Below are 54,071 nucleotides of genomic sequence, written 5' to 3' on the forward strand. Positions count from 1 at the left end.
CGACGCGGCTCGTGCAGGACGGCGTGGATCTGTATAAGGTGCAGCGCCTGCTGGGGCATAAGACGCCGCTCATGACGCAGCGCTATGCGCATCACGATCCGGAAAGCCTGCGGGAGGGGGTGGAAGTGCTGGACCGGCGGCCGCCGGTATCACACTTTATCACAGCTGCGGAGACCGGCCGGGCTGCGGAAGCGATGTAAGTAGTGGAAACAATTGGTGGGCCGTGCAGGGGTCGAACCTGCGGCCCGCTGATTAAGAGTCAGCTGCTCTACCAACTGAGCTAACGGCCCCACCGTGTTGTATGTACTTGTTAGGTGTGAAGCTCTAGCAGTAAACCGGCGATAGTGTCTTCAATAGTTCTGAAAGATGGATCCAAGAATTTATACTTCACCAGGCAGAAGGCTTGGCGCGCCTGACAGGATTTGAACCTGTGGCCCTCAGCTCCGGAGGCTGATGCTCTATCCACTGAGCTACAGGCGCCCCCGCTCGCAAGGCTCCAGCACCTTAGCATAGCCTTTCCAATGCTGTCCAGTTTGTCTATTCAAATCCCGGAAGGAAGCCATACGGGAGCAATAACTCCTCTCCTGTGAACGATCGTCGCCTTTTTTCCGTCTCGATCAATCCCGCCTCCTGATCGGCAAGCCGGTCTTCTTCGGTCCGAAGTAATCGGGACAAACGGATGACGGGGACAGAGGATTGTATGTCGCAGGCGCCGTACACCATGCCATGGGTTTCCGTGGGAATGCCCATGGTCCTGCAAGTTATAGGGCGAAACGAGTATAGAGCGCAGGACCCGTCTTTTTCCAACGCGGGGCAGGGCTGATCAGCGAACCGGGCGACCAGGTCGTCGATCTTCTGGTCCGGCAAGCCGTCCAATATCGGATCGGCCGCCAGATCCGGGCATGCCGTTTCAATATCGGCAGTCTGACGGCGTGCGCGCCCCTCAATGTTCTGCCGCTGCACCGCAGGAAGCTCCCGAAGTCCTCTGCGTAGTTCTTCAGCGTCCAGTACGGTGATGGGAAAGGGGCCGATGCAGCAATGACAGCATCCCTTGCCGCAGGGAACGTTTCCTAACAAGGCGGCCTTGGCTCGAACAAACCAATGATCTGCCCGGTCGAAAATCGATGAAGAAAGGGAGGAACGAGGCGCCTCCATAAGACGGCTATTCCTGTGGGGCGGAGAGATCGACAATCACCTGGCCTTTGGGAGAGAAAAACCCCTGCCCGTCAACCTGCACCAGTCCCGTGCAGTGCTCTTGATAAAATTCCAGGATCCACCCGTTGAAATCGTATCCATCGTCTGTGATATCGGTCTGCATTTGTGTGGTCAGGATGAACCGCGCCCGCGTCACATATTCGGCCGCAAGCTGCGCTTCAATATCATCATAAGATGACAGAAGTTCAAGAAAGTATTTCTGCTCCTGCTCGAACACATCCTTATATGAGCCGCGATCCCGTACGCAGAAGACCCGAATGGGCTTGCGGTCCCGGCTATAGCCGAGGGCGATCTGAATCCAGGCCCATTCATCCAGCATCGCGTCAGTGACATCCGGCGGTGTAATCGGCAATTGGCCCCGCGATTTCAAGAAATCGAGTAAGAGCCGCAACGGCGGCGAATTATCCTTTTGGCAAAATACCCGCGAATACACATAGGTTTCTGTTTGTTCCCCGGGAAGCGGCTGTGCGCTGGACGGCAAAATCGGTAATTCTTTGGCCATGGAGTTGAATCCTTCTGCTATGTCTCAACGTGATGTACTGCTACTCTACTCGGTCTTTCCTAGTGGGTTCAAGGGTGAGGCGCATGCTTTTTCCCGCTCCAGATGCGAGTTTTTCCGGTTGACAGCTCTGGGGGCTTTGGATACACTCTCGCCCTGTTTTTCACGTAGCACGCTGCACACGCGCGTTTCATCGCAGTTCACCTCAGGATCTGAGTCTTCGACCTGGTTTTCAATCCATCACATTACAGTAGCCAAGGAGGTACGCATGGCCAAATCAATGACGAAATCCCAGATCGCCGACCATATTGCCGGGAAGGCCGGGATCACCAAGAAGACCGCGGTTCAGCTCTTGGATGACCTGGCGGCGCTGGCTTACCGAGAGGCAAAGAACGCCTTTGTGGTCCCCGGGATTGGGAAGCTCGTGCTGGCGAATCGGAAGGCCCGCATGGGCCGCAACCCGCAGACCGGTGAGCCGATCAAGATTCCTGCCAAGCGGGTCGTGAAATTCCGGGTCGCCAAGATGGCCAAGGACGCGATTTTGGGCAAGAAGTAATCGGCCTCTTTGAGGTGAGCGTGCGTGAGCCGGCTCCGGAAACCCGGGGCCGGCTCTTTTTTTCTCGACACTCTGAAACGCCGCCGGCTCCGCACCGATCAGGTAAACGAAGGCCCTAAGCCGCTGCCCCCCGTTCCATCATGGCCGACAAATCGAAGGGCGTCGCCGTCCTGCACGAGGGAATCTTCACTGGCGATCCGCTTATTGATCGTCACCAGGATTTTCTTTTCCCGCAAGAGTTGCAGCAAGTGGCGCAGATTGTGTCCTTGCCGTTGGATGACTTGTCGCACGCTCATCGACGCCGGAAGCTCGCAAGCCAGATCCCGCTCACCGTCCGCTGTTTGAAGTTGCCCCATTAATGTGATCGTGATCATTCACCAAACATCCTTTCGATTGATACAGTACCGCTTCTACAGCAGCGCATTGACTCGTGGAGGCGCACACACAATATAATAGGGGCGTCATGCAATCACTCGATATTACACGCCCCGGCATGCCGGATCTTCAGTTCGTTCTGATGGTCGCGGCCTTGTGCACGTCCGAACTGCCGACACTCAACGTTCCGGAGGACCTGCGCCGGACGGTGTTCGATCGGTGCTGGGCGCTGATCAGTTCCCATCCGCCTCCGTCCGACCCGAAGGAACGGGTCCTGGATTTGCGAAGCGGAACCGAGTTGACACTCGAAGCTTTGGTCGCCACTATCCGGGAAATCTTTTCTTCCGCCGGTATCACGGTGTTGACCTGGGAGCATCCACCGAGCGAGCCGACACGCCCGAGCACGCCCGAAGCGTTGCCGCTCATTGAGCGGTTGCAGCAGCTGTACCCTAATTCCCCCGACGACCCTCAGACCCCCCGCAAGAATTAGGTCGGGCATTATTCGCCTTGAAGTATGTGGCACCGATTCCCGGCTTTTCAATGCCTGCCTCAGCCGGCTTCTTCTTTTCTTACGAACCAGGTATGATGCCGCCCCGATCGAGACCATAAGAAGGAGCTACCGATCCGATCATGCGAGTGAGTGACACGCCACTGCCGGGATTGATCCTCATCGAGCCGGATCTGTATCGCGATGCGCGGGGGCTGTTTTGGGAAGCGTTTCGCGAAGAACGCTATAAGGACATCGGCATTCACGGCCCATTCGTGCAAGACAACTTCTCATGGTCGATCCGCCACACGTTGCGCGGGCTGCACTATCAACTTCACCGCCCTCAAGGCAAGCTTGTCACGGTCGTCCAAGGCGCCGTCTATGACGTCGCGGTGGATATCCGCCACGGGTCGCCGACATTCGGTCAATGGTACGGGATTGAGCTGTCGGATCAGAACATGCGCCAGCTCTATATCCCGCCGGGATTTGCGCATGGCTTTTGTGTCCTGAGCGACAGGGCCGGTTTCTTCTACAAGTGCACGGACCTGTATCAACCGGCGGATGAGCGAGGCATCATCTGGAACGATCCTACCTTAAATGTTCCGTGGCCGACGGACACGCCGCTTCTCTCCGCAAAGGATCAAGCCTTCCGGACTCTCGCGGTGATGGAACAGGAGCTCTCATCGCCCCGCTGACTTGATGCCCGAACCGTTCATGTGTTATCTAGGAATCATTCCTAGATAGGTATGCACCCAACGACTGAAATCATTCAAGAGCGTTTCCGCCGGCACCGTGTACGGCTCACGCCGCAACGAGCGGCTATTTATGGCGCGCTGGCCGGGACCACCAGCCATCCTACGGCCGATGATCTGTACCGGGTTGTGAAACGGCGGCATCCAATGATTTCGCGGAATACGGTCTATTATACCCTCGGCGTGCTTCGTGAGACCGGCTTGGTGCGCGAGGTCAATGTTGGACACGAAAGAGCGCGCTTTGATGCAAACATGTCGCTGCATCATCATCTCATCTGTCTCACATGCCGGCAGATTCAGGATGTCACCGATGTCGCCTTGGACCGTCTCACGGTTGCCCAAGGGGATTTTGAGATCCTTGGCCATCGGGTCGAGTTTCATGGGTACTGCGCGAAGTGCCGGCGTGTGCGATCAGCGAAAGTGACATCTATCTAGCCACATCGTCTGCGGGCATTTATTTACGAAGGAGGAAGAAGCAATGGGTAAGAGTCTGAAAGATACCAAGAGTCATGAGAACCTCAAGCAGGCGTTTGCCGGCGAATCGCAAGCAAATCGCCGGTATCTCTATTTCGCGCGGCGGGCCGATATCGAAGGCTACCCGGACATCGGCGGCCTGTTCCGGGACACGTCCGAAGCGGAAACGGGACACGCCTTCGGGCATCTGGATTTTCTCAAGGAGGTCGGCGACCCGGCGACCGGCGTCCCAATCGGCAATACCGAGGCCAACCTCAAGTCGGCGGTCGAAGGGGAAACCTACGAATACACTCAGATGTATCCCGGCATGGCAAAAACGGCGCGCGATGAAGGATTCGCCGAATTGGCGGAATGGTTTGAAACCTTGGCGAAGGCGGAACGCTCACATGCCAACCGTTTTACCAAGGGCCTGGAAAGCCTCAAGCAGGGATATTAGTTCCCGCACAGGGTTCGCGCGCTACAAGCAACACAGGAACGGCGGCTATCTGCGATTCGAGGATCCGGACCGAGGAAGGTCGGGTCTTCCGGCGGGATGCCGCCGGTCCATCTTTTGAGACACCATGAAGGCACTGAATATTCTCCAACCGATCGAGGCGGGTCCTCTCGAAAAAGAGAGTTTGCGCATCTATGAGATCTGCGACGGATGCCGGCGGTGCTTCAATCTCTGCCCGTCATTCAACACGTTGCTGGATCGAATCGACGCGGTTGAAAGCGATGTCACGAAGTTGACGCCGGCCGACCACGAGCGGGTGGTGGACGAGTGCTACTATTGCAAACTCTGCTTCAACCATTGCCCGTACACGCCGCCGCATCCCTATCAGCTCGACTTCCCTCGTCTGATGGTCACCTGGAAAAAGCACCTGGCCGCGACGCGCGGCGCATCCTGGCGCGACCGGTTGCTGGTCAAGACGGATTTGATGGGACGGCTCAACAGCGCGTTGGCGCCGCTGGTGAACCGAGCGTTGGCTTGGTCGTGGCTCAGAACGATCATGGAAAAAGTCATGGGCGTTCATCGGGAACGCCGCGTTCTCCATTACCAGGCAGAGACCTTCAATCGGTGGTGGAGCCGACGGACGCCCGCGCGGCCACCGTCCGCAACCCGCAAGGTCGCATTGTTTGCCAGTTGTCTGGTGAACTATCAGGCCACCGATGTCGGAAAAGCCAGCGTGCAGGTCTTGGAAAAAAACGGAGTGGAGGTGGCGTTCCCCGATCAGCAGTGCTGCGGCATGCCCTCATTCGATATCGGGGATACCGAGGGAATCGTGAAGGCGGCCCGGGCCAATCTCCGCTCATTGAACGACTGGATCGCCCGGGGCTATGATGTAGTCGTGCCTGTGCCGAGTTGCAGCCTCATGATCAAGCGGGAATATCCGACCCTGTTGCAGTCGGACGAAGCCAAAGCAGTCGGCGAGCATACGTTTGATATTTGCGAGTATCTCATGAAGCTGAAGCGGGACGGCTTGCTGGCGATGGATTTTACAAACAATCCCGGACGGGTGGCCTACCAGGTACCTTGCCATCTTCGGGATCAGAACATCGGATTCAAGTCGAAAGAGCTGATGGAGTGTGCCGGCGCCCGGGTCGAAGTAATCGAGAAATGTACCGGCCATGACGGTACCTGGTCCGCGAAGACGGAATTTTACCCATTGTCGATGAAGATCGCGAAGAAAGCCGTGAGGGAGATCGAGCAGGCGCCGGCCGATCTCATCGCTTCGGATTGTCCGCTCGCCGGGTTGCAACTCGATGAAGCGGGGGCCGCCGCCCATGCCGGCGGACGAGCGACGCGGCATCCCATCCAGATCGTACGCGATGCCTACGGTTTGCCGCCGGAGGCACCTACTTCGTGAAGCGCTGCTCGTAAAGCGCAGAAAAGATACCGGAATTAAACGGGGAGATATGAATGTACAGGGTTTGACCCAACAGGATCTTATCCCCCTGGCGGACTATGAGCAGCAGCGCGACGCGTTTCGCCGGCGCATCATCGATGTGAAGCGCCGCCGCCGCATCTCGATCGGTCCGCTGGTGACCTTGGTGTTCGAGAACCGGGACACGCTCCAGTTTCAGGTCCAAGAAATGGTGCGGGCGGAACGGATTCTTGATCCGGTCAAGGTTCAGGATGAACTCGATGTGTACAACGCGCTTCTTCCGCAGGCGGGGGAGTTGAGCGCGACGTTGCTCATCGAAATCACCGAGGCGGATCGCATGCAATACTGGCTGGATTCCTTCATGGGGCTCGACCGGGGACAAACCGTTGCGCTGAGAGCGGGCACCGAGCAGGTCTTTGCCGAATTCGAAGGCGGGCACAGTCATGAGACCAAAATCAGCGCGGTCCATTTCGTGCGGTTCCGCCCGTCCTCCGGCATGATCGCCGCGTTCAACGACCCGGCGATCCGCGTGGCGCTCTCCGTCATGCATGGAGTATATCAAGAAGAAGTCGACGTGCCCTGGACCATGCGGCAAGAATGGCTGGACGACCTGCGAAGGTCGAGTGAGAAATGAGGAATGTTGAATGAGGAATGAGAGATGTCGGATGATAAATCGGCAAGACGAATGCGCGCGATATTCCAAATCTGGTAGCTGTGATTTGCCATTCATAATTCCTCATCGCTAATTCCTCATTGGGTGTAGATATGCCTCCCGTTCTTTTGACGAAACGCATCGAATTCGCGGCCGCCCACCGCTACGAGAAGCCACAGTGGGATGAGCGGAAGAACCGCGAGACCTTCGGCGCCTGCTACAACGAGCCCGGGCACGGCCACAACTACCTGCTGGATGTGACGGTCTCGGGCGAGGTTGATCCGCGAACCGGCATGGTCGTGAATCTGTTCGATCTCAAGCAGGTGCTCCTTCATGTCTTGGAGGAATTCGATCACAAGCATCTGAACCTCGACATGCCGTATTTCAAAGACGACGTGCCCACCTCGGAAAACATCGCCAGGGTCCTCTGGAAGAAGCTCGCGGCGCAGCGCGATATCGGCGAGCTGCATTCGCTGCGCCTCTATGAGGATGAAGATCTCTTTGCCGAGATCACCGCGGAAGCCGGGCTGGATCGGGCCGGGGTGACGCGCCGCTATTCCTTCACCGCCGTGCATGATGGATACCGGGGCCATACGTGGGATCTTTTCGTAACTGTCCATGGCCCGATCGACCGGGAGACCGGCATGGTGACTGATATCGTCGCCCTCGACCGGCTCGTGGCCGAGCAGATCCTTACACCATTCGAAGGACACGATCTGCGCGCCGTGCTTGCCCGCTCCACCATCAACGGCGCAGCCTTGGCCGAAGCGATTTGGAAACGCCTCGCCCCCTCGATCACCCGCGGCAACCTCAATCGGGTCAAATTGGTCCAGACCAGGGACCTCGAGTTCGAATACGCCGGATAGCTCTTCCATCTGTTCTTCCAGCCTTTCACCATGCCCATCTCGCGTGTACTGGTACATGTCTTGACAGCGGTGCAGCGAGAGCGCCATCGGCTCCATGCCGTTCTTACGCGCCGCTCCCGATTCAAGCAAGGACCCGTTGCGTACGAGCACGATCTTCCCTGTCACGCCTCCACTCCCGAGCAAATCGTGCGCGTGTCTCGCCTCGGTAAGAGGAAGTCGTCGCGCGATCAGCGGCTTGATTTTTTGCTGTTGAAGGAGGTCAATCAGGGCCAGCAAATCCTGTCGAAACAATGCCGGTCTCAGCCGTTTGAGCCACTGGATACTGTAAGGAATCACCCGTTTCCGGCCCGGAAGGAACCAGCCGCCGGCAATGTACAGCCCAAAAATGGCGATGTGACGAAAGCGATGACGACCACCTGGACGACCTGAAGTCAATCGTTCCCCACGTAGTGAGGAAGTAAGGCCATAGGCCACTACCGTCCCGCCTGAGCGCAGGGCCTTACGGGAACGCGAGATATGTGTGCCACCGATGCCGTCAAAGACGACGTCTACACCCCCGCTCGTGAGGCGGTGAATTTCTTTCACGAAGTCCTGATGCTGGTAATCAATTGGGACCGCACCCAGCTCGGAAACGGCCGGCGCCCCTCGGGATGAACAGGTACCGTACATCTCCAGAGCGGCTAGGCGTCCAAGTTGCAATAGTGCCGAGCCGACCCCGCCTGCCGCGCCGTGAATCAACACGCGCTCCCCTGGTCTGACCTTCGCGGAGCGATGCAGCATCTGGTGCGCCGTGACATAGTTCAGAATGAGACTGACGGCCTCCGCGGGGTCCAGTCCAGATGGCACCGGAACCAGTTCACGTTGCGGCAGGCAGACGAACTCCGCGTACGCACCGCTGATCGGCAGTGCGGCAATCATCTCGCCTGGTTCAACTCCAGAAACACCGTCGCCGAGCCGATCCACCATGCCGATCAGGTCCCATCCCGGCGTGAAAGGCAGCGTCGGCGTTTCGGGATGAATGCCCTCGCGCATCATCAGGTCGGGCAAGGAGACACCCGCGGCCAGGACTCTGACCCGCACTTCACCGTGCTTCGGCTCGGGGCTCTCTTCTTCAAGCACCTGAAGTGCATCGGACCCGCCGTAGTGCGTGACGATGATACGCTGGTGTTTCACCGGCCTCTTTCTCCCATGCCGAGCGCTCGACCTTGCTGATAAGACCCATGCGATAGCCTGGCAGGAGTTCCACCTAACTCCAAGTGTTTTTTTCGCGAATCGTCTCAAACCCGCTTCCCTGCGAGGGTGAGGAAGCGAGTCCTGTGTGAGGGTGGCTCAGCAGAGCGAGAGGCAGGTACGTACACTTGCTGCGGCATATTCTCTCCAGGTATTCTCGCAGGACCTTTGCTGGAGACTTAATGCCATGCCGCGCAACGATCAAGCCGTCCGTCTCTTGGTCATTCTCCAAAAGCTGGAGGCCTCACGGCAAGGCGTGACTTTGGAGCAACTGAGCGAGTCGCTGGCCCCCGGCTCGACCCGACACCCCCGTACGCTTCGCCGCGATCTGGATGCGCTGGAAGAGGCCGGCTATCCGCTGGTAACCGATCGGGTGGACGGCCGTACCAAGTGGCGGCTGCTCGACGGATTCCGCCACATTCCCGCGCTCAGGCTCGCGCCGACTGAATTGATGGCCCTTACCTTCACCCGCCGTCTGATAGCGCCGCTCGAAGGGACGGAGCTCCATGCCTCGCTCCAATCCGCGCTCAACAAAGCGGCGGCCATGCTGCCGCCCCAAGGCCTGGAGTTGGTCCAGCAACTCGACGGCATGTTTTCCGTGGGACTCGGCCCGCACAAGCGCTATCGCCGCCATCGCGAGACGATCGATCGGGTCACGCAGGCCATCGCCGGGAAGAAAACCATCCAGATGCGCTATGACTCGGCATCGCGGGGCCGTATGACGAGGCGGGAAGTCGATCCCTATCGACTGTGGTATGCCTCCGGCGGCCTCTATCTCATCGCGTACTGCCACCTAAGACGGGAACCCCGCATGTTCGCTGTGGAGCGAATCAGGTCCGTGACGCCGACCGATCATCCTTATCAGATGCCGTTGCACTTTGATTTGGACGCCTTTGTGCAGGATGCGTTGACCGTCATGCGCGGCCCGCGGATCGAGGTGGTGGTGGAGTTCGACAAGGCGACGGCGGCTTGGGTGAAGGATCGGGTCTGGCACGTGAGCCAGAAGATCGAGCGGCGTCCGGCGGGACGGCTGAGGATGACGCTTACAGTAGCCGACACGCGCGAGCTCCTAGGCTGGATCCTGAGTTTCGGGAGCGGGGTGACCGTTTTGGAGCCGGAAAAGTTGCGCGAGGCCGTAGTGGACGAAGCCAGGAAAATGGCTGCAAGCTTGAAAGGGGAAATACCATCATGAGTCAGGGCTTGCGGCGGAGCGAAGTCATCGACGGCGCGATGGCGGGGTCTTACGACTCAAGACGCCAGCCGAAAGGCTTGCAATCGGATTCGGGCCGTGGCGATCAGCGCAAAAACTGTTGCGGGGCCAGCTGGCATCATTGCATCCGGAGTGGGATGAGCAACGCCTGTCCCGTGAACTCGCCCGGAGGCTCTCGCACAAAGACATTCCCTTTGACCGCAGCCGATTCCGCACGCCTAAGGTCGGCGTATTATAAGATGGATGAAGAGGGCCGAATCACCCGTCACGTTCGGTTTGAAGCTGCGTGGGCCACGTATACACTTATAATAGTTATGCGACGTACCGATTGGGTGAGGACAGCGATGGCGTATTGGGTGGTCGTGACGTTGACGGTTTCATCCTGACGAGGCGATAAAGAGAGGCTTAGCGCGATGAAACTGTCAAGCCTGAGAGAAATCGTATCGGTGCTAAACCGGCGCGACGTACGCTTCCTAATCGCTGGAGGCGTAGCAGTCGCCGCGCACGGCTATGGCCGAGTCACCTTCGATCTCGACATCGTCCTGCAGTTGGAACCTGAGAACGTGCATCGCGCCGTGAGCGCCCTCGAATCGCTGGGATATCGCCCGGTGGCGCCCGTATCGGCTCATGAATTGGCCGAACCAGCCAAGCGAGAGACGTGGATTCGTGAGAAAAACATGGTGGTCTTTTCGCTCCGAAGTGAACAACATCGAGAGACGTCCGTGGATATCTTCGTCGCAGAGCCTTTCGTGTTCGATACCGAGTACGACCGTGCTCTGATCGGAGACATCCTGCCGGGTGTGCCGGCACGCTTTGTCTGTCTTGAGACCCTGATTCGCATGAAAGAGCAGACGGGGCGCGAAAAGGACCGCGAGGATGTGCGGCAACTGAAGTTCTTCCTGGAGAAGCCCGATGAGCAAGCCTGACAGCGATGTGGCTGACCCCTGGGCCCAGCACGAACGGTCCCAGGCGTTGTATTTCAGCTCCTTGAGTCTGCAAGAAAAGATGGAGGCCGTCGAGGCCATGGCCGATCTAGTCCGGCATTTCCAAAAGATGAGGGCGGAGAGGGCATTTCGGCCGGCGGTCGCCTCGGAGAAACGAAACAGCTAAGGTGTTCTTCGTCCTTCCCCCCCGCCGTCGCTTGCCGAAACTCGTAACTTTACCAGGTCCATCAGCCCACGCTGTACGGTTGTCCTCGTACAAGGACATAGGTATGATTTCGCGCCGACGTCAGGACTTTCCGCCGTGGTAGCTGGAAATTGTTTGTGACCTCGGATGTCACGGTCATCGGCTATCCTGTCTCCTGTCCTTATTCCATGCCCTCCGTCTCAGCGGGGGGCAAACCGGTGAAGGAAGGGAGGGTCATCATGCCACACAGGGGAATCGCAGTCACACTGATGCTTTTCCTGCTCCGCGCCAGCTCAAGCTGGGCCGACATGGGCTTCGACGACAAGTACGAGCGCGACTACAACATCTTCAATCCTATCAATCAATACCAGCCGGGCAATCCATTGAATCCCGCCAACGCCTACAGCCCGGACAATCCCTTCAATCCGGTGAACCGGTACGATCCCGGCAATCCCGCGAATCCCATTAATCAATACAACCCGAACAATCCGTTCAACCCCGTGAATCGCTATAACCCGGAGAATCCCTTGAATCCGGTGAACAAATATAATCCGACCGTGCCCTTCGCACCGTTGGATGGAAAGAAAGTGATTCCGAATCGGGGATGGTGACAGACCTATCCAAGGGGATTTGGGAAGCCATTGACATGAATAGTTATCGCGTTGAAAAGAAGGCGGCTGTGCTGAAGGATGACACGGAGCTGTTCAAACGATTTATGGACAACGAGTCCTTCAAACGGTGGATCACCGATACGGTATTCAATCTCACCTACACACCGACAGCGCAAAACCCCTTCACCACCTTAGCGGCCACACACCGAGTAGATCACAGCAATTGTTGTAGCGCCCTCCTTTAACAATCAATATCGGATCGGCGAATTGCCATAGATGGAACTCCACGGCTTCACCGCCGTGGCCCCATTGAAGCGGCAATTGGCTCACGAGTCATGGCGTGGATTGGAAACTTGTTTCTAGACAAGTGTCCGTGCAGCAAATGCTGTAAGGAAACGGACCAGATGTGATTACGGCAGTAAGTCGGCCACGGTGATTGCGGAATGAGGAGCGGACAGCGGGGAGATGGTCTCGGTTCGCGTAACCTTCTGAAAGGATTGGTAGTGAGCCGGTTGACCCGGTCGTGTGATGGGATCGCGGTAGATCTCTAGGCAGGGCTCAGCCAAACTCACAATCCAGTATTCCGGGATACCGGCTCGGGCATAGATCGGCGTCTTAAGGGCACGGTCCTTTTCCAGCGTACTGTCCGCAATCTCCACCACCAACAGAGCGGTGCGCGGATGTTCATTGACGTACTCTCTTGGTTCCCCGCCGACGACAGCGAGATCCGGTTCAGGTTCCGAATCAGGATCGACGATAAGAGGCAGTTGGATTCGAATCCAATTACTCGGACCAAATACCTGACGGAGTACCGCTTCCGTTAATCCGATAGCGGCCGCGTGAGCGCTACGTTGAGGAGTCATAGTAACAATTTCTCCCGCGAGCAGTTCCACGCGCTCGTCCGGACTGAATAGGCCTAAGGCGGCCATGCGCTCATATTCTTTGCGGGTCCAGCGCTTGGTTTGGATGGCGGGGGCGGACATTGATGCATTCCTTACGATATGGGGCAGTCTAGCAAAGCATCGGATCGACGACAAGTGATGGCTTTGTTCGTCGAATCAACGTCTCCGTATGCTTCTGCCGCGGCCCAAGCCGCCGTCTCTCCACCTTCAGAAAACCAAACGCATCGCGCTGCGGCTCATGCGCCACCGGAAGAGTTCATACGAGGAAATCAGCCGGATCGGATTCGACTGATCCCTGCCCAGTAGAATCTACCTGGTTTGCCGGCATCTTTTGCCGCGTCCGCTGCCGCCTCGCCCCGCGCTCTTCCTCCGATCCGCTGATTCTCCGGCCAATCGCCGGGTCTTCGCTGTGGCACGGAAGTTGACTTCATGCCGGTCATCGGCCTCTTGCGTCGATTAACCGGAGATCCGATCTATGGAAGCCACATCGACGATTGCGTTTATCTGGGAACTGTTAAGCGAGGACGTTGCTGTGTGGGATGGGCTTCACAGTCCCATGCTGAGTTGGCTCGGCTCGCTCGGGATCCTGGTCTTCTTTCTGTGGCATGTCACGCGTCTGATGGTCAATGTCTCGGTCGTCCAGCGCTGCTATGGCCGCGTATGGCCGACGTTGAAGAAACTCGCGGTGGGGCGCAAAACGGTCGGCCAGGAATGGCAGTCGATTCAGGCGCTGGCCGAGTCGGACAGGCAAATAGGCCGCCCGTTGCCGCGGCCTTCCCGCATCGATCTGGACGATGTCCAGACCTTGGATGCTGCGATGCGGCGCGAGCCGTTGCTCGAGCAGGCGTGGTTTCATTACCGGAAGACCTTCGTCATCGAGCGTACCGCCTGGTTCATTGAACCTCGAGTTTTCAGCACCCGTGCAGCCTCTGAATTTTTCACTCAGGACGTCTTGGCCGCCAGGCTGAACTTGCCTTTCTATCATCAGCTGCCCTCGCTGATCACCGGCCTGGGCCTCCTCTTTACTTTTTTGGCTATCTTGATCGGGCTGAGCAAACTCCACGCGGACGGCTCGCAGATCGTCGGTATCCAGGGGCTGATCAATGGCTTGGCCGGTAAATTTCTCACGTCGATCATCGGCCTGATCTGCGCCAATCTATTTGTGTTGATCGAGAAATCGCTGTTCCACCGGTTTACGCTCATCCAGCAACGGTTCCTGACGCTGCTCGACGAATTGTTTCCCCGCAAGACCATGGAACAGATGCTGGAGAATTTCAATCCGGCTGGTCAATCCTCGATCGCGGCTGTCACCGCGCCACAGCCCGTGGTCCCCGGTGATTTGGCCGAGCGGTTGGCGGCAACGGTTGGAGAGCGGTTGACGAGCGCTCTTTCGGCCTTGACCACCACGATGCAGGGCTTGACGGCGCGTGGCAATGGCGAGGCCGCGCCGTCCTACGAACATCTGGCCGAGGACATGGCTCGCGCGATCAAACGGGAAATGGCAGCGCCTATCCATGAACTGAACCAAGCCATTCAGGATTTGACACGATCCGTCGCGGGATTGCGGAACGAGCGAGAAGCCGTCGCGACCACAGAGCGGCGGCTCGATGTGAAGGAGCCGGCTTCCAGTGAAGAAGGGGGGCCTTGCGAGCCTGCGATGTCCGGATTGCGGTGGTTTGCCAATTGGCATGAGCGGTCGCCAGCGTAACTAGAGGAATGAGGAGATAATGAATTGATGCGACGCGCGCCGTTACAGGATGTAACCGATACCCCTTCTCTCCTCACGGTCGGGGTGACGGACCTCATGACGTCATTGGCGGTGATCTTCATCCTCTTGTTTACCGCGTACGTAACCAAGACGTCCCAAACAGAATCTCATGCGCAGGAAATGAAATCCCGTGCGCACGAAGCCGCTTCGCCGATCCACGAAACCACCGAAGACATCCGCGCTCGCCTGCGCGATCATTTTCAGCGCTACCATCTCTCGCTCGATCAGGACCCAGGCGATCCGCTGGTGTTGCGGATTGTCGTGCCGGAGGAGTTGTTGAACTTCGAATTTGGGAAGGGAACTCTGTCTGCGGCGGCAAGCCGGTTTCTGACGGAATCCATGCCGGCGTACGCGTCGCTTCTTTGTGGTCCTTTGCGGGAGAAGATCGATTCGCTGGTGATCGAAGGCCACACGGATGATCGGGGATCGGACATTCGCAATCTAAAGTTGAGCCAGGAGCGGTCCTTCAACGTGATGGTGAAGGCCCTGGAAGTTATTGAAGCGTCGGCGCCGTGGATCTACGGCTGTTTTCATGAGAAAACTTCGGCGAGTGGCCGGGGCCGGCAGGATTTGATCTATGAAGACATGGGGTATCCGAATCGCGACAAAAGCCGGCGGGTCATCTTCAAAATTCGCCTGCGCTCGGCGGAGCAGACCGCACTGGTCTCGCGCCTGCATTCCTTTCAACCCAATCCGCGGCTGCGCTGAGTCAGGCCTGCCTTCGTTCCAAGCATGCCGGCTGATCTCCGGTCATTTCGCTCCTTAAAAGATCCACGCTGCCGACTGTGACCTGTCGCGAATCTAGAGCTCCAGTCGGGTTTCCGACTATCAATGTCGTGGTCTGGGAGAGAAATGGACCGTGCCACAGGCCTTATTATGGCGATCCGGCATTCATCGCACACCGAAAGCCGAAGTCGTTACGCCGGGCTGACGGGGCATAGGCGGCGCGGTTGGCGGAGCGGATGGTGGCCGCATCATTGTTCCAGGCGCCCCCGCGAAGGACTCGCAGCGGCCCTTGGTTCGGTCCCTGCGGATTGTACTCGGGACTCGCCGTATAGTAGTGCTCATCATACCGGTCCGCAATCCATTCCCAGACATTGCCCGCCAGGTCCTCCACCCCGTAGGAGCTGCCGCCCCGTGGGTGGGAGCCGACCGCGCCGAGGGTATCGTAGCCGGTCCATTTCTTTAGTCCCGCTACGACGTGGGCGGTGGCCGGTGGGTCATTGCCCCAGGGATAGGTTCGTTGATCATCGCCGCGTGCGCCCCTTTCCCATTCGGCTTCGGTCGGAAGGCGCCGTCCGACCCATTCGCAATATTCCTTGGCGTCAAACCAATCCACTCCGATCACCGGCTTCTGGCCCTGCGTACCCTGTGTCGCCTGTTTCCAGAGAAACGGCTGCTCGGGAGCTTGTGCGTGAAGAAAGCGCGCATAGCGCGACACGGTGACTTCATATTTGTCGATGTAGAAGGCACCCAATTCAATCGGGTGGATTGGCCGCTCATCTGCTTCGCCGGCCTCGCTTCCCATGAGGAAACGTCCGGCGGGTATCAAGATCAAGGGGGCGCCGTCGCGGCCGGTCGCTTCCCCCCGGGTCAAGACGGCAATGGCGCGGGCTTGATGCGGCTCGCCTGCGTAATGACCGGGAGACACGAGCCAAAGTAGAAAAGGGATGGTCACCGTGACGCGCGCGAGGGCGGCGGACTGAAACCGAAAGAGGGCCATCGGCTTTCATTATGTGCCGAAGCGGCGGTGGAGACAATTCTTCTTGTTGGAGAAATCGGCCTGATTTGGCGATTATTTGATGAGATAGTCGGAAATAAGGGCGGTCAACTCGTCGGCTTCGATTTTGCCCTCGCGGGTCAAGAGCAACTTCCCATTGGAGAAAAGATGGGTGGTGGGATAGGTTTCGAACGTATACAGCTTCTTGATTTCGCGGCAGCGACCGGGCACATGCATTTTGGCCTTGCCGACTTTAATCTGCGGGAAGTCCGCCGCGATTTTTTCCAAGATGGGGTCATAGGCCTTGCAAGGTTCGCACGTCGCAAGCCCGTAGGACACCAGCGACGCCGGTGCGTCGGTGAAAGTCTTATAGTTGGCGTCGCTGACGTCTTCGACGATTCCGGACATGCATCAAAACGCTGAGGACTGGGCCGGCCCAGTCCTCAGTCCTCAAGGTGTGGCGGTTACTGTAATTTTTCCAAGGCAGCCAGAATCTCTTTGTCGTCACGCGCCGTCTTGATCTCTTGTACCTTGACGTACGCGACCTTGCCGTTCTTATCGACGATGACCGTTGCCCGCTTGCCGCAGTTCAGCGGCTCGAAGTACAGGCCATACTTCTTGACCACTTCGCGGTTGAAATCCGCCAGCAAGCGGTGTTTCAGCTCGAGTGAATCCGCCCAGGCCTTGTGCGAGAAAAAGCTGTCCGTGCTGATGCCGAACAGTTCGGCATTTGCCGATCCGAACTTGGGAAAGTCATCGGTCAAACACTTGTTCTCGCCGGTGCAGACGGGACTCCAATCCAATGGATAGAACGCCAGGACCACATTTTTCTTACCCTTGTAGTCGCTGAGTTTTACATCCTTTTGATCCTGGTCCTTTAATGTAAAATCCGGCGCGGTATCGCCGACTTTAATTTCTGGAGCTACATCCGCCATTGCGTCCTCCTTCTAGGTTAAGAACCGTAGCAAACTCAAAATTGGTATCACGCAGGGAAAAAGCTTGTCAACGGGGCAGAAGGCCTAGTGAAGGAGCGCGCCGGCTTGCTCACTCACTGTACGACAATCCGTCGGAAAGTCCGCTGGGTCTGCTGCATGGCAGCCGTGCGATGGTTGTCGATGTAAATGGTGCATCCGAGGAAGGGAAGCGCGAGAGAGGATCCGACTTTCGGGTTGTGTCCTTGCCTGAGGATCTGATCCGCCGCTTCGTTCAGGACCTGCATTGGTGAATCGGCGGGCAAGCTTTTTGGCTGCCACAGTTCCAATTCGTCCAGTCCGAATTTGCTCATGCCTGCGGTATGGAACCAATCTCGGCCCGCATCCTCAATCTCGCCTTGGATGACCTCGACGTGGTCCTGCAGTTGAAACAACGTAAGCGGCCGATCGCTCCAGTCCGATGGATTGCTGTACCGCTGCATGACTAGATCAAACGCGGTCCCCTGCGTGAGAAGTGTCAGCCCGCGGGCCAACCGGGCGGCGAACAGAACGGTATCGGCGGCTATATTGGGCGCGGCGACTGCCGGGCTGACGGTGCCGGCGTGTCGATGATCCCAGACCGCTTGTTGGGACACCGATCGGGCTTCTTCTTCCGGTAGCGCTATCGTCAGCCACGCCTGCCAGGGACCGTGTCCGGCAGAAAGGGCGCCAACTTGAGCACTTGGCCGAAGAGCCAGCGGTCCTCCATATTCCAGGTCGTACCAGATGATGAGTTCATCAGCTGAAGGGGCGGAGAAACTATACCCGATCACATAAAGCGGCGGCTTGGCGGAGGCGGGCTTCGGGGCTTTCTTGCGGATTCTCACTTATTATTTTTGCGCGCTTTGCGGCGGTCCTCAGGATTCAACAGCCGTTTCCGCAGGCGCAGGCTTTTCGGTGTCACTTCCACGAGTTCGTCCTGTCCGATATATTCCATCGCAAATTCCAAGGTCATTTCGCGCGGCGGCGTCAGCACGAGCGCCTCATCGGAGCCGGCGGCCCGCATGTTCGTGAGGTGCTTTTGCTTGCACACGTTGACGTCCAAGTCTTCCTCGCGGTTGTTCTCTCCGACAATCATCCCTTGATAGACGTCGACCGATGGCCCGATGAAGAGTTCACCCCGCTCCTGGGTCATAAATAACGCATAGGCGGTGCTCGTCCCTTGCTCGAATGCCACCAAGGATCCATGGGGCGCCACCACGAGCGTTTTTTCGTCGGCCGCCTCGTAGCCCGCAAACACGTGATGCAAGATGGCGGTCCCGCGTGTCTTGGCCATGAGCACATTCTTGAGTCCCATGATGCCGCGGGTCGGGATGCGGTACTCGAGATGCATCTCGCTCGACGCCCCGTCGCCGTGGATCAGTTTCATGTGACGGAGTTCACCGCGCCGCCGTCCGATTTCTTCGATAACCGGGCCTTGATATTCGGACGGCACCTGAACGGTTAATTCCTCGAACGGTTCCGTTACCGTTTCCCCCTCTCGATGGAGAATCACCTCCGGCTGGGAGATTTGAAGTTCGTAGCCCTCCCGGCGCATTTGTTCGATCAGCACGCCCAAGTGCAGCTCGCCGCGGCCCGCGACCAGGAAACGATCGGCGCTGTCCGTCTCCTGCACGCGCAAGGACACGTTGGTCTCCAGTTCCTTGAATAGCCGTTCGCGCAGGTGGCGGGACGTGAGAAATTTTCCTTCACGGCCGGCAAATGGGCTGTTGTTCACGGAAAACGTCATCTGAACCGTCGGCTCATCGATCGTCACGCGCGGGAGCGCGACGGGGCTCGCGGCATCGGCGATCGTGTCTCCGATATGGACTTCTTCCAAGCCGGCGACCGCGACGATCTCACCCGCATCCGCCTGTTCCACATCTGTCCGATCAAGTCCCGAGAACACCGCGAGATCCGCCACCTTCGAGGCGACTTGGCCGCCGTCTTTCGTCAGGGTCACGACGTTCTGCCGGCGCGCGATCGAGCCGGACTGAATTTTGCCGATTCCCATCTTCCCTTTATAGGAATCATAGGCCAGCGCCAGGACGAGGATTTGAAGCGGCGCTTCGCGGTTGATCGCCGGAGCCGGAATCTTTTCGAGGATGGTATCGAGCAGCGGCGCGATTGCCGTCCCCGGCTTGTTGATATCGAGCGTAGCGGTGCCGTTGATGGCGGACGCATAGACGATGGGGAAATCCAATTGTTCGTCCGTGGCGCCCAGATGGACGAATAAATCGAACGTTCGGTTGACCACGTCATCGACCACGGCATCAGGCCGGTCGATCTTGTTGATCACGACGATCGCTTTATGGCCCAACGCCAGCGCCTTGCGCAGGACGAAAGTTGTCTGCGGCATCGGCCCTTCCTTGGCGTCCACGAGCAGCAAGACCCCGTCCACCATGCGGAGGGTCCGCTCGACTTCGCCTCCGAAGTCCGCGTGGCCCGGCGTGTCTACGATATTGATCTTGACGCCGTTGTAGACGACGCTGGCGTTCTTGGCTCTGATCGTGATGCCGCGCTCGCGCTCCTGATCCATCGAATCCATGATGCGTTCGCCCATATCTTGGATCTTCCGATGCACCCGCGTTTGGCGGAGAACGGCGTCGACCAACGTCGTTTTTCCGTGATCGACGTGGGCGATGATCGCGATGTTCCGGATGTCCTGTCGGCGGTCATGCGGGGCGCGGAGCCCGGAAACGGCGGACGGAGCGGCGGTATGCTGTTCCATAGAATATCCTGATGCGAAGGTTGCACAAAAAAGGCGCCCTCGCACACGCAAAAGGCGCCACAGGGAGTATACTCGATGCACAGTCCCGGCCACAAGCATAGAACATATTCTTCTCTGCGGGCGTCCTGTTTCGAGTGCGACGTTGCTTGAGTTTGCGGCCCTTGCATTGTATGGTGAGAACACATCGGCACATCCGATACTCGCATGTCTGACAGCAGTCACCCGTTTGAGATTCCCGACAAACCTAGGCGTCCATGGCGATGGTGGCACATAGCCCTGATCGCGTTTGTCCTTTCCGCGATGCTCGCCGGCGGCGGCGCCGCGGCCACGCTCTGGTACTTTTCGCAGGACCTGCCGTCGCTCGAGCCGTTGCAGAATTACCAGCCGAGCCTGGTGACCCGCGTCTATTCGGATGATCGGCAGATCATCGGGCAGTTCTTTATCGAGCGGCGCTTTCTCAAGCCGTTGCCGGAGATTCCCAAAAATCTGACCCAGGCGGTGATCGCGACCGAAGATGCCCGGTTCTTTGAACACCCCGGTCTCGACATTGTGGGCATTCTCCGGGCTGCATGGACGAACCTCCGCCATGGCGGGCGAAAGGTGCAAGGGGCGAGCACGATTACCCAGCAATTGGCCCGCTCGCTGTTTCTATCCTCCGAACGGACCTTTGATCGAAAACTCCGCGAGCTGATCCTGGCCTATAAGATGGAGCTGGTGCTGACCAAGGAACAGATTCTCGAAATGTATTTGAACCAGATCTATTTCGGCCAGGGGGCCTATGGGGTCGCGGCTGCGGCGCAAACCTACTTTGGAAAGGAACTATCGCAGCTGACGTTGGCCGAAGCGGCCTTTTTAGCCGGCCTTCCGAAGTCACCGAATCACTATTCTCCATTCAAGGCGTACGACCGTGCGAAAAAGCGGCAAGAACATGTCTTGTTCCGGATGGCGGAGGCCGGATTTGTCAGCCCGGCGGACCGCCAGCAAGCCGTGGCGGAGAAACTCAATTTCCGCCGTCCCGGCAGCGAGCATTTGGGGCCCTATTTTGTCGAGTATGTGCGGCAGTTGTTAGTGGCGAAATTCGGCGAGTCGATGGTCTATAAAGGCGGACTCGAGGTCTTCACCACGCTCAACATCGACATGCAGAAGGCGGCCGAGGCCGCGGTTTCAAACGGATTGCGCGAATTGGATAAACGCCAAGGCTGGCGGGGACCGGTCCGGACGGTGGAGCTGGCGACGCTGGTGGCTCCCGCCTCCGATTCCTCCGTCAAACTCAAGGAAGGCGATATGGTGGAAGGCGTGGTCACAAAAATCGCCAAGGACCATGCCCTCGTCCAGGCAGGCGAGACAATGGGCCGGCTTTCATTCACCGACATGGCCTGGGCGATGAAGCGCTTGAACGGCAAAGATCCCACCAAGGACGTCACGTTGGTCAAGAACGTGAAACAACTCTTGTCGCCGGGTGATGTCATCGAGGTCATCGTCAAAAAGCTCGACAAAGAGACGGTTCACTTCGGATTGGAGCAAACGCCCATTGTCGAAGGCTCGCTCATCGCCATTGATCCCAAGACCGGAGCGATCCGTGCCATGGTCGGCGGGTATGATTTCACGCGCAGCGAATACAATCGCGCTGTGTTGGCTCACCGGCAGCCGGGCTCGGCGTTCAAACCGATTATTTACGCGACGGCGATCAATCAAGGCATGAGCCCGGCGAGCGTCGTGCTGGATGCTCCAGTGGTGTACGAGGAAGAGGAGGAAGATAAGATTTGGAAGCCGGAAAATTATGGAAGGCGGTTTCACGGCATGGTGAGTCTCCGCGAAGCCTTGATCCATTCCCATAATCTGGCGACCGTCCGGTTGTTGGACAAAGTTGGGATCAGAAACGTGATCGATTTCTCGCGGACGCTCGGGATTTCAAGTCCGCTGGCGGCTGATCTCTCGCTTGCCCTCGGATCTTCCAGTATGGGGATGCTTGAGCTGGTCTCGGTCTACGGAGTGTTCGCCAATCAAGGCATGAGAGTCGATCCCTATGTGTTGGCGAGTGTGCAGGACAGTTCCGGCCGCACGTTGGATCAGGCCTCAATTCAGCCGCGGCAGGTCATTTCACGTGAAACGGCCTACCTGATCACAAATATGATGGAAGATGTTATCCAGCGGGGAACCGGCATCGCCGCAAAGAACTTCATCGATCGGCCCGTGGCTGGCAAGACGGGGACGACCAACGATTTCACCGATGCCTGGTTCATCGGCGCGACGCCGAATCTGGTGGCAGGAGCTTGGACGGGGTTTGACGACCGGCGGCCATTGGGCGAGACAGAATCCGGCGCGCATGCCGCATTGCCGATTTGGACCTCATTTATGAAGGACGCCTTGAAGCAACTCCCGGTCATGCCCTTCGAGATCCCCGACGGCGTTTTGTTCGTCAGGGTGGATCCCGCGACTGCACTCTTGAGCGACTCTGACGGGCAACAAGGGACTGTGGAGCTCTTTACCAAGGGGACGGAACCAACCCGCACGGCAGGCCCCAAAATTGATCCGGTGGATTTTTACAAATTAGACCAGATTCCGGAGAACGCTCCGCCTCCACCGGTGCCGACGGCGCCTCCCACCGCCGAACTGGGCTATTAGCGCGCCTCCGGATTCTAATCCGGTCATTCCTGCGCAAGTGGGGGAATCCACGAAGTGATTGAAGATGACGACCTTTAGGACGGAGAGAACCGGCCAGATACGAGCGACGGGATGCGAGCGACGAAGGACATGATCAGGAGTGGCTGTCTTGATACTCCTCGTGCCAAGCCATTTGGATCGATTCCAAGATCTTCTCGTTCGATTTCTTGGGATCGTCTTTAAATTCAGGGAGAGCGACGATCCAGGCATGCAGATCGGTAAAACGGACGGTCAACGGGTCCGTGTCCGGGTGGGTCTCTACCAGACGCAACGCAATCTCCTCTGTCTCGTTCCACTTTAGGTCCATCTTTTCCTCGTAGTTCGTTGTTCGTGAGGCGTATCTCGCACGACCGTTTTGTCGCTTGATTCTCGGCAATCCAAGCCTGAATATTCGACGTGGCGGTCTGGCGAGGTCCTTACTTCACAAAATCACCCGATCACCAAATCACGCTTTATCGGGGGTATCACGATACACGGCTCACGCCAATTCCGATAACTTCTTGTTTTCCAGCGCTTGCTTCAACGAACTGTCCATGAGCATTTCGGCGAAATGATGAGTCGCTTTTTCGACGTCTTGAATCCGAGCGCGGATGACCTTGTGGTCTTCGGTTGCCTTGGCTGATTCGAGCGCCGCCAAAGACGCACGGATCGCGGTGAGTTCGTTGGCTTCGATCAAATGGCCCCCCTGGGTCAAGGCTTTTTCAGTGGCCTTCAGAATGGCATCTGCCTCGGTCCTCGCTTCGATCAGCTGGCGTGACTTGAGATCCTCGGCGGCAAATTTGAAAGAGTCGCCGATCATCCGTTCAACCTCATCATCGGTGAGCCCATAGGAGGGTTTCACCGCAATCGATTGCGTGTCCCCGGTCCGTACGTCTTTCGCCGAGACATTCAGAATGCCGTTGGCATCGATCAAAAAATTTACCTCGATCCGAGGAACACCGGCCGGCAGCGGGGGCACCTTCAATTGAAATCGCGCCAGGCTTCGGTTGTCCTTTACCAGTTCCCGTTCTCCCTGGAGGATGTGAATGTCCACAGAGGTCTGCCCGTCGACGTAGGTCGTGAACATTTCCTTCGAACTCGTCGGGATCGTCGTGTTTCGGCGGATGAGCGTGCTCATTACCCCGCCCATCGTTTCAATGCCCAGTGACAAGGGTGTGACATCCAAAAGCAGCATATCGGTTGTGCCGCCGGCAAGGATGTCCGCCTGCACAGCCGCCCCTAATGCTACGACTTCGTCCGGATCCAGGTCGCAATGTGGGCGCTTGCCGAACAGCTCTTGGACTCGTTGACGCACCAGCGGCATTCTCGTCGCCCCGCCGACCAACACGACCTCGTCGATGTCGGCCGGGTTTACCCCGGCATCTTTCAGGGCCAGGCGGCAGGGAGCCAATGTCCGTTCGATCAGAGGGATGGACAGGGATTCCAGCTGATCTCTTGTCAATTCTCTCCGGAAAAGACCTTTCCCTTCCGGAAGCTCAAAGGACACGGTTGTTTTCAAGTCATCGGTGAGGCGAACTTTCGCCCGTTCCGACTCCAGGCGAACGGTCTGCATCGCATCGGGATAGGCGGTCAGATCCATTCCGTACTGGGCTCGGACATCGTTCAAGAGCGAGTCGGCGACCACACGGTCGATGTCGTCGCCTCCGAGATGCGTGTCGCCGGTTGTGGACATGACCTCGAAGATGCCGTTCTTCAATTTCAGAATCGAGATATCGAAGGTCCCGCCCCCCAGGTCGTAGACGGCGATGAGCCCTTGTGTTCGTTGCTGGAGCCCGTAGGCGAGCGAGGCGGCGGTCGGTTCATTGATTATCCGCAAGACTTCGAGCCCGGCGATCATGCCGGCATCTTTAGTTGCCTGCCGCTGGCTGTCGTTGAAGTAGGCCGGGACGGTGATGACCGCTTTGGTGATGCTCTCGCCGAGAGAGGCCTCCGCGCATTGCTTCAACTCCTTGAGAATCATGGCTGAAATTTGAGGCGGCGAAAAGGTCTTGTCGCCGACTTGAATCCGAATGACTCCGCCTTGCTCATGGAGCTTGTAAGGGAAATACGGCAGTTCCTGCTGCACGTCCGCGAGGCCCTTTCCCATGAACCGTTTGACGGAATAAATCGTGCGGGCGGGGTTGCGGACGAGATGCTCCTTGGCCGCGTCGCCGACGATGAGGCCGTTGTCGGTCATGGCCACGACCGAGGGGACCATGGTGCGGCCGGTCCGGCCGGGAATAACTTTGGGCTTCTGCCCATCCATATAGGCGACCAGTGAATTCGTTGTGCCGAGATCGATGCCGACGATACGTGCCATGGTAGTGTATCCGACCGAGATGTTAATCGAGCGTTGCGCTCAGGTCATCGACGATGTTGCGGACGTAGGTCCGGTTGGACAAAATTTCCCGCATCTCTTTGAGTAACGTGTCTTTGCGGCTGCCGGTCTCGGGTTTTCCGGTCTGCAACTGATCCCAGCGGTCAAAGAGATCAAACAGCCGTTGTTCCATGTCTTGCCGGCGTTGTTCGAGCAGCCCGCGGTCTGCTTGTAGTTTCTGCCGCAACGGCTGCAATGCCTCCGGCGATTCATTCGCGTCGGCGGCCGAACGAAAGGCTTCGAGATCTTCCTGCAGAGCGAGAATTTCTTCGAATAAATCCGCCGGCGGAGAATTACGGATGTCCTTAGCCGAACCGGCCTCCAGACGCAGCAAGTATTCCGCCCGCTGAAAGGGGTCTTTCAGCGTTCGATAGGCGGTATTCAGCAGCGCGGAATTGCCCAAGCTGATCGTGCGCTCCGTATCCGTCTTGGTCTGGAAGAAGTCGGGGTGAAAGGACCGGCTGAGCTCGTAAAATTTATTCTCGAGATCGGCCGGTTCGATGTTGAGTTTTCGCGGTAATCCGAGACAGGTAAAGTAATCCAGTTCTTTGGACAGCGGCTGGACCTTGACGCAGCGGTCACAGAAATATTCGCCGGTGACCTCCGATTGGCAGTGCCAGCACATGCTTCTGGCCATCTGCAACTCCGTGCGGGAACCGGGTGCTTTCTGTATCTGTTCCATAGAGTCCTTCAAGACGGCATGGCGCGGAGCGCCATGCCGTGCCGCGGCAAATTCGGTGATTGAAGCAAAGGTGAATGGCGGGTTACGCCGAGAAGGACTCGCCGCACCCGCAGGTCTTGGAGGCGTTCGGATTGACGAACTTGAACTGGCCTCCCATGAGATCCTTTTGAAAATCCAGCTGGGTGCCCTGCAAATAGATCGCGCTCTTGGCGTCGACGATGACTTTGACGCCGTCGAAGTCATAAATGGTGTCGTATTGGCCAATTTTATCGTCGAAATTGATCGTATAGCTCAAACCCGAACAGCCGCCGCCCTTGACACCAAGCCGCAATCCACCCTCGGTGAGTCCTTGCACGTTGATGAGCCGTTTGACCTCCTTCAATGCGGCGTCACTGAGCGTGACGGCGGGGCTGGAGGTGGTATCAGGTGCATCCATGGTCATGACTCCTTCCTCTGAAGCGCGTGATCCGTTACTTGGTTTCGCTGACCTTATCGTCGGCTTTCTTCTTGTAATCCGCCAACGCGGCCTTAATCGCATCCTCGGCCAGCACGGAGCAATGGATCTTGACCGGCGGAAGGTTCAATTCCTGAACAATATCGGTATTCTTGATCTTTCCCGCCTCTTCCACCGTCTTGCCTTTGAGCCATTCGGTCGCGAGGCTGGAGCTGGCGATTGCCGACCCGCACCCGAACGTCTTGAACCTGGCATCGACGATCGTGTCGTCTTGAACTTTGATCTGCAGCTTCATCACGTCGCCGCACTCCGGCGCGCCTACGATGCCTGTGCCGACACCATCTTCTTCCTTCTTGAAGCTGCCCATATTCCGGGGATTGTTGAAATGATCGACCACTTTCTCACTGTAGGCCATGGTGCTTCCTCCTCGTTAACTTACGGGTCCTTTTCAATGAGCCGCCCACTGAACACTCTTTAGGTCGATCCCTTCTTTGGCCATTTCATACAAGGGCGACATTTCGCGCAGCTTGTTTACAGTCTCAATAATCCTCTTTGCCGCATAATCAACCTCTTCGGGCTTCGTAAAGCGGCCCAAGCCGAAGCGGATCGATGAGTGGGCCAATTCCGATCCGATGCCGAGCGCGCGTAAGACATAAGACGGTTCCAGCGTTGCGGATGTGCAGGCTGACCCGGACGACAACGCGATCTCCTTCACCCCCATGAGAAGGGATTCGCCTTCCACATAGGCGAAAGACAAGTTCAAATTATTGGGCAATCGCTGGGTCGGGTGCCCATTGAGATAGACGTCCTCCATCGCTTTCGTAATCGTCGCATAGAGATGGTCGCGCATGGCCGCCAGGCGGGTTCCTTCGGCGACCATTTCCTGTTCGCAGAGCTCGCACGCTTTTCCGAATCCCACGATCAACGGGACAGCCAGCGTACCCGATCGCATCCCGCGCTCATGTCCCCCTCCGTCCATTTGAGCGGCGATCCGGACGCGGGGATTCTTCTTACGCACATAAAGGGCTCCGATTCCCTTCGGCCCATAGATCTTGTGGGCGCTGAACGACATGAGGTCGATGCCCATTTCCTGCACATTCACCGGGACTTTACCGACGCCCTGTGTAGCATCGCAATGGAACAACACGCCTTTTTCTTTGGCAATTTTGCCTATTTCCTTGACCGGATTGATTGTTCCGATCTCATTGTTCGCAAACATGATGGAGATCAGAACCGTCTTGTCGGTAATGGCGTTGCGGACGTCTTCCGGATTGACCATGCCGAATTTGTCGACCGGCAAGTAGGTCACTTTTAAGCCGCGTTTGGCCTCCAGGGTCTTCGCCGTATCCAGGATCGCCCGATGTTCGGTGGACGACGTGATAATGTGATCGCCCTTCTCATGATACATCTCGGTCACGCCCTTCAGGGCTAGGTTGTTGGATTCGGTTGCTCCGCTGGTAAAGACGATCTCTTTGGGGTCGGCATGGATCAGCCGGGCAATCTGTTTACGGGCCTTCTCCACCGCCTCTTCCGCTTCCCAGCCGAAGGCATGGTTGCGGCTGGCCGCGTTGCCGAACTTTTCGGTGAAAAACGGCAACATGACTTCCAAAACCCGGGGATCGACCGGGCTGGTGGCATGGTAGTCTAGATAGATCGGAAACTTCATCGCTCGACTCCTTGTTGTTCTGGCGACACGGACTGAATAGTAATCAGCGGAGTGCCCCCCATCATGTCTTGCAGGGTCATGTTGTTGAGTAGTTGATAGATGCTGTTTTGCACCTTCAGCAGCGGAGTGCGAATGGTGCAGTGTTCACGCTGCATGCAGAGATCGCCTTCCTTTTCGTGCGAGCAATCCATGATACCCAGCGGTCCTTCCAGACTTTCCAACACCTGGGCGATGGTGACCTCCCGAGGGCTTCTAGCAAGCAAGTAGCCTCCCTTGGGGCCATTATGGCTTTCAATCAATCCATTCTTCGAGAGAGTTTGAAGCACCTTGGCGAGCAGCTCGACGGGGATGTTGTACTCTTCGGCGATCTCCTTTGTGTTGACCATGCGGGCGTGTGTCACGTCGCCAAATTGAACGGAGGCGATGTGTTGCAATGCCATCAATCCGTAATCCGCTTTTTTCGACAGTTTCAACATAAGGCTATTGCCGATTCATCTAGTCGGGGACTATAATGATCTCCGACCAATTAAGTCGGATAATGAAAACTATCATAGGCTTCTTTGGACTGTCAAGCAGCCACGTCCAGTCTTTTTTCATCGATAACGAGTTCTGGGAGGACCAATGGGAGGGACGAATCCTTATATCGACAAAACCGAAGTAGAGTTGCCGACAAAGCCCTACGACATCACGTTCATTGCCCCCGACAAGACAGAAACCAAGATTACCGTCCAGCCGGATAAGATTCCTTATGGGCCGACGGGACTCCCCGGCAGCATTCTGGATATCGCGATGGGCCATGGCATTGATTTGGAGCATGTCTGCGGCGGCGTCTGCGCGTGCTCTACCTGCCATGTGATTGTAAAAAAAGGACTTGATACCTGTAATGAAGGGACCGACGATGAATTTGATCAACTGGAAGAGGCGCCGGTCACGACGCTCCAATCCCGATTGGGATGCCAGTGCGTTCCGAACGGGACGACCGATATTGTGATTGAAATCCCCGCTGTCAATAAGAACCTGACGAAGGAAGGACACTGAAGAAAGGGTTCAGTCTGCCCGAGGTCTTACGAGCGGCGCCAGCATCAGTCGTAGGTCTCGATCTTTACATCGCGCCGGTCAAATCCCAGCTCAATCAGCCATCCCCGCAAGGGCCGTGCGAACTGCTTGATGCCGCAAATCATCGGCGCGATGTCACGGCGATCCTTGATCAGCCGGGAGAGCACTTCGATGACTCGATCGGTCTCAGCCGGCGGATCGGACACGACCGAGATATAGTGGAAATTCGTGCGAGAAGCTGCCAGCTCAATGAATTCATTTTGGTAGAGAAGTTCATCTTCGGCCGGAGCCGCCTGAATGACGGTGAGCGTACCTGGTTGCCTGGAAACCAGCGATTGAATCATGCATCGTATCGGCACAATTCCGGTGTAACGGCCGATTAAAAGAAGGTCTTTCTGAACGTGTGCCGGTAGAAGAAATTTCCCATGGGGACCGGACAGCGACACCCGGTCGTGGGCCTGGAGTGAATAGAGATATTCGGAACCGATACCGCCCGGCACGCGGTCGAATACAAGCGGTATATGGCCCGAAACCTGTTCCGGCGCCGCCATAGAATAGGCTCGATTGAGCAGCAGTTGCTGATTGTGCGGGACTTTGATGGATACCCATTGCCCGGGCTGGTAGCCGATTTTTTGGTCGGTAGGCAACAGAACAATCTCCCTGACGTGCGGTGTCAGGTCTGTTATGCGAACGACATCCGCCTGTTGAACTGTCTCAGCCATTGTGCTCGATTAATGCCGGGCTCGTCCGTCTTTGGGCGATTCTGTACAACCGACAAATGCCATGTTATAGATAGCGCCCCGTTTTTCGAAAAGCCAGCTCCGTTTTTCGCCGTATGGAAAGATCGTCATCATGACTCCAGTCCGCGTCCGGTTTGCGCCCAGTCCCACGGGTTTTCTCCATATCGGTGGGGTAAGGACGGCTCTATTCAACTGGCTCTTCGCCCGCCAGCAGGGAGGCGTCTTTGTCCTCCGCATTGAAGATACGGATCAAGACCGCTCGACCGATGCGTCGATCCAGGCCATCCTGGATGGAATGCGTTGGGTCAAGTTGGATTGGGATGAGGGACCGTTCAGGCAGACCGAACGGATGGAATTGTACCGGCAACATGCCCTGAGCTTACTGGAAAAGAGGAAAGCCTATTGGTGTGTTTGCAAGCCGGAAGATCTGGAGGCTCGGCGGAAGGAGGCGGAGGCCAAAGGCCTGTCGCCCAGGTACGACGGTCGTTGTCGCGATCTCGGGATTACTAATCCGTCTGAAGAGGCCGCGCTTCGTTTCATGGCTCCCCAAGAGGGCCAGATCGTCATCGATGATCTGATTAAAGGACAAGTCGTCTTTGATCATAATGTCCTCGATGATCTGATCATTCTCCGTTCGAATGGCTACCCGACCTATAATTTCTCGGTGGTCGTCGATGACGCCCTGATGAAAATCAGCCACGTCGTGCGAGGCGATGATCATCTGACGAATACGCCCCGGCAGATTCCGATCTTCCGGGCGCTGGGCTATCCGCTTCCGCGCTTCGGCCATCTGCCGATGATTCTCGGATCGGATAAGGCTCGCCTGTCCAAGCGGCATGGTGCGACATCGGTTATGGCCTACAAGGAAATGGGATATCTCCGGGACGCGCTCGTGAATTATTTGGTCCGTCTCGGGTGGTCGCACGGAGACCAGGAAATTTTTACACGCGACGAATTAATCGAGAAGTTTTCCTTCGACCGGGTGCAAACGTCGGCGGCGGTGTTCAATCCCGAAAAGCTCCTTTGGATCAACGCCCAGTATATTCAGTATGGAGATCCAGTGAAGGTCGCGGAGCAATTACGTCCTTTTCTGGAAGAGGCGGGCCTGGGAGAGGAGGCAAGCGGGGCGGATTCAGAATGGCTTCGACAGCTCGTGGTCTTGGTCAGAGAACGAACCAAGACTCTCGTTGAAATGGTCCATTGGGTCAGACCCTATTTCGGCCGGGAGCCGGTCATGGAAGAGGCGGCGGCAAAGAAATTTCTAACTCCGTCTATTGCTCCGGCGCTTGCCGAGCTGATAGAGCGGTACGAGACTCTGCCCACATTCTCAAAAGAATCATGGGAGGAAGTCTTCAAGGAACTTATTGAGAAGCATGGCATCAAGATGGGACAGCTTGCCCAACCGGTTCGTGTCGCTCTGACCGGACGGACCGCTAGCCCCGGGCTCTTCGAGGTCATGGAAGTATTGGGACGAGATCGGACACTGGATCGCTTGCGCCTGGGACTCGAGCGGGCAAAATCCGCGTAGGCTTGACTGATTTGAAGGCCTTATTATAGGTTGACCATCGGTTGGGGGATCGTCTAGTGGTAGGACGTCAGACTCTGGATCTGACTACCAAGGTTCGAATCCTTGTCCCCCAGCCAAACTCCGCTTCGTTTGCCGCTCCGCACTACCCACGGTTGCTCCCACCATCTATGAGTTCCGTTTATTCAAAAGCGGTTAATCATGCCGGATTGGGATGGCCGGCACGGGCGATACTGCATGATGCTATATTAGCGCCTTCATCGGCGGGCGACTCAGCTTTATTCAGCGTGAAATAGACGCCGAAGGCAAACCAGAAATATTCATACCAGCGGGGCATCGAGTTTACCATGAATGGTCCGGCTCATCTGAGGAGACTTTCTCAGACGGTGATACTTCAGTCGGACGCGTCCGGGAATAGCATGGACGACCTTGACCTCATGTGCAGCTTCGGACCTCATGGCTCGCTTCTGGTTCTCCCTGTGATTTTTGAGGCCGGCATGGTGCAATGCCCCGCCTTATAATGGCGTGGATGCTACAAATGTTGAAGAGTTAGATTAAGTTTTCGACGCCGAGCATGTCCCGGATGGCGCGACTCAATGCCCGATGGTAATTGCTTGACATATCAGTACCATACATGGTCAAGATACACCCGCCTTGATGAGGCATCACCGCTGCTGGGGGATCGTCTAGCGGTAGGACGCCAGCCTTTGGAGCTGGCTACCCAGGTTCGAATCCTGGTCCCCCAGCCAATCTTGTTTTCACGGTCCCTTCCTGTGCGCGCTGTCGCATCTCATGACTCTCTTACCGTAATCTCCAATCCACAGAGGAAGAGTTATGCAAATGGTGATGGTATTTCGGACATCACTTGAGCACGACGTGCTGCCGTTGGTGGAGTGAGGAACAGCTGCCGTTTACACGGCTTGACGGTCTGCAGGGCAAAGGCGCGACCGGCAGTGTCCCTGGGTCGGTAACCTGGGATGGATCGAATACGGTTCTTCTCTTGGCTGTGCCGGATGACCAATTGAGCGAGTTTCGAGATCGGGTGCATCAATTTCAAGACGAACTCAAGTCCCATCCCATAAGCGGCGGGCTTCCATTTCATATCTCTGTCCTGCCCTGCATCCAGTGGTTTTAGGCCGCTCGCCATTCCTTGCTGTACCCAGTTGCAAGCCCGATAGGTCGCCGAAACTTTCGGCGATTTTCGGCGATCGATGTTCAATGTGCCGACCGGGCCCTGCCAGTGCCGAGACGGTGCTCGAAGCAGGGTGGACACAAGTGATAGCCGCCCTGTTTGGATGTGTGGAAGGTTTCCATTTTCCGCGTGCCGCAATCGAAGCATGAAATGCGGCCAAATGGTGCGGACGGCAGGGGAAGCGAAACATCGATCGCTGTCAATATGCCATGCAGACCGACTGCCGAACGATGAATCTTCAGGAGGGTTGGTCGAATCGCTTCGGACGAGGCGGGGATGGCCAGCTCCAGGGCAATCAGCCGTTCTTGAACAAGATGCTGTGTGTCGGCGAATTGCTCGTGATAAGAGAAAAGGTTCATTGTCTCCTCCTGCTTCACGTGATGGCCTGGGACGACGGCTCATTATCCGGGGCTCTACGGTGATGAAGCAATTGACCGGAAGACAGGATGGCTTCCACTTTTGCCGGACCTTGGGCTATCGGCTCTGCTGAGCTTTTTCAATTTTCGCCCAGCTGTCGCGCAATGACACGGTGCGATTGAACACCGGCCGGCCGGGGATGGAATCAGGATCGACGCAGAAGTATCCCAGCCGCTCAAACTGATAGCGCTGCCCCGGTTGAGGATCGCGCAAGCTGGGTTCTACCTTGCAGGCAGTCAGTTGTTCCAGCGAAGACGGGTTGAGATAAGAGGTCCAATCCGCATCCGGCGGGATCTTGGAGGGATCCGTGACCAACAGGTGATCATATAGCCGAACTTCGGCATCGACCGCATGCGAGGCTGAGACCCAATGAATGGTCGCCTTGACTTTTCGTTGTGCTTGCGACCCGCCGCTTCTGGTTTCCGGATCATAGGTGCACCGTAGCTCAATTACCTCGCCGGTCCTCGAATCCTTCACCACCTCGGTGCATTTTATGATGTAGGCGTAGCGGAGCCGTACTTCCCGCCCGGGCGCCAGGCGGAAGAACTGTTTCGGAGGATCTTCGCGAAAATCATCCCGGTCGATATAGAGCACACGGGAGAATGGAACCTTTCGGCTCCCGGCGGCCGGGTTTTCCGGATTATTCACGGCATCGAGTTCTTCAACCTGTTCGTCGGGATAATTCTCGATGGTGATTCGCAACGGACGGAGCACGCCCATGACGCGGGGAGCCCGTTTGTTCAGGTCCTCGCGCACGAAATGTTCCAGCAGTTGCACGTCGACGACGGCGTCTCGCTTCGCGACGCCGATCGCATCGCAGAAGGCTCGGATTGCTTCCGGGGTATAGCCTCGCCGTCTGAGCCCTTTGAGCGTGGAGAGACGGGGATCATCCCAACCCTGCACCAACTTTCGCTCGACAAGGTCCAAGAGTTTTCGTTTGCTCATGACCGTATTGCTCATGTTCAGCCGCGCAAATTCGATTTGTTGGGGATGATGGGGCGGCTCGCAATGTTCCACGACCCAGTCATACAGCGGCCGATGGTCTTCAAATTCCAGCGTGCAGATCGAATGGGTGATGCCTTCGATGGCATCCGATAACGGATGGGCAAAATCATACGCGGGATAAATGCACCAAGCCGTGCCGCTGCGGTAATGAGCGGTATGCCGGATACGATAGAGGACGGGATCGCGCAGATTGATATTGGGCGATGCCATGTCGATTTTTGCGCGCAGCACGTGTGTGCCGTCCGGAAACTCCCCGGCCCGCATTCGTCGAAACAGATCAAGATTCTCGTTGATCGACCGGTCGCGGTAGGGACTGTTCCGTCCCGGTTCCGTCAGCGTGCCGCGATACTGCCGCATTTCATCGGCATTCAGGCTATCGACGTAGGCCAGGCCCTTGTTAATCAGCGTCACGGCATAGCCGTAGAGCTGCTCGAAATAGTCGGAGGCATAAAACAAGTTATCTTGCCAATCGAATCCGAGCCAATGAACATCGTCACGAATGGCTCGGACGTACTCGGGATCTTCGGTCGTGGGGTTGGTGTCATCCATTCGGAGATGGCAGGTGCCGCCGGGATTCTCATTGGCGATGCCAAAGTTCAAGCAGATCGACTTGGCATGCCCAATGTGCAAGTAGCCGTTCGGCTCCGGCGGGAAGCGGGTGACGACCCGCCCCTCGTGCTTGCCCGCGGCACGGTCGGCTGCGACGATGTCGCGAATGAAATCTGACGCTGGAGCGGAATCGGTCATGGTCAATGCATCCAAGAGACGGTTGCCGGCAACTCGACGGCTCTCTGGTAACTGCGTTCTGTCTTTTATCATACAAGAATACGGCGGGAGAAGTAGGCGCTATCCCGTGCGACGGATCGGGATGCGAACCGGATTTTGCTGGTCAGGTAGAGCTCGGTGTCTTAGAATGGGCCTATTCCGGTAAAAGACCATGGAAAACGGTGCACGTCCCGCGTAGGTGTCGGGCGCGAGGCAAGCGGAGGAGTGCGTATGCAACGGATGGTAGCGGCGGCGATGATCGGTCTGTCCTGGTTGGTGTTTGGTTCGGCTTTTGCGGCCGGCGAGGGCCCTGATCTCTGTAGTCTATCTTCAGTGGACGAAAAGATGCGATGTTTCCACGAGCGCTTGGAGGCTGCGGTCAAGAGCGAAGGCACGGAGCACGCGCTCTCGCTTCTTGAACTATGGACGAAACAAGATCCCGACGTGGAGCGAGAAGCGCACCCACTCGTGCATCATATCGGCCAGCAGTCCTTTGCGCATTATGGAGAGCCGGCCAAGGCCATGTCCCACTGCCGCGATGTCTTCTGGTCCGGTTGTTATCATGGCGTGTTGCAAGCCTATCTCGGCAGCCTGGCGGTCGTTGAATCGCATCACATCGTGTCACTCTGCCCACCGGTCGTGGGCGTGATCGATTTTTCATTCAAACGCTACAACTGCCTGCATGGTTTGGGGCATGGTGTCACCTTGCAGTTTCACTATGATGTCCTGAAGAGCCTGGCCTATTGTGATTATTTGACCAGCGAATGGGATCGGGAATCTTGCTACGGCGGTGTCTTCATGGAAAATATCGTCACGTTCCAGAGCGCCAGGCAGGCGCAGACAGTTCATGCCCACCACGGGCAACACCAGGCTACGAGCTTCATGAACGCCCAGGACTTGCTGTACCCCTGTTCGGCGCTGGACGGCAAATATCTGCGATCCTGCTATTTGATGCAGACTTCCGCCATTCTCACGTTTCTGAATTATGATTTTGCGCAGGCCTTTACGCAGTGTGAACGTGTGGTCACGGAACACCAGACGACCTGCTACCGGAGCCTCGGGCGCGATATCAGCGGCTATACCTTACGGGACTCGGAACGGGTAACCCAATTGTGCGAGCTGGGGAGAGGCGATCAGGTGCGCCAATGTTTTATCGGCGCGGTCAAGGATTTCATTTTGACCGATGCGAGCCCGGATCCGGGGCTCGCGCTGTGCCGGAAGCTCGACGGCCGGTTTAAATCGGATTGCTACGGCACGGTGGGTGAGATGGTCGTGACGCTCTACAGCGATCGGGAACAGCGGGACCAAGCCTGCCGTAAAGGGGAAGCGGAATACGTCGATACCTGCCTGGCATTGATCGGCGCGTATTAGAAGAAATGCTGAGTCTGACCCAGATTCTTTAGCTTCTTGTACCTTCCATCGATAGCGCATCCTTCCTCAGAACTTCTTTGATAGCTCGCGCACCTCATTATTCTTCGCGCCGCGGAGCTCATAACTCAAAACTCATATCTCAGAACCTCCTTCTGTCGCCAGTTGTGCCGGCAAATCAATCACATTGAAGTCCTTCTGCGCGATGATCGTGTGGCCGCCGATCTTGAGCCGGAATTCATAGCGCCCCGGCGCCGGAAAGACAATAATCGGGATATTGATGCCGAAATCGGAAATCTGTAAACGGTCACCAATGTCGATGTGAGGAAGCGTAGCCCGGCAGACCAGCTGATTCGTATTGAGGAAGAACAAATCGATTTCGAACTGATAGGTCCCTTCGGCGTCCGTCAGGCAAAAATAGACGCCCAGTTGTTGATGTTGAAAGGGAAATGAGGCGGATCGCAGATGGGTGAAGATCCCGATCAGGCTTTTCTTTCGTGTGGCGCTGTCTTCAATGACGCAATCGCAGACCAGGAAAGCCTGGACGCTGGGTCGATGAATGCCGGACATCGTTTCCATGACGGTGGTCGTACTTTTAGCACCGGCGCGGCGATCCAAATGAAACTTCACTCCGGAGGCCGGATATCGGCCGCCGGTGTCGGTGGCGAAGACGATCAGCCGTGTGATCTACGGTTTCACCGCCCGCCGGCATCTCTAACCCAAGACGGCTGTTCCGCCTCGCGCTTCGAACACATCTCCGAATAACGTCTGGCTCGATCCGACCCGGCAATAGTGCGACGTGATCTCGATCAATTGACCACGGTGCGAGTAGAACTTGCCTGTCGCAACATGGATTTTCCCGCCGGGCGCGATGGCGGCTTCCACCAAGGTCTCATTGGTTTCGTCGTCGGTGATCTTGAGCCAAGGCAGGTGAGGGAACAACGAAGGGGGAGAATCGCTGGTGTGAATGCTGAAACGGTTGCCCTCATTAAAGGCCCAGCGGTTTCGGCGCAGATGCGCAATGTGATTGCCGCTGCCATCGTAAAAATCCATGGTCAGCAACACACGATCCGGCCCGACGCCTGTTTCGAGTACGAGCTGCTCCTTTCCCTGCACCTTCACGACTCCGTTGGTGTTGCGGAAGATGTTCGAGCCCAGCCTGAGCTCGATGCCGTGTCCGGTTTTATCCGAGTCGGGTGAAGGAGGAGGGTTCAATGGATCTGGTCTTGTCTTATCCACCGGTACGCTCACTGGCCCGAGAAACTTCGACACTCAAACGGGTTGCCCCATAGGATGGCATCTATCTACGGAGTCGCTGGGCCTTCACGATTTTCCGAGTCGGTTGCCGTTACGCAAATGGCCACCTCCTTTTCCGCATCCTTGACGGACAACGTAACCTGTTCCGAAACCTTCCCGCCGCCGCTGGGCTTGGTAGCCGGCACGATTTTCGCGATCATCGGTCCTCCGCCGGCATCGACATAAATCGTGGTGCGCGCCAACTTTTCAAGCGGCTTGCCGTCCGTGCCCACCGTCGGCTCGGTATAGGACACGGTGATCGTCGATTCCGGGGCTCTTATCTTGACCTTGGTCGCCATTCCGCATTGATTCCACGCGCTGGAATCCGTCGGGGCAAGCATGCCGATAGGAGAGGAGCTACTACAGGCGCTGATAAGGGCGCTGCATACGAAGGAAGCGGTGAGGCGGACACTGATTTGCTGCAGGTAAGGCAGCTTTTTCATACTGTACGCCACTTTAGGTCAAAATCGTAACGAGAGCAAGCAACATCGTGGAGTCATCGCGCCGGACACGATTCCCGTCAAGCGGGCCGGCGAAGTCTCCATTCAACGGGCTGTTGAACAAGGCGGCCGGACAGAAGTTCGGTCGCAACGTGAGCGGATGGAATGGATAGAGAATAAATGTCGGCCAGCGACGGAGTTCCAGGCGTTTGAAAACCAAAAACTTCCTGTGATAGAGTCGCCCCTCTGCTGCGTGCACTCGCCGTTGAACAATGATCAGTCGGTCCCATCGTCTAGCTTGGCCTAGGACGGAGCCCTCTCAAGGCTCAGACACGGGTTCAAATCCCGTTGGGACCACCACCTATTTAGCCGCTGGACGCGGTAGAGATCCACGCCGCGCTGCACCAGAGCCGACGCGAACGTATGCCGCAAGTCGTGGAAGCGAAAATCCGACACCCCTCGAATTTTCGATCTAGCCTCGGTATATTTCCACTGTCCATTTAACTGATAGTTTGTGCACAATTCGCTGCATAGACCATAGCCACGAAGGCTAATTGGGGCTCGCATCTTCGCAAAGACAATTGATCATATTATTTAGAGCAGGAGTGTTGGATGATTGCGCGGTAAACGATGTTCGTTTTACATAATGTGGATTGAGTCGAGAAAGCGTTTCATTCAGAAAGACTGACTGATGGGGCATGAGACCTTGCCGTAGCACTTCATGCGGCAAGGTATCCGTATGATACTGACAGATGCCTGAGAGCGCCGGACGTTTTTGACGAAATTCCTCCAACTGCCACTCATACTCCAGGAGTTTAGAAAAATCCTTTTCCGGACCAAATTCCCAATCCATATCGCCTGAAGCCCATAGACCTTCATAGCCGTCATTCAGGGCCTGGTCTAAGGCCTCCTCAAGTGTTCTCAGCATGCGATCAATATCGAAGCGCCCGTTAAGGAGGTATCCTGTGTCTGACGACAGTGCCAGACTCCCTTTGATTTCCTCTTGCGGGACGTTGATTCCCGCTGCGAATAGATGAGCTCGCATACCAGCCACCATGAATGGTCTATTAAGATACACGCAACAATGATTCTCGTTCAGCTTTTGCCGGATCAACGCTGAAAGCCGTGGCAGATGCGGCGCAGGAGAGCCCTTATAAACGAGGCACTGGTGACGGGAGATTTGTTGCATGATGCTTAAAGGTAATCGGAGTACTGTGTTCTGACTCCACCCAATAGTAATGAGCGTCAAGGCCCTACGCAATGACAATAAATCATCAATTTCCTGGTCGTTTTGTGGTTGCTGAAGCGGCTCTTGTACAAACCAGTTCTTAATACGATCACCCGGCAGAAAGCCGAAATCGACAAACGAGTGGCCGACTTGCAGGCCCTGCGGCAGGAAGCGAATCCCTCCGTGCGCAATACGAACGACGGATCGTTGAATGGGAGCAGGAACGAACCGCCGGTAAACACGGGTGTTGTTCGTTGCCCATCTGCCATGCCGAGATACGCGGTCCGTTGGCAGGTAGACTTACAAGTTCTTGGGGTGTGAAGCGAAACGTAGGGCGATGAGGCATTCCATTTCATCATGGTCTAAGACCCGGAACTCCGTTATGCAGAGGACTTCCTCCAACGTAGCCCTGAATGGCGCGCACCACTCTTCGGAGTCGCCCATCGCGTTAAAACAATGATGGACGAGAAAATCGGCGAGCAACCGACGGTCGCCTGGCCTAGAAAAGCAGTCAGCTAATTGAACTCATGCTTGCACAGCGACGGGTCTCAATGGCGCAGGGGAACTCGGCGTCCGTGCTAATGGTTGCACAGGCCATTGATCATACTAGCTATGTCGGCATTCAGTGCCCTCTGTAATGCTGGCCCGTGCGCGTTGATCGGCATCCGAACTATACACCGTGAGATATACGGTGTAAAAAAGGCATGGTATACCTCATACTTGCTTACACGAATGGAACAAGTCGGCCGGGCTGAGCACGAGTCGTACTATTGCAGCCGATGTGGCACACAAGCAGACGGGTTTTGAGTTGTAAGCCGCGATAATACTGTCGTCCGGCGGATGTCCTTCCTTATTTCTGAAGACACCGACAGATGATCCTAATTGTCGAGCGGGCAAACCGGATTCGGCCGGTTCATCCATTACGAGGTAAAATTCTAGGCGCTTATGGGGACATAACATGCTGCTTGCGGTCCGGCGCTATTAACCATGTCTAAGAAAAGCAAGTCACTTCTTGATGGTGTCCACTCTCCTACCAGGTGGTGGAAGCTGTCATCAAGGAGAATTTGGTGCCCTGGCTCCCCGTGTCCACCAAGGCGAAATCGCCACGTCCTAAAGCGAAGAAACCTCGAGCCAAGGTCGCGGTCCGTAATGGATCAAGAAGAGCTCAGTCCACCACGAAAGGCGCGCGAAATTCTCCCCTATCATGCCGGATCCGCCGCAAACGCTAATCTCGGCGGACTGCCCCTCAGCGCCTACACGATTCGCGTCTGTGTCCTTAATCAGCCGCTTGCAGATTTCCTGTGGAACAGCATAGCGGCTGCGGGAATGCGGTGAACGTTGAGAGCCGGCTGACTTGTCAATAGATTCGCGTCAAGCTGTGTCGGGTGTTCTTCACGCCATCCTGTGCTGGGACGTCGATGGGAGCGCGAGCAAGGTGACATCCGGCAAATGGCGGAAGGGGAATGTTGGTCTTCAGTTATTGTATGTCTAGTCGGGATGAATCCAGCTCCATAGCCATATAAAGAGGACAATTGTCGTGGTGGCAATATAGCCAGTTAATCCATAGAGGACCACGGCCGCATAGGATGCATACACGATGCAGGCGCTCAGCACGAGAAATACCATGGTGACTGAGAGCCCGTGTACTAGGCGACGCCAGGGTATGGTCATGTCAAGAGTCCTCCATGATGGAAGCAAGCATTTCGGACGCTCACGACTTTTTGAAAAGTGATCAGGGCAAATGAATACAGATGGGCGCGAGTCGCTAGTGTGGCAAGCCATACACGCACGGAGCACTCGGGGTTCTACTAGATGCATTGTCATGAATGCACTACAGTCCCTGGGCTGTCCTGCTAGGTTTTTTTAAGGAAGCGCCGTCTGTTCGGGACATCCTGTGCGTCTTACTTCGTCCGGTGCGCTCAAATCATTTCTTCCTACTGATTATAATCATAGCGTTAAAGATAGAATGAATGGGCCCTATCTTGCACAACCCGCGCCTTCAATGGAGAGATAAGGAGGTCACGGCGTCTTAAAAGATGAGTAAAGCGACCAGGCGGCTGCAGGAGGAAATGGTATGCAGAAACGACTCATGAGCCATGCAGAGGAAGGCCTTTCTTCAGATTCGGAATGGTTGGACCTGGAAAGACTTGCGGACGTTGAGGTCACATCGGAAGACACCGCGCATCCCATTGAGTCAGCATTGCTATCTCGTGACAGTCTCGGATGGCGGGCCGCTGAGGCAGGGAAGCAGACCATTCGCCTGCGGTTCAACCAGCCGTCACAGCTTCGGCGGATTTGGTTAAAGTTTGTCGAAACGCAAATCCCACGGACGCAAGAGTACGTCCTCCGGTGTTCGTCGGATAACGGCCAATGTTTTTCTGAAATCGTCCGGCAGCAATGGAACTTTTGCGCCCCAAGCACGACCACAGAGATAGAAAGTCATCATGTCGACCTACGCGCGGTCATCATGCTTGAGTTGACAATCCTTCCAGACATCAGTGGCGGGACAGCGTTCGCGTCGCTTGCACAGATGCGACTGGCCTAGCCGACGGGGTCTCTGCTAAGTCGGGCGTCGCGTATGTGTGCGGCACAGGGGACATTAAAGCCGGAACCAAGCTTAGCTTCAACGAGACAGGCTGTCCCCCAAGTAACCGGATGCAGTAAGTTGCATCTAACAAAGGTAGCCCTATGTCCTTCAATACATTCACATGTCACATATTGCCCGTATGGCGTAGCCCTTGCTACTAACCGTCGTGAGTGCTCAGAGGAGTGTGTGGCCATCCTTTTTCAGCACCAAATTCAGTAACAGGAACAATTCTTACTCTGACGGAGGACAGGACAATGGCATACAGCGACAAAGTCGTGGACCACTTCAATAATCCCCGCAACATGGGCAGCTTCAAGAAAGATGAGCCAGGTCTGGGAACTGGAATCGTAGGCGCGCCGGAATGTGGGGATGTGATGAAGCTCCAGATTAAAGTTCACGATAACACCATTGTGGACGCGAAATTCAAAACCTTCGGCTGTGGGTCTGCCATCGCCAGTTCTAGTCTGGCAACAGAATGGCTGAAAGGGAAAACGGTGGAGGAGGCCGCGACGATCAAGAATACCGACATCGTAAATGAACTGAATCTGCCTCCGGTCAAAATTCACTGTTCGGTGCTCGCCGAAGATGCCATCAAGGCCGCTTTAGCGGACTATAAGAAACACTAAGGACGGCTGTCGAGAGATCAACGAAGGAAGACTTCACGAAAGGGGAACTCCACAATGGCATACGTCCCGCACAATGGTGCTCCTACCAAGAAAGCACAATATACCCTGGGTTACGGAATGCGGCTCGATAAGGGCACGGGGACCGAATTCGCACACCCGCATGTTTCCGTGACACTGCCGAACGGATCGGTGGGAAGCATGGCTATCCATGTCATTAATGGAACGCCAGACGAGATTAAAGCGCGGTTGCTTGAAAGCGTGGACGCCTTTTTCGAGATCCATGCTGAGCAATCGGCGCCGCTTGAGACGTAACTCCATGGAGCAGAATGGTAAGGACCACGCCCGATGGATTCGCCACCGATCAATGCGACCGTATTACTTGTGGATGATCAACCGTTCATGCGGAACGCCATTCGAGGTCTGCTGCATGACTACAACGATATACAGATCGTCGGTGAAGCTAGCGACGGCGTCGAAGCCATCCAATATGCCCGTATGTTGAAGCCTCATGTGGTGCTGATGGACATCTGTATGCCAATGATGGACGGAGTGCAGGCGACCCGCGCCATTACGCAAGAAGACCCAGAGGCCATTGTGATTGGTCTCGGCATTGCTGAGCCAGGCACCATATCCCAAGCCCTCATCGGGGCCGGCGCCCACGCCTATCTCTCCAAAGGCTGCCTCGTCGAGGACCTCTATCCGGTGATTGCCCGGTATCTTGATCGTTCGGCTCTTCCGGGACAGACAAGCAAACGACCACCGGTGGCCCGCCCCGGTTCTCGGTTGCCATGCCTGAGGTGGGACGGCGTGAGAAGCGGGATAACACTATGGCGTGACCGACACGGTAAACGACGGCCAGTCTGCCGGGCTTATAAACTTGTTGCATCGAAAGGAACGGCTATGAATGTCTTTACGCTCTTACAACGCGATCACAAAAACGTGTCGTCACTCTTTCAACAGATACAGGGCGGGTTTGGACAACCTGACACGCCGGAACGCCATCGCTTATTCCGGGATATGAAAAGAGAGCTGGAACTCCATGCAGAAGTTGAAGATTTGCATGTCTATCGCGTCTTTCAGCAGGCAGAGGCCACACGCGATGATGCCGTCCGGGCCTTAGAAGCGCACCGCAAGATCAAAACGCTGCTGGATGAACTCGAAGCCGCTCAGACTTATGACCAGACGTGGGTATCGAAATTCCAGGATTTGCAGAAACTCGTGGAGCACCATGTGGTCGCAGAGGAAAACGAGATGTTTCGTAAAGCAATGAGCATCATGACGCCGCAAGAGGCGGACGAACTCGGCGTAAAAGTTGACGCCGCGAAGCACGCGATCAGCAGTAACGCCCCCACGACGGAAGGGGGGACCCCAGAGCGCAGCTAAATTCCGTTCGGCACAGGCAGAAGCTGGCATGGCGAAGGGCCGGGGAGCAATGCTCATTACCGGGGCAGCACCGTCATTACCTGGATCTCAAGGCAGCCCATGTCTCACTTGCATTTTGATCTGTATCCCGGCACCCTGCCGTCCATCTATCCCTGAGGTCGTATGCGGAGAAGTATCTTCGTATTGATCGTCTTGCTCTGGGCGCCTCAGCTTGTTTCCCTGAGGCGACCGCGACCACCGCGCGATCGGGGACGCGGTGCAGGCCAATCTCGAACCGGCCACCATCAAGGCGCTAGCAGACATTGTGGGGACCGGCGATGAACTGCCCGGCGGCATGTTGGCGCGGCTCTCGTTGTGGCCCGACCAGATTCGAGCATTCAACAAGAATCCGAATGCGGTGCTTCCCGGCTTTTCACCGGGCGACCTGAAGGAGGCGCGCGCTTTATGTTCGTGCTCGTCAGGATAATCCCGAATGGCATTATGTCGATTTGCCGCTCGGGTCCGCGCACTATCCCGAGATCCTGTACTCCCGTTCACCCGCCCAAATGACATCGTGCAGATGATTCAGCAGTGTATTGACATCCTGGAAGCAGAGACCTAGTCATCACAATTCACCCGGCTGCAAGCCCTGCGCTGGCTCCTACACCTTGTGGAAGATCTTCACCAGTCCCTCCATGTCGCCTCCGGTTACTACAGTACCGCGCCTGATGCCCTCACCCAACCACAGCGAATTGACGATCCAGATAAGGTCGCTCAGCAGCATGCCAAGAACGATCGCGGCGGCAATGTGGTGCTCTTCCTCAAACATCCACAATGCCCCATGGTGCGCACGCGAGAACACCTCCATTCCGCCTGGGATGATTGTCTCGTCGATGTTGTGAACGGGGCGAAAGGGTGTGTGAGCTCTACGAAGCCTCCGGAGTGACCCATCTGGCAGAGTTGGTCAAAGCTGAGATGCGCTCCTCGACCTCAGAAAGCTATAAAGCCAGCGGAGATCTTCATCATTGGCCCGAGCAGTGGGCGACGGATTCGCTCTACGTGGCTCGCACCCGCGTCTTCAACATTGAACTGGCAGACGGCTGTATAATTCGGTCGGAGAAGGCGCCGCATGATCCGCTCCATGTCAAAAGCCGGATCGTGACACCAGCATCCAAGACACGGTATCTGCAGAGCCACAAGGAGGATGCGAAGATTCAACTGACCACGGCCGCTGTGCGGCTGACCGACCTTCTCAACCACATCGCCTGGAAGTAAGGCCGCTTGCTGGCTTGTGCCGTTGTGGACGGCCGTTGCGAATACGCTCATCTGGGAGCCATCAGCCGCTGTATTCGGAATGAAGAAGCCACGCTCTTCGCCGGCCGTCAGCCGCTCAATGAGTTCATTACCGCCTCCAGACCCAATTCATAGGCGCCGGTGGTCTCGCAGCAGATTTCCACGCCTGCACTGGAAATGGCTCTCGTGCGGGCGAGTGAAGGAGAAGACTGGCGGTCCACGGGACACTCTTTCCCCCAAAGACAATCTGTTCAACTCAGGAAGCTTGACAAGCGGTTTAGGGATTTCATAAGCCATTTAAATCATTCGGAAGGATGTATGGTGCCCCATGGAGCTAGGCTTGCATGTACCTATGAAGGGGATGGGATGAGCTCGTAACAACCGCTAATCGAAAGGGGCAGCCATGATTTTCGTATGGGTGGGTGGTCCTCGGATTGATTGCCGGCTTACTGACGAAATGGCTACTTCTCCAACAATCATTGGAGGGTACGGCCGGCACGATGTTGTTAGGAATGACAGGGGCCCTGATCGGAGGAGTCTTCGCCCAGGGGTTCGGATGGCAGGATAGTAATCCGGAGGACTTGGTGTTGGTCATGTTAGGTGCCATGCTCGCGTTGGTCATCTACTGGCAGCTGGTCGAGGCTGAAGATGTGCGCGCCGAGATGGTCAATCATCTTGAACTATTTCAGCTACGAAGATAGTGATGGTTTACGCAGCTACTGTATCGGTTCCCTGTCCCGCCGCAATCACCCGCTATTTCCAGGAATGGTTTGAGTAAGAGGCGTGGACCGTGGTGGGCCGCAAACTGAATAAACGAGGCTTCCTCGCCGACCTCTACGCGACCGCCAGTCAGAGCATCGGGTTCGCCGCGGCGGAAGACTCCGAGGCCATCCAGATGTTCCCGCATGATGCTGGTGGAAGATGAGAACCTCTGCGCCACCCGGGCCGTGATTGAGCGACAGGCCGACCAGGCGCTTGAACTCCGTTTCGACTATCAACGGCTCCGGGCCTTACCGGGAGTGGGCCCGATTCTCGCGCTCACCATTTGGCCGAAGCCGGGGATTGCGCCGGTGTCCGCAACCGACAATTCCTCAAGTTCTGTGGGTCCGAATTTCAGCACGCCGCAGTCTGGACAGTGCCGTGGGATGAGCCGGCTCTCAAAGCATGGCAATGCGCGGCTGTTCGCGCGGGCCGTCGAGTCAGCACTGACCATCATGGTATTGACGTATCGCTCAGATCCCCGAAGGCAAATCGCCAGGTTATTAGACCCAGCGGTCATCACATTGCATTCCAGACCACGAGACAGCAACAGCGACAACCAAACACTTCGATCCGACCTCGTCTTGGTAATATGCATCTCGATAATCCAAGTGGCGCTCGCGTTCTGGGTGACTTGCGTGATGATGGCTATGAGGGAGCGGTGACCCCGATGGACGATCATACGTTATCTAAAAAGAGAACATGCGCCACTCGTCCACTTCTCAAAGACATATTGTCCATGAGCACCGCTTTCATCCGTGAGACGGGCCGTAAGAATAACTGGCATACCCATCGATGGGCGCCGTACTCTTATGCGGTTGCAGGGCTGGGTCGTTCGCTCCAACGCTTCGGTCGGGTGAAGAGCCCCAGCGCGGCCACACTACAGATGATGAGTAAGAGCAGCAGACTGATGATGAGAAAAAACCAAGCCTTCAACTCTGTGGCCATGGCTCCAGCGTACTCCGACAAGAAGAATGAGGAACTGGGAGAATCTCCATTTGACCTGACGTGTTCCCCTAGCTTCCCCTAGTTGGGGTTCGCGGCCCATTTTTTCAATGTTGATGCCCCAAGGCATTACAGAGTTGTCCGCCGGTGAAAAGGCTAAAGTCAGACTATGGTCCAATGAAACTTTCTGGCTTACGGATGATCCTTTCGCAAAAATGGGAACGTACCACTCGGGTCCATGGACATTTCGTGCTTGCCCCCGGGAGTGATTGATAGGAGTCGTTATGCCGGTCACGAGTACCGAAATCGCCACATACTCCGTAAACTGCATCTCGTTGGAAGATCCTAATAAATTTGCAGCCACCCTCACCGTGTTCGATGTGAACAGCAAACCGCTTGCCTTTTGGCGGTTCTACACCGATGCCAACCAAGCAGCGCCGAATGAATTTCGCGATGATCTTGGGTACCCCTTAATAAGCGCCCCTGCCGCCTCACTGCCGTCTATTTTAGAGGTATTACGAAATGAAAAACCTGTGTACTTCACATTCTATGATTATCGCCCTGTGAGATTGTTCGGTGCGATCGGAACAGCCCGAGAGCCTGCCGGGGAAGGGGAAGCCTACTAAAAGCGGAGCAGCTACTTATCCGAAACAACATGCGCGGTCGGTAGAGTCTAACCAGACTGTCTAGATGACTTTACGGCTCTAATGCCAGTTCCAGAAGAAGTAAGCTCCCGTCACATCTATTCTCTATCAGCCTTCCATACCGGTCTAGCAACGCATGAAAGATGAGAGGGAAGCCAAACGCTTCAGCTTCCCTGCTCTTCCAGCCGCTGGGCGTTTATTTAATCATTCGCTCTCCGCCTTTGTCTTGCTCCATTGGTGATGCCCCGCTCATGGAACCCTGTTGACCCGGTGACCCAGCCTGGGAAGGTGCCGGCTGAGCGGACGTGCCGGGTCGTGAGGAAGACGTGGCTCGTGTATCTCTTTGCGTCTCGCAACCAATGCACGCGGTAAGTACCAGTATACCGAGACATGACAATGTAAGCCGTCTTGTCGTCATAATGATCCTCCGTTGTTAGTCTAGGCCGCTTCCACCCGACTCCATCAAGCCACAGAGTAAAACACTATGCAACTGTACGGGCGCCGGATCATGGATGAATTAAGCTATAAATAAAAGCGGCCGTTTTTCTGGAAGAAACTCCAAGTGAACGGAGTGAAGGCATTCTCGAGTTTATAGGTGAGATCGTGTAATGGACATAGCGAAAGAATGATATGACAGGCCCTCTCTGATAGTTGGGACCGGGGTCCTGTGTGGCTACGCTCAGCACGAGAAAACACGAAAGGGGTTCTATCCCGTTTCCACGGACAGTTGAGTTAAGAGTTGCTCCTCCTGCTGCCGCCGGATCAACCCCTTCCAGTGGTCTTTTGGTCTCTCCCGCGTGTGATCCGCCGACCTCTTAATCGTCCCTCAAGGGAGTGCTCAAGGGAATGTCCACGACGGGCATCCGGCAGAAGAAGGACCGTCTGTGAACATTCTCATAGATTCCAGCGGGTGGATCGAATTCTTTACTGATTGACCACTCGCCGGCCGCTACGCCGCCTATCTCACTCCGCGGCAAAGGGTTGTGACTCCGACAATTGTTGTACGAGGTGTATAAGAAGATCAAACGGGAGCGAGGGGAGGAGACTGCGTTATTGTGTGCCGCTCGGCTCAATACGACTCAGTGATTCGGTTGACGGATTCGATTGCATCTCGCGGCTGACATGAGCTTGCGTCATAGGTTGGCCATGGCCGATGCGATTATTTGCGCTACAGCACAAGATCAGAGAGCGGAGATCATTACCGGCGATGCGGACCTCAAAGACTTGCCGGGTGTGCGCTATATCAGGTGAAGGGTCACGATGAACGATGACTTCACCAGATCTATGACTCGATGAGCATTAGTCGCAGCAAGACCGGCTGCGCATGTTTTCGCAATTTCGATGTGGCTGCTGTTGGATGCAAGACCCGACTCCTCGCTGCTCTTTGAACTTCCGGCTAGCCGTTGACAAGCAATCAGCGAACCGCGACAATCGCCTCCCGCTTACGAAAGGAGAGTTCAGCCATGAGTTTGAATTCCACCGTGAAGGCCCAACCGTTTGTTGTGACGCCCGCAGACTATGATCCCGCATTGAATGTGCTCGGCACCAAGGTGACCGTGCTCGCGTCAAACGCGGCGACACACTCCTATGAGATCACCCTGCAGCAGGGCGATGAAGGAATGGGGCCGCCGCTGCATAGCCACAACTGGGATGAATCGTTCTACATCCTCAAGGGCATGGTCGAGTTCAACTGCGCCGGCAAGACCGTGATGTGTACGCCCGGCACGCTTGTGCACGTGCCGGCCGGTACGGTGCACGGTTTTCGCTACGGCGACGGCGGCGGCCAGATGCTGGAATTCACTGGCCAGGGTGGCTTTGCTACACGGATGTTCACCGCGATCGACAAAGAGATTCCGCCAGGCCCTCCCGACATTCCCAGGGTGCTGGAGGTGCTCAAGCAAAACGGGCTGACGGTCATAGCTTGAGCCACAAAATCGCCGCGTTACCGTGCCTCTGATCAATACGGGGTATGTGCGCATCAGCGATGAAGCTCCCGTCGGACCTGACGTGTCGATTCACTTCGGGCGAGCTGTCGTATCGAGCTATCGGACGGCAGTACGCGCTATTGCCGACCAATTTACGCCTCGTGTGCAGAGCCTATTGGTGAAATATGGATTTGACCGTCCGTCGTCCTCTCACCGCGAATATGCCAGACGACAGGAGCGTTCGCCAGAAGTGGTGCCCCAAGGCAAGCATTAGTTTGTGGAGAGGGTCTCTCGCCGCTCTTCTCCTAAGGCCGACTGTGTAGCAAATAGCCCACAGTGCAATATTAACCACACAACAGTTTTGGTCAAAGAGTGGCTGGAGAAGGATGTTCTTACAATTTTTTCAACTCGTTACGAAACCCCCCTCGGCGGTCCGGGGATTGCTCATGTATGGCTCTATGCTGAGTCGAATGACTTTACGCCATGCGAGTATAGCTTCTTTCTTGTTGTACGTTATCTCTTTACTCACCGCCTGTCAGGGAGCTTGGAACGCATCCTCTCCCCGAACGGACAATGATCGGTTTATGAACCTTTGGTCCACCTATACGATTTGCATGGCTTCATCGGATTTCGAGGTGGTTCAACGGACTTCCGATCAACTCCGAATTGTTCGTAAACAATCAGAATGGTATGCCGGCACACATTTTTCGGCCGATGAGAACGTCACTCCGTTTTCCCTCCAGGCGCCATCCCGAGTCGCGGTTGATCTCCACGCTATGGCAGCCTCGTGCGCAATTCATGCGGGAGACATCGCGTCGGAAGGCGGCAGAGAGAATATCGCGAGGCAACTCTACTCCGAAGTGCTGTCCGATTATGAAGAGACTGCTTATCCCTTTTATGTCCTACAAGCTCGTTCACGGCTTGCCGAACTTCAGAGCCGCCTGCAACTGACACTGCACCATCACGGATGAAATATTTCTACATCCCTTTCAGGTACTCATGCACGAGCTGAACGGCCATCGCTCCCTCTCCAACGGCTGAGGCCACGCGCTTGCTTGAGCCGGATCTCACGTCCCCCGCGGCGAACACTCCCTGACGGCTGGTCTCCAATAAAAACGGCTGCCGCGCTGCTGTCCAATGGGAGGATCCGGAGAGAGTTGCGCCGGTGACAATGAACCCCTCAGCATCCCTCTCGACCTGCGGAGGAAGCCAATCGGTTCTCGGCACTGCACCGATGAAGCTGAACACCGCCGGTGTTTTCACTTTCCGCTCCTGACCATTCTTGTGGTTCATGATGTCGACCGAGTCGAGATACCCGTTCCCGCTTATCCGTCGGATTGTCGTATTGGACAGCAACTCGATGTTTCGCGTTTGCTGGATTCGCCGGACCAGATAGCTGGACATGTTTTTGTACAGATCGTCGCCACGGATCGCGAGCAACACGCGGCGGGTGTGCTGAGCCAGAAAGACGGCGGCTTGGCCGGCCGAATTGCCGCCGCCCACGACTACGACTTCGGCTCCCTGGCACATCTTTGCCTCAGCGGGCGTCGCCGCATAATAGACGCCCTTTCCTTCGAACTCCTCGCACCCTTGAATGCCCAGCCGCCGATATTCGGCTCCAGTCGCGATGAGGAGGCACTTCGCCGTGACGGTGCTGCCATTGTCGAGATGTAGAATCGAATAAGTCTTGTCCCAGTCCAAACCAATCACCGAGGTGGGGACCGACAGGCGAGCACCGAATTTGTTGGCCTGGAGGATGGCGCGGTCAGCCAGCTCGCTGCCGGTTACGCCGGTCGGAAAGCCCAGATAGTTCTCGATCCGCATGCTGCCGCCCGCCTGTCCTCCGGGCGCCGTGCGTTCGAGCACCACCGTCCGGAGCCCTTCCGATGCCCCATAGACCGCCGCCGCTAGGCCCGCCGGACCGGCTCCCACCACCACCAGGTCGTATACCGTCTGGTCCAGCGGCCGGCTGATCCCGATCGCGTCGGCTAGTTCGGTGTTCGAAGGGTTTCGCAACAGCAGCAGATGCGCGCAGGCGACCACGGGTGTGTCGGCTTCCGTTACACCAAACTCTTTGAGCAGCCGATCCACCTGCGGGTCGGTCTCCACATCTACCCACGTGAACAGCACGCGGTTTTTGGCCAGGAAATCACGGATACGGAACGTATCGACGGAGTAGCGGGATCCAATCACCCGTAGACCAATAAACTCGGACGATTCGCGCAGCAGCTGCCGGCGGGCAATAAACGCCTGGAGGATGATGTCACTAAGATTGGGGCACTGATTGAGAATCCCTCGGAGAGCATTTCCGGGGATTTCATAGACCATGCAATCGCCCCGAGCGACGGCGCTGACGACTGCCGGATTGCCGGTCAGATGGGAGACGTCGCCCGTGAACCCGCCCTTCCCATGGACCGTCACGGTCTTGGGTTTGTCGCCGGAATAATCGGCAATTTCGACCTCGCCTGATTGAATGATGAAGAATTTGAAATCGCGGTCGCCTACCGCAAAGAGTGTCTGTCCGTCCCGATACAGTTTTGGGCTCGCGGTGGTGCATAGAGACAGCTCGGCGATCTGCGCGTCGCTCAGCGTCGGAAAAGCGATGGATTGAAGGGTGTGTTCGGCCATGGAAGACTCCCCTAAGACAATGGAGGCGCGGCTGATTCAGGTTATTGTATGCTTGTCGCAGTTTTTCAGGAAGATCTCGGCTGATGATCGAAACAATTATTTCAGGCGGGCAGACGGGCGCTGATCGTGCCGCGCCTGACTGGGCCATTGAAGACGGTATGCCCCATGGCGGCTGGTGTCCCAAAGAACGGCGGGCTGAGGACGGTGGAGGAAGCACGCCGAAGAAGTACCTGATCGTTACGTCGAGGTACCGACCACCCGGTCTACCAACTCAATGAGGCGGCCGGGATCGAAGGGTTTCAAGAGATACGCATGAGCTCCCGATTGCAATGCGAGCAAGGCGCGTTCCTCGGAGGATGCCGCAGTGATCATGATGATCGGGATTGTCGGCTTTTCCCCGCGTATCTTCGAAAGAACATCCAAGCCACTTATCCGGGGCATTCCGATATCGAGAATGATACCGTGAAATTCATGGCTCTGTAAGAAACTCAACGCTTGTTGCCCGTCGCCGGCGGTCGTGACGATATAGCCGGCGGCCATCAAGCGGTCCCGCAGCATTTGCCGGATGTCCGGATCATCATCGGCCAGCAATAATTGTTTGGCGGTTGCGCCTTCCGTCCTCCACTCTTTCGTTTTCAGAATTGGAACGAGAGGAACGGTAAAACAAAATGTCGTGCCTTTCCCCACCGTACTGGCGACCGTAATCGTCCCTCCATGTCGCTCTACAAGGTCTTTGACGATCGACAAGCCGAGGCGGTGACTAATCACTTCAACCTTGTTCTCACGGTTAATGGAGAACCCGGCATCAAAAATCCTCGGCAGCGCCTCAGCTGGGATGCCTTCTCCGGTATCGCTCACCGTTACCTTGGCAAAGCGGTCCGTTGCCTCGAGTTTCAAGGAGATAGACCCGTGCGGAGGGGTGTACTTGATGGCGTTATCTACTACATTCGTCAATACCCGCGCGAGCTTGTCGGCATCGCCGCACACCGTAAGAGTTCCCTGCGCGAATTGCAGATCAAAACATTGATGTTTTGCGAGCGCCAACGGGCGTAGCTGCTCGATGACGTCCATTGAAAGAGAGGATAAATCCACTTCGGAGAGAGATAGGCGAATCTTATCCGGGTCGACGAGTATGTCGAGCAGATTATCCACGAGCCGGCCAAGTCGTCGCCCATTTGCCAGCATCCTGTTCAAATACTGCGCTTGTTTGTCCGTCAATGGGCCTGCCAAGCCGTCCAGCATATTGTCGGCAAAGCCGCAAATGCTGGTCAGTGGAGTCCGAAGATCATGAGAAACACGCGCCAAGAATTGCTCAAGGGCGGCTGTTCGTGCCCGGACTTTGGCCTCGAGGCCGATGTTGAGTTCCTCGATTTCTCGATACGCGTCAGTGTTGTCCAAAGCAATCGCAACCTGACTGCTGATGGTGACCATCACGTTCAAGTCGTCGTCAGTCAGAGGGCGTCCGCCTGTCCGATCCACCGTCAATGAGCCGAGAACGCGATTCTTCACCTTGAGGGGGACGGCAATGATAGACTTCGCACCTATCATCGTCACGAGCTGGCGATTGAGGGGATGGAGGCGATCCAATAGGTGTTGCACGTCCGCAATCAGCATAGGTTCGCCCCGCAAGAGGACCGTGGCATCCAGATCGTCGGACTCCGCCACCGGCACTTCCAGCGAGCGAACAAAATCAGCAATCTCGTCCGGCACACCGAGAATGCGGGCGTCGTAAGTCAGCCGCCGCTCGGGAGCAAAAAATCTCAGCATCACTCGATCGTAGAGCAGCTTGCCGTTGATGGTTTGCATCACGCTTGTGATTAACGTTTCTCGATCAAGAATCGAGGCGAATACCAGCCCGGCGTCGTGTAGTGTCGTGAGATAATTTACTCGCCGTTGCAGCTCTGCGGTGGTCTGCTGCTGCTGCACATAGGCTTTCTGCAGCTCATCATGCCAGGCGTCGAGTGAACGCGCCTGCTCTTCAATGATTCTCTCCCGACCATCGCCCGGTTGCACGTGGAACATTGTCCCCAGCCATGTCCCTACATGCCAGAATCGCCGCACCGGTTCACTGGCCGGCCATGCGACTTCCCACTCGCAGTATTTGTCGCCTTCCGAGACGCAGCTTCGATCGGTCACGGTTGCCGCAGGCAGATTGTGAAAAATCTCGGGGACCCCCGCGAAGTAACCCTTCACGGCGGTGCACCAGTGCCTGGCGCAGGCCAGTCGATAAGGGCCGAATTGCCGGCAAGTCCGCTCGCTGAAGGTCAATCGAAGCAGCCCCCATCGCTCGGAGATCATGATCGGATCGACGTCAAACGAGTTTCTGGAATAGCGTTGCGCAATATACACGGACATCTTGTAGATCTGAGGAAGCGAAAAGCGCCGCAGGAGTGCTTGGATGATCGGAGAAATGGCTTTTCCACGGGCCATATTGAATTGAAAATCGGGATCGCCGGA

62 protein-coding genes, 5 tRNA genes and 2 pseudogenes (2 of these 69 only partly in view) are annotated in these 54,071 nt (G+C 56.3%); 38 read left to right on the forward strand and 31 right to left on the reverse strand.

All coding sequences use genetic code 11. The annotated features are described in order from the left end of the window. On the forward strand, positions 1 to 200 hold the 3' end of the coding sequence (locus ACWGXE_RS02425) for a tyrosine-type recombinase/integrase (protein ID WP_447601037.1). It extends 868 nt beyond the left edge of the window; the window shows 200 of its 1,068 coding nt (coding positions 869–1,068); its start codon lies off the left edge, out of view; its stop codon occupies positions 198 to 200. A gap of 14 nt (positions 201 to 214) precedes the next feature. Here the strand turns inward: ACWGXE_RS02425 and ACWGXE_RS02430 are convergent. From ACWGXE_RS02430 to ACWGXE_RS02445, 4 genes are all read right to left on the reverse strand, one after another. Continuing rightward, positions 215 to 290, reverse strand: a tRNA-Lys gene (locus tag ACWGXE_RS02430). A gap of 114 nt (positions 291 to 404) precedes the next feature. Next, a tRNA-Arg gene (locus tag ACWGXE_RS02435) sits at positions 405 to 480 on the reverse strand. A 57-nt stretch (positions 481 to 537) separates the two neighbouring features. Further along, on the reverse strand, positions 538 to 1,155 hold the full coding sequence (locus tag ACWGXE_RS02440) for a YkgJ family cysteine cluster protein (RefSeq protein WP_447601039.1): 618 nt from the start codon (positions 1,153 to 1,155) through the stop codon (positions 538 to 540). Between the two features lie 7 nt (positions 1,156 to 1,162). Further along, positions 1,163 to 1,717 (reverse strand): hypothetical protein, encoded by a 555-nt coding sequence (locus ACWGXE_RS02445; protein ID WP_447601040.1) that lies wholly within the window; start codon positions 1,715 to 1,717, stop codon positions 1,163 to 1,165. Positions 1,718 to 1,982: 265 nt separating this feature from the next. Between ACWGXE_RS02445 and ACWGXE_RS02450 the strand changes: the two genes are divergently transcribed. Beyond that, complete coding sequence (locus ACWGXE_RS02450) at positions 1,983 to 2,270, forward strand: HU family DNA-binding protein (protein WP_447601041.1); 288 nt, start codon at positions 1,983 to 1,985, stop codon at positions 2,268 to 2,270. A 98-nt stretch (positions 2,271 to 2,368) separates the two neighbouring features. On the opposite strand, the gene ACWGXE_RS02455 is transcribed toward ACWGXE_RS02450, so the two are convergent. Continuing rightward, positions 2,369 to 2,644, reverse strand: a complete 276-nt coding sequence (locus ACWGXE_RS02455) for a MoaD/ThiS family protein (protein WP_447601043.1) — start codon at positions 2,642 to 2,644, stop codon at positions 2,369 to 2,371. A gap of 89 nt (positions 2,645 to 2,733) precedes the next feature. Here ACWGXE_RS02455 and ACWGXE_RS02460 point away from each other — a divergent pair, with 89 nt between their 5' ends. The 7 genes from ACWGXE_RS02460 (at position 2,734) to ACWGXE_RS02490 (ending at position 7,741) form a co-directional block, all read left to right on the forward strand. Continuing rightward, positions 2,734 to 3,135, forward strand: coding sequence for a hypothetical protein (locus tag ACWGXE_RS02460; protein WP_447601044.1), 402 nt, complete (start codon positions 2,734 to 2,736; stop codon positions 3,133 to 3,135). Between the two features lie 140 nt (positions 3,136 to 3,275). Continuing rightward, positions 3,276 to 3,827: a dTDP-4-dehydrorhamnose 3,5-epimerase gene (rfbC, locus tag ACWGXE_RS02465; protein WP_447601046.1), complete on the forward strand. Its 552-nt coding sequence runs from the start codon at positions 3,276 to 3,278 to the stop codon at positions 3,825 to 3,827. Between the two features lie 51 nt (positions 3,828 to 3,878). Further along, on the forward strand, positions 3,879 to 4,319 hold the full coding sequence (locus tag ACWGXE_RS02470; RefSeq protein WP_447601047.1) for a Fur family transcriptional regulator: 441 nt from the start codon (positions 3,879 to 3,881) through the stop codon (positions 4,317 to 4,319). Positions 4,320 to 4,362: 43 nt separating this feature from the next. Continuing rightward, on the forward strand, positions 4,363 to 4,794 hold the full coding sequence (locus ACWGXE_RS02475) for a rubrerythrin family protein (protein ID WP_447601049.1): 432 nt from the start codon (positions 4,363 to 4,365) through the stop codon (positions 4,792 to 4,794). 124 nt (positions 4,795 to 4,918) lie between these two features. Beyond that, entirely contained in the window at positions 4,919 to 6,205 is a 1,287-nt protein-coding gene (locus tag ACWGXE_RS02480) for a heterodisulfide reductase-related iron-sulfur binding cluster (protein ID WP_447601050.1), read from the forward strand. Between the two features lie 49 nt (positions 6,206 to 6,254). Beyond that, entirely contained in the window at positions 6,255 to 6,857 is a 603-nt protein-coding gene (locus ACWGXE_RS02485; protein WP_447601052.1) for a DUF3501 family protein, read from the forward strand. A 131-nt stretch (positions 6,858 to 6,988) separates the two neighbouring features. Beyond that, the gene (locus ACWGXE_RS02490; RefSeq protein ID WP_447603853.1) at positions 6,989 to 7,741 is read left to right on the forward strand and encodes a 6-carboxytetrahydropterin synthase; all 753 of its coding nucleotides are present in this window, start codon (positions 6,989 to 6,991) and stop codon (positions 7,739 to 7,741) included. A gap of 204 nt (positions 7,742 to 7,945) precedes the next feature. Here the strand turns inward: ACWGXE_RS02490 and ACWGXE_RS02495 are convergent. After that, a pseudogene (locus tag ACWGXE_RS02495) lies at positions 7,946 to 8,776 on the reverse strand (medium chain dehydrogenase/reductase family protein); the annotation flags it as partial. Between the two features lie 382 nt (positions 8,777 to 9,158). On the opposite strand from ACWGXE_RS02495, the gene ACWGXE_RS02500 reads away from it, so the two are divergent. The 5 genes from ACWGXE_RS02500 (at position 9,159) to ACWGXE_RS02520 (ending at position 12,165) form a co-directional block, all read left to right on the forward strand. Then, positions 9,159 to 10,163: a helix-turn-helix transcriptional regulator gene (locus ACWGXE_RS02500; RefSeq protein ID WP_447601054.1), complete on the forward strand. Its 1,005-nt coding sequence runs from the start codon at positions 9,159 to 9,161 to the stop codon at positions 10,161 to 10,163. Between the two features lie 431 nt (positions 10,164 to 10,594). Next, positions 10,595 to 11,107 (forward strand): nucleotidyl transferase AbiEii/AbiGii toxin family protein, encoded by a 513-nt coding sequence (locus ACWGXE_RS02505; RefSeq protein WP_447601056.1) that lies wholly within the window; start codon positions 10,595 to 10,597, stop codon positions 11,105 to 11,107. Continuing rightward, positions 11,094 to 11,291: a hypothetical protein gene (locus tag ACWGXE_RS02510; protein WP_447601057.1), complete on the forward strand. Its 198-nt coding sequence runs from the start codon at positions 11,094 to 11,096 to the stop codon at positions 11,289 to 11,291. The genes ACWGXE_RS02505 and ACWGXE_RS02510 overlap by 14 nt, the downstream gene beginning before the upstream one ends. 257 nt (positions 11,292 to 11,548) lie before the next feature. Next, complete coding sequence (locus ACWGXE_RS02515) at positions 11,549 to 11,920, forward strand: hypothetical protein (protein WP_447601059.1); 372 nt, start codon at positions 11,549 to 11,551, stop codon at positions 11,918 to 11,920. Positions 11,921 to 11,955: 35 nt separating this feature from the next. Next, the gene (locus ACWGXE_RS02520; RefSeq protein ID WP_447601061.1) at positions 11,956 to 12,165 is read left to right on the forward strand and encodes a hypothetical protein; all 210 of its coding nucleotides are present in this window, start codon (positions 11,956 to 11,958) and stop codon (positions 12,163 to 12,165) included. 165 nt (positions 12,166 to 12,330) lie between these two features. Here ACWGXE_RS02520 and ACWGXE_RS02525 read toward each other — a convergent pair whose 3' ends face one another. Further along, the gene (locus ACWGXE_RS02525; protein ID WP_447601063.1) at positions 12,331 to 12,903 is read right to left on the reverse strand and encodes a Uma2 family endonuclease; all 573 of its coding nucleotides are present in this window, start codon (positions 12,901 to 12,903) and stop codon (positions 12,331 to 12,333) included. Positions 12,904 to 13,297: 394 nt separating this feature from the next. On the opposite strand from ACWGXE_RS02525, the gene ACWGXE_RS02530 reads away from it, so the two are divergent. Continuing rightward, a complete protein-coding gene (locus ACWGXE_RS02530; protein ID WP_447601065.1) occupies positions 13,298 to 14,530 on the forward strand; it encodes a hypothetical protein in 1,233 nt (410 codons plus the stop codon). Positions 14,531 to 14,557: 27 nt separating this feature from the next. After that, positions 14,558 to 15,298 carry an OmpA family protein gene (locus ACWGXE_RS02535; protein ID WP_447601066.1) on the forward strand — a complete coding sequence of 247 codons (741 nt, stop codon included), beginning with the start codon at positions 14,558 to 14,560 and terminating at the stop codon, positions 15,296 to 15,298. Between the two features lie 166 nt (positions 15,299 to 15,464). Here ACWGXE_RS02535 and ACWGXE_RS02540 read toward each other — a convergent pair whose 3' ends face one another. The 5 genes from ACWGXE_RS02540 to typA form a co-directional block, all read right to left on the reverse strand. Further along, positions 15,465 to 16,313 (reverse strand): formylglycine-generating enzyme family protein, encoded by an 849-nt coding sequence (locus ACWGXE_RS02540; protein WP_447601068.1) that lies wholly within the window; start codon positions 16,311 to 16,313, stop codon positions 15,465 to 15,467. A 72-nt stretch (positions 16,314 to 16,385) separates the two neighbouring features. Then, positions 16,386 to 16,718: a thioredoxin family protein gene (locus ACWGXE_RS02545; protein WP_447601070.1), complete on the reverse strand. Its 333-nt coding sequence runs from the start codon at positions 16,716 to 16,718 to the stop codon at positions 16,386 to 16,388. Between the two features lie 56 nt (positions 16,719 to 16,774). Further along, positions 16,775 to 17,245 (reverse strand): peroxiredoxin, encoded by a 471-nt coding sequence (locus ACWGXE_RS02550; RefSeq protein WP_447601072.1) that lies wholly within the window; start codon positions 17,243 to 17,245, stop codon positions 16,775 to 16,777. Between the two features lie 113 nt (positions 17,246 to 17,358). Then, entirely contained in the window at positions 17,359 to 18,108 is a 750-nt protein-coding gene (locus ACWGXE_RS02555; protein ID WP_447601074.1) for a DUF4026 domain-containing protein, read from the reverse strand. Further along, positions 18,105 to 19,991 (reverse strand): translational GTPase TypA, encoded by a 1,887-nt coding sequence (gene typA, locus ACWGXE_RS02560; protein ID WP_447601076.1) that lies wholly within the window; start codon positions 19,989 to 19,991, stop codon positions 18,105 to 18,107. Before typA ends, ACWGXE_RS02555 begins: the two co-directional genes overlap by 4 nt. Before the next feature lie 204 nt (positions 19,992 to 20,195). Here typA and ACWGXE_RS02565 point away from each other — a divergent pair, with 204 nt between their 5' ends. Continuing rightward, the gene (locus ACWGXE_RS02565) at positions 20,196 to 22,616 is read left to right on the forward strand and encodes a penicillin-binding protein 1A (RefSeq protein ID WP_447601078.1); all 2,421 of its coding nucleotides are present in this window, start codon (positions 20,196 to 20,198) and stop codon (positions 22,614 to 22,616) included. A 133-nt stretch (positions 22,617 to 22,749) separates the two neighbouring features. On the opposite strand, the gene iscX is transcribed toward ACWGXE_RS02565, so the two are convergent. The 7 genes from iscX to ACWGXE_RS02600 all read right to left on the reverse strand — a co-directional run bounded on the left by iscX (position 22,750) and on the right by ACWGXE_RS02600 (position 28,289). Further along, a complete protein-coding gene (gene iscX / locus ACWGXE_RS02570) occupies positions 22,750 to 22,962 on the reverse strand; it encodes a Fe-S cluster assembly protein IscX (protein ID WP_447601079.1) in 213 nt (70 codons plus the stop codon). A 171-nt stretch (positions 22,963 to 23,133) separates the two neighbouring features. Further along, positions 23,134 to 24,954 (reverse strand): Fe-S protein assembly chaperone HscA, encoded by a 1,821-nt coding sequence (gene hscA, locus ACWGXE_RS02575; protein ID WP_447601080.1) that lies wholly within the window; start codon positions 24,952 to 24,954, stop codon positions 23,134 to 23,136. 22 nt (positions 24,955 to 24,976) lie between these two features. After that, on the reverse strand, positions 24,977 to 25,693 hold the full coding sequence (gene hscB, locus ACWGXE_RS02580) for a Fe-S protein assembly co-chaperone HscB (RefSeq protein ID WP_447601082.1): 717 nt from the start codon (positions 25,691 to 25,693) through the stop codon (positions 24,977 to 24,979). Positions 25,694 to 25,775: 82 nt separating this feature from the next. Then, positions 25,776 to 26,129: a HesB/IscA family protein gene (locus tag ACWGXE_RS02585; protein WP_447601083.1), complete on the reverse strand. Its 354-nt coding sequence runs from the start codon at positions 26,127 to 26,129 to the stop codon at positions 25,776 to 25,778. Positions 26,130 to 26,163: 34 nt separating this feature from the next. Further along, on the reverse strand, positions 26,164 to 26,562 hold the full coding sequence (iscU, locus tag ACWGXE_RS02590; RefSeq protein WP_447601084.1) for a Fe-S cluster assembly scaffold IscU: 399 nt from the start codon (positions 26,560 to 26,562) through the stop codon (positions 26,164 to 26,166). 33 nt (positions 26,563 to 26,595) lie between these two features. Beyond that, the gene (locus ACWGXE_RS02595) at positions 26,596 to 27,813 is read right to left on the reverse strand and encodes an IscS subfamily cysteine desulfurase (RefSeq protein WP_447601085.1); all 1,218 of its coding nucleotides are present in this window, start codon (positions 27,811 to 27,813) and stop codon (positions 26,596 to 26,598) included. After that, entirely contained in the window at positions 27,810 to 28,289 is a 480-nt protein-coding gene (locus ACWGXE_RS02600) for an RrF2 family transcriptional regulator (protein ID WP_447601087.1), read from the reverse strand. The genes ACWGXE_RS02595 and ACWGXE_RS02600 overlap by 4 nt, the downstream gene beginning before the upstream one ends. A gap of 145 nt (positions 28,290 to 28,434) precedes the next feature. Here ACWGXE_RS02600 and ACWGXE_RS02605 point away from each other — a divergent pair, with 145 nt between their 5' ends. After that, positions 28,435 to 28,851: a 2Fe-2S iron-sulfur cluster-binding protein gene (locus tag ACWGXE_RS02605; protein ID WP_447601088.1), complete on the forward strand. Its 417-nt coding sequence runs from the start codon at positions 28,435 to 28,437 to the stop codon at positions 28,849 to 28,851. Positions 28,852 to 28,895: 44 nt separating this feature from the next. Here ACWGXE_RS02605 and ACWGXE_RS02610 read toward each other — a convergent pair whose 3' ends face one another. Beyond that, a complete protein-coding gene (locus ACWGXE_RS02610; protein ID WP_447601089.1) occupies positions 28,896 to 29,591 on the reverse strand; it encodes a ferredoxin--NADP reductase in 696 nt (231 codons plus the stop codon). Positions 29,592 to 29,721: 130 nt separating this feature from the next. Between ACWGXE_RS02610 and gltX the strand changes: the two genes are divergently transcribed. The 4 genes from gltX to ACWGXE_RS02630 all read left to right on the forward strand — a co-directional run bounded on the left by gltX (position 29,722) and on the right by ACWGXE_RS02630 (position 32,269). Beyond that, a complete protein-coding gene (gene gltX / locus ACWGXE_RS02615) occupies positions 29,722 to 31,137 on the forward strand; it encodes a glutamate--tRNA ligase (protein ID WP_447601091.1) in 1,416 nt (471 codons plus the stop codon). 42 nt (positions 31,138 to 31,179) lie between these two features. Further along, positions 31,180 to 31,253: transfer RNA gene (locus ACWGXE_RS02620), tRNA-Gln, on the forward strand. 556 nt (positions 31,254 to 31,809) lie between these two features. Beyond that, positions 31,810 to 31,883: transfer RNA gene (locus tag ACWGXE_RS02625), tRNA-Gln, on the forward strand. Positions 31,884 to 31,999: 116 nt separating this feature from the next. Beyond that, positions 32,000 to 32,269, forward strand: a complete 270-nt coding sequence (locus tag ACWGXE_RS02630) for a hypothetical protein (RefSeq protein ID WP_447601092.1) — start codon at positions 32,000 to 32,002, stop codon at positions 32,267 to 32,269. Between the two features lie 80 nt (positions 32,270 to 32,349). Here ACWGXE_RS02630 and ACWGXE_RS02635 read toward each other — a convergent pair whose 3' ends face one another. Together ACWGXE_RS02635 and ACWGXE_RS02640 are read right to left on the reverse strand one after the other, a co-directional pair. After that, positions 32,350 to 32,703, reverse strand: a complete 354-nt coding sequence (locus ACWGXE_RS02635) for a hypothetical protein (protein ID WP_447601094.1) — start codon at positions 32,701 to 32,703, stop codon at positions 32,350 to 32,352. 97 nt (positions 32,704 to 32,800) lie between these two features. After that, positions 32,801 to 34,495, reverse strand: coding sequence for a glutamine--tRNA ligase/YqeY domain fusion protein (locus ACWGXE_RS02640; protein WP_447601096.1), 1,695 nt, complete (start codon positions 34,493 to 34,495; stop codon positions 32,801 to 32,803). Between the two features lie 249 nt (positions 34,496 to 34,744). Here ACWGXE_RS02640 and ACWGXE_RS02645 point away from each other — a divergent pair, with 249 nt between their 5' ends. Beyond that, positions 34,745 to 35,884, forward strand: a complete 1,140-nt coding sequence (locus tag ACWGXE_RS02645) for a hypothetical protein (RefSeq protein ID WP_447601097.1) — start codon at positions 34,745 to 34,747, stop codon at positions 35,882 to 35,884. 132 nt (positions 35,885 to 36,016) lie between these two features. Here ACWGXE_RS02645 and ACWGXE_RS02650 read toward each other — a convergent pair whose 3' ends face one another. The 4 genes from ACWGXE_RS02650 to ACWGXE_RS02665 all read right to left on the reverse strand — a co-directional run bounded on the left by ACWGXE_RS02650 (position 36,017) and on the right by ACWGXE_RS02665 (position 37,837). Beyond that, positions 36,017 to 36,460: a DUF6941 family protein gene (locus ACWGXE_RS02650; RefSeq protein ID WP_447601099.1), complete on the reverse strand. Its 444-nt coding sequence runs from the start codon at positions 36,458 to 36,460 to the stop codon at positions 36,017 to 36,019. Between the two features lie 135 nt (positions 36,461 to 36,595). After that, positions 36,596 to 37,120 carry a hypothetical protein gene (locus tag ACWGXE_RS02655; RefSeq protein ID WP_447601101.1) on the reverse strand — a complete coding sequence of 175 codons (525 nt, stop codon included), beginning with the start codon at positions 37,118 to 37,120 and terminating at the stop codon, positions 36,596 to 36,598. Between the two features lie 65 nt (positions 37,121 to 37,185). Next, positions 37,186 to 37,620: a hypothetical protein gene (locus tag ACWGXE_RS02660; RefSeq protein WP_447601103.1), complete on the reverse strand. Its 435-nt coding sequence runs from the start codon at positions 37,618 to 37,620 to the stop codon at positions 37,186 to 37,188. A gap of 13 nt (positions 37,621 to 37,633) precedes the next feature. Further along, a complete protein-coding gene (locus tag ACWGXE_RS02665; RefSeq protein ID WP_447601104.1) occupies positions 37,634 to 37,837 on the reverse strand; it encodes a hypothetical protein in 204 nt (67 codons plus the stop codon). 62 nt (positions 37,838 to 37,899) lie between these two features. Here ACWGXE_RS02665 and ACWGXE_RS02670 point away from each other — a divergent pair. Next, positions 37,900 to 37,977: transfer RNA gene (locus ACWGXE_RS02670), tRNA-Glu, on the forward strand. A gap of 6 nt (positions 37,978 to 37,983) precedes the next feature. Here the strand turns inward: ACWGXE_RS02670 and ACWGXE_RS02675 are convergent. From ACWGXE_RS02675 to ACWGXE_RS02685, 3 genes and pseudogenes are all read right to left on the reverse strand, one after another. Next, positions 37,984 to 38,073: pseudogene (locus ACWGXE_RS02675) on the reverse strand (tyrosine-type recombinase/integrase); the annotation flags it as partial. A 94-nt stretch (positions 38,074 to 38,167) separates the two neighbouring features. Further along, positions 38,168 to 38,806: an MEDS domain-containing protein gene (locus ACWGXE_RS02680; RefSeq protein ID WP_447601105.1), complete on the reverse strand. Its 639-nt coding sequence runs from the start codon at positions 38,804 to 38,806 to the stop codon at positions 38,168 to 38,170. Between the two features lie 1,527 nt (positions 38,807 to 40,333). Continuing rightward, positions 40,334 to 40,516, reverse strand: coding sequence for a hypothetical protein (locus ACWGXE_RS02685; RefSeq protein ID WP_447601107.1), 183 nt, complete (start codon positions 40,514 to 40,516; stop codon positions 40,334 to 40,336). Positions 40,517 to 40,919: 403 nt separating this feature from the next. Here ACWGXE_RS02685 and ACWGXE_RS02690 point away from each other — a divergent pair, with 403 nt between their 5' ends. The 13 genes from ACWGXE_RS02690 to ACWGXE_RS02750 all read left to right on the forward strand — a co-directional run bounded on the left by ACWGXE_RS02690 (position 40,920) and on the right by ACWGXE_RS02750 (position 49,957). After that, complete coding sequence (locus ACWGXE_RS02690) at positions 40,920 to 41,390, forward strand: carbohydrate-binding protein (RefSeq protein ID WP_447601109.1); 471 nt, start codon at positions 40,920 to 40,922, stop codon at positions 41,388 to 41,390. 296 nt (positions 41,391 to 41,686) lie between these two features. After that, the gene (gene iscU, locus ACWGXE_RS02695; RefSeq protein WP_447601111.1) at positions 41,687 to 42,058 is read left to right on the forward strand and encodes a Fe-S cluster assembly scaffold IscU; all 372 of its coding nucleotides are present in this window, start codon (positions 41,687 to 41,689) and stop codon (positions 42,056 to 42,058) included. A 54-nt stretch (positions 42,059 to 42,112) separates the two neighbouring features. Continuing rightward, positions 42,113 to 42,370 carry a hypothetical protein gene (locus ACWGXE_RS02700; RefSeq protein ID WP_447601112.1) on the forward strand — a complete coding sequence of 86 codons (258 nt, stop codon included), beginning with the start codon at positions 42,113 to 42,115 and terminating at the stop codon, positions 42,368 to 42,370. Between the two features lie 33 nt (positions 42,371 to 42,403). Continuing rightward, positions 42,404 to 43,441 (forward strand): response regulator, encoded by a 1,038-nt coding sequence (locus ACWGXE_RS02705; RefSeq protein WP_447601114.1) that lies wholly within the window; start codon positions 42,404 to 42,406, stop codon positions 43,439 to 43,441. A gap of 256 nt (positions 43,442 to 43,697) precedes the next feature. Continuing rightward, positions 43,698 to 43,907, forward strand: coding sequence for a hypothetical protein (locus tag ACWGXE_RS02710; RefSeq protein ID WP_447601115.1), 210 nt, complete (start codon positions 43,698 to 43,700; stop codon positions 43,905 to 43,907). A gap of 183 nt (positions 43,908 to 44,090) precedes the next feature. After that, positions 44,091 to 44,366: a hypothetical protein gene (locus ACWGXE_RS02715; RefSeq protein ID WP_447601116.1), complete on the forward strand. Its 276-nt coding sequence runs from the start codon at positions 44,091 to 44,093 to the stop codon at positions 44,364 to 44,366. Beyond that, a complete protein-coding gene (locus tag ACWGXE_RS02720; RefSeq protein ID WP_447601117.1) occupies positions 44,363 to 44,695 on the forward strand; it encodes a hypothetical protein in 333 nt (110 codons plus the stop codon). The genes ACWGXE_RS02715 and ACWGXE_RS02720 overlap by 4 nt, the downstream gene beginning before the upstream one ends. 440 nt (positions 44,696 to 45,135) lie before the next feature. Then, positions 45,136 to 45,414, forward strand: coding sequence for a GlsB/YeaQ/YmgE family stress response membrane protein (locus ACWGXE_RS02725; RefSeq protein WP_447601118.1), 279 nt, complete (start codon positions 45,136 to 45,138; stop codon positions 45,412 to 45,414). 204 nt (positions 45,415 to 45,618) lie between these two features. Next, on the forward strand, positions 45,619 to 46,137 hold the full coding sequence (locus ACWGXE_RS02730; RefSeq protein WP_447601120.1) for a hypothetical protein: 519 nt from the start codon (positions 45,619 to 45,621) through the stop codon (positions 46,135 to 46,137). 564 nt (positions 46,138 to 46,701) lie between these two features. After that, the gene (locus tag ACWGXE_RS02735) at positions 46,702 to 47,043 is read left to right on the forward strand and encodes a hypothetical protein (RefSeq protein WP_447601122.1); all 342 of its coding nucleotides are present in this window, start codon (positions 46,702 to 46,704) and stop codon (positions 47,041 to 47,043) included. A 1,164-nt stretch (positions 47,044 to 48,207) separates the two neighbouring features. After that, positions 48,208 to 48,312, forward strand: coding sequence for a hypothetical protein (locus tag ACWGXE_RS02740; protein WP_447603855.1), 105 nt, complete (start codon positions 48,208 to 48,210; stop codon positions 48,310 to 48,312). 212 nt (positions 48,313 to 48,524) lie between these two features. Then, positions 48,525 to 48,986 (forward strand): cupin domain-containing protein, encoded by a 462-nt coding sequence (locus ACWGXE_RS02745; protein ID WP_447601124.1) that lies wholly within the window; start codon positions 48,525 to 48,527, stop codon positions 48,984 to 48,986. A 584-nt stretch (positions 48,987 to 49,570) separates the two neighbouring features. Then, positions 49,571 to 49,957 (forward strand): hypothetical protein, encoded by a 387-nt coding sequence (locus ACWGXE_RS02750; RefSeq protein WP_447601126.1) that lies wholly within the window; start codon positions 49,571 to 49,573, stop codon positions 49,955 to 49,957. Positions 49,958 to 49,964: 7 nt separating this feature from the next. On the opposite strand, the gene ACWGXE_RS02755 is transcribed toward ACWGXE_RS02750, so the two are convergent. Continuing rightward, the gene (locus ACWGXE_RS02755; protein WP_447601127.1) at positions 49,965 to 51,614 is read right to left on the reverse strand and encodes an FAD-dependent oxidoreductase; all 1,650 of its coding nucleotides are present in this window, start codon (positions 51,612 to 51,614) and stop codon (positions 49,965 to 49,967) included. A gap of 83 nt (positions 51,615 to 51,697) precedes the next feature. Here ACWGXE_RS02755 and ACWGXE_RS02760 point away from each other — a divergent pair, with 83 nt between their 5' ends. Continuing rightward, positions 51,698 to 51,892 carry a YpsA SLOG family protein gene (locus ACWGXE_RS02760; protein WP_447601129.1) on the forward strand — a complete coding sequence of 65 codons (195 nt, stop codon included), beginning with the start codon at positions 51,698 to 51,700 and terminating at the stop codon, positions 51,890 to 51,892. On the opposite strand, the gene ACWGXE_RS02765 is transcribed toward ACWGXE_RS02760, so the two are convergent. Continuing rightward, on the reverse strand, positions 51,852 to 54,071 hold the 3' portion of the coding sequence (locus tag ACWGXE_RS02765) for an ATP-binding protein (protein ID WP_447601131.1). It continues 324 nt past the right edge of the window; only the last 2,220 of its 2,544 coding nucleotides appear in the window; its start codon lies beyond the right edge, outside the window; its stop codon occupies positions 51,852 to 51,854. The genes ACWGXE_RS02760 and ACWGXE_RS02765 overlap by 41 nt on opposite strands.

The organism is Nitrospira sp. Nam80, from assembly GCF_965152575.1.

Excerpts from the sequence above, each read along its gene's own strand:
- ACWGXE_RS02740 (WP_447603855.1), top strand. The coding sequence starts at position 48,208 with ATGGCCGATGCGATTATTTGCGCTACAGCACAAGATCAGAGAGCGGAG.
- ACWGXE_RS02650 (WP_447601099.1), bottom strand. The coding sequence starts at position 36,460 with ATGGAAACGATGTCCGGCATTCATCGACCCAGCGTCCAGGCTTTCCTG.
- hscB (WP_447601082.1), bottom strand. The coding sequence starts at position 25,693 with ATGGAACAGATACAGAAAGCACCCGGTTCCCGCACGGAGTTGCAGATG.
- ACWGXE_RS02500 (WP_447601054.1), top strand. The coding sequence starts at position 9,159 with ATGCCGCGCAACGATCAAGCCGTCCGTCTCTTGGTCATTCTCCAAAAG.
- ACWGXE_RS02520 (WP_447601061.1), top strand. The coding sequence starts at position 11,956 with ATGAATAGTTATCGCGTTGAAAAGAAGGCGGCTGTGCTGAAGGATGAC.
- ACWGXE_RS02605 (WP_447601088.1), top strand. The coding sequence starts at position 28,435 with ATGGGAGGGACGAATCCTTATATCGACAAAACCGAAGTAGAGTTGCCG.
- ACWGXE_RS02515 (WP_447601059.1), top strand. The coding sequence starts at position 11,549 with ATGCCACACAGGGGAATCGCAGTCACACTGATGCTTTTCCTGCTCCGC.
- ACWGXE_RS02585 (WP_447601083.1), bottom strand. The coding sequence starts at position 26,129 with ATGGATGCACCTGATACCACCTCCAGCCCCGCCGTCACGCTCAGTGAC.
- ACWGXE_RS02460 (WP_447601044.1), top strand. The coding sequence starts at position 2,734 with ATGCAATCACTCGATATTACACGCCCCGGCATGCCGGATCTTCAGTTC.
- typA (WP_447601076.1), bottom strand. The coding sequence starts at position 19,991 with ATGGAACAGCATACCGCCGCTCCGTCCGCCGTTTCCGGGCTCCGCGCC.
- ACWGXE_RS02690 (WP_447601109.1), top strand. The coding sequence starts at position 40,920 with ATGCAGAAACGACTCATGAGCCATGCAGAGGAAGGCCTTTCTTCAGAT.
- ACWGXE_RS02595 (WP_447601085.1), bottom strand. The coding sequence starts at position 27,813 with ATGAAGTTTCCGATCTATCTAGACTACCATGCCACCAGCCCGGTCGAT.
- ACWGXE_RS02700 (WP_447601112.1), top strand. The coding sequence starts at position 42,113 with ATGGCATACGTCCCGCACAATGGTGCTCCTACCAAGAAAGCACAATAT.
- iscU (WP_447601111.1), top strand. The coding sequence starts at position 41,687 with ATGGCATACAGCGACAAAGTCGTGGACCACTTCAATAATCCCCGCAAC.
- ACWGXE_RS02750 (WP_447601126.1), top strand. The coding sequence starts at position 49,571 with ATGAACCTTTGGTCCACCTATACGATTTGCATGGCTTCATCGGATTTC.
- gltX (WP_447601091.1), top strand. The coding sequence starts at position 29,722 with ATGACTCCAGTCCGCGTCCGGTTTGCGCCCAGTCCCACGGGTTTTCTC.
- ACWGXE_RS02440 (WP_447601039.1), bottom strand. The coding sequence starts at position 1,155 with ATGGAGGCGCCTCGTTCCTCCCTTTCTTCATCGATTTTCGACCGGGCA.
- ACWGXE_RS02535 (WP_447601066.1), top strand. The coding sequence starts at position 14,558 with ATGCGACGCGCGCCGTTACAGGATGTAACCGATACCCCTTCTCTCCTC.
- ACWGXE_RS02745 (WP_447601124.1), top strand. The coding sequence starts at position 48,525 with ATGAGTTTGAATTCCACCGTGAAGGCCCAACCGTTTGTTGTGACGCCC.
- ACWGXE_RS02680 (WP_447601105.1), bottom strand. The coding sequence starts at position 38,806 with ATGCAACAAATCTCCCGTCACCAGTGCCTCGTTTATAAGGGCTCTCCT.
- ACWGXE_RS02480 (WP_447601050.1), top strand. The coding sequence starts at position 4,919 with ATGAAGGCACTGAATATTCTCCAACCGATCGAGGCGGGTCCTCTCGAA.
- ACWGXE_RS02565 (WP_447601078.1), top strand. The coding sequence starts at position 20,196 with ATGTCTGACAGCAGTCACCCGTTTGAGATTCCCGACAAACCTAGGCGT.
- ACWGXE_RS02685 (WP_447601107.1), bottom strand. The coding sequence starts at position 40,516 with ATGACCATACCCTGGCGTCGCCTAGTACACGGGCTCTCAGTCACCATG.
- iscX (WP_447601079.1), bottom strand. The coding sequence starts at position 22,962 with ATGGACCTAAAGTGGAACGAGACAGAGGAGATTGCGTTGCGTCTGGTA.
- ACWGXE_RS02475 (WP_447601049.1), top strand. The coding sequence starts at position 4,363 with ATGGGTAAGAGTCTGAAAGATACCAAGAGTCATGAGAACCTCAAGCAG.
- ACWGXE_RS02530 (WP_447601065.1), top strand. The coding sequence starts at position 13,298 with ATGGAAGCCACATCGACGATTGCGTTTATCTGGGAACTGTTAAGCGAG.
- ACWGXE_RS02760 (WP_447601129.1), top strand. The coding sequence starts at position 51,698 with ATGATCGAAACAATTATTTCAGGCGGGCAGACGGGCGCTGATCGTGCC.
- ACWGXE_RS02510 (WP_447601057.1), top strand. The coding sequence starts at position 11,094 with ATGAGCAAGCCTGACAGCGATGTGGCTGACCCCTGGGCCCAGCACGAA.
- ACWGXE_RS02490 (WP_447603853.1), top strand. The coding sequence starts at position 6,989 with ATGCCTCCCGTTCTTTTGACGAAACGCATCGAATTCGCGGCCGCCCAC.
- ACWGXE_RS02450 (WP_447601041.1), top strand. The coding sequence starts at position 1,983 with ATGGCCAAATCAATGACGAAATCCCAGATCGCCGACCATATTGCCGGG.
- ACWGXE_RS02445 (WP_447601040.1), bottom strand. The coding sequence starts at position 1,717 with ATGGCCAAAGAATTACCGATTTTGCCGTCCAGCGCACAGCCGCTTCCC.
- ACWGXE_RS02600 (WP_447601087.1), bottom strand. The coding sequence starts at position 28,289 with ATGTTGAAACTGTCGAAAAAAGCGGATTACGGATTGATGGCATTGCAA.
- ACWGXE_RS02470 (WP_447601047.1), top strand. The coding sequence starts at position 3,879 with ATGCACCCAACGACTGAAATCATTCAAGAGCGTTTCCGCCGGCACCGT.
- ACWGXE_RS02730 (WP_447601120.1), top strand. The coding sequence starts at position 45,619 with ATGATGCTGGTGGAAGATGAGAACCTCTGCGCCACCCGGGCCGTGATT.
- ACWGXE_RS02485 (WP_447601052.1), top strand. The coding sequence starts at position 6,255 with ATGAATGTACAGGGTTTGACCCAACAGGATCTTATCCCCCTGGCGGAC.
- iscU (WP_447601084.1), bottom strand. The coding sequence starts at position 26,562 with ATGGCCTACAGTGAGAAAGTGGTCGATCATTTCAACAATCCCCGGAAT.
- ACWGXE_RS02525 (WP_447601063.1), bottom strand. The coding sequence starts at position 12,903 with ATGTCCGCCCCCGCCATCCAAACCAAGCGCTGGACCCGCAAAGAATAT.
- ACWGXE_RS02645 (WP_447601097.1), top strand. The coding sequence starts at position 34,745 with ATGCAACGGATGGTAGCGGCGGCGATGATCGGTCTGTCCTGGTTGGTG.
- ACWGXE_RS02610 (WP_447601089.1), bottom strand. The coding sequence starts at position 29,591 with ATGGCTGAGACAGTTCAACAGGCGGATGTCGTTCGCATAACAGACCTG.
- ACWGXE_RS02540 (WP_447601068.1), bottom strand. The coding sequence starts at position 16,313 with ATGGCCCTCTTTCGGTTTCAGTCCGCCGCCCTCGCGCGCGTCACGGTG.
- ACWGXE_RS02640 (WP_447601096.1), bottom strand. The coding sequence starts at position 34,495 with ATGACCGATTCCGCTCCAGCGTCAGATTTCATTCGCGACATCGTCGCA.
- ACWGXE_RS02505 (WP_447601056.1), top strand. The coding sequence starts at position 10,595 with ATGAAACTGTCAAGCCTGAGAGAAATCGTATCGGTGCTAAACCGGCGC.
- ACWGXE_RS02705 (WP_447601114.1), top strand. The coding sequence starts at position 42,404 with ATGGATTCGCCACCGATCAATGCGACCGTATTACTTGTGGATGATCAA.
- hscA (WP_447601080.1), bottom strand. The coding sequence starts at position 24,954 with ATGGCACGTATCGTCGGCATCGATCTCGGCACAACGAATTCACTGGTC.
- ACWGXE_RS02550 (WP_447601072.1), bottom strand. The coding sequence starts at position 17,245 with ATGGCGGATGTAGCTCCAGAAATTAAAGTCGGCGATACCGCGCCGGAT.
- ACWGXE_RS02755 (WP_447601127.1), bottom strand. The coding sequence starts at position 51,614 with ATGGCCGAACACACCCTTCAATCCATCGCTTTTCCGACGCTGAGCGAC.
- ACWGXE_RS02455 (WP_447601043.1), bottom strand. The coding sequence starts at position 2,644 with ATGATCACGATCACATTAATGGGGCAACTTCAAACAGCGGACGGTGAG.
- ACWGXE_RS02660 (WP_447601103.1), bottom strand. The coding sequence starts at position 37,620 with ATGAAAAAGCTGCCTTACCTGCAGCAAATCAGTGTCCGCCTCACCGCT.
- ACWGXE_RS02545 (WP_447601070.1), bottom strand. The coding sequence starts at position 16,718 with ATGTCCGGAATCGTCGAAGACGTCAGCGACGCCAACTATAAGACTTTC.
- rfbC (WP_447601046.1), top strand. The coding sequence starts at position 3,276 with ATGCGAGTGAGTGACACGCCACTGCCGGGATTGATCCTCATCGAGCCG.
- ACWGXE_RS02735 (WP_447601122.1), top strand. The coding sequence starts at position 46,702 with ATGCCGGTCACGAGTACCGAAATCGCCACATACTCCGTAAACTGCATC.